Here is a 44,657-nt window from a genome sequence, read left to right on the forward strand (position 1 = left end):
TTTCTGATAACCCGGGCGTATGTAATCTCCAGGTGTTCTACGCCCGATTGCGTCAGGGCACCTGCCTTGGGTTTTGCGGTGTTGCGTAGATCGAGCGCAGCAAGAATCAAGGCGAACACACACCCTTCTCCTACAAATCCTCAACCTCCAAAAACGCCGCCTCCAGCAACTGCCGCGTATAGGGATGCTGCGGCGCATGGAAGATTGCCTGCGCGTCCCCTTGCTCTACCACATGCCCATGCTTGATCACCATCAATTGGTGGCTCAACGCCTTGACCACTGCCAGGTCATGGCTGATGAACAAGTAGGTCAGGTTGTACTTCTGCTGCAGATTACGCAGCAGCTCGACCACTTGCCGCTGTACGGTACGGTCCAGCGCCGAGGTGGGCTCATCCAGCAGAATCAGCGCCGGCTTCAGCACCAGCGCCCGGGCAATCGCTATGCGCTGGCGCTGGCCACCCGAAAACTCATGCGGGTAGCGATGCCGCGTGCGCGGGTCCAGCCCCACTTCCTCCAGCGCCGCGATGATCGCCGCTTCCTGTTCCTGCGCATTGCCAATACCGTGAATGCGCAACCCTTCGCCGACGATATCCGCTACGCACATGCGCGGGCTCAGGCTGCCAAACGGGTCCTGGAACACCACCTGCATTTCCCGCCGCAAGGGTCGCACGGCTTTCTGGTTCAGCCCTTCGAGGTTCTGCCCATGAAAGCGAATGCCGCCCTGGCTGGAAATCAGCCGCAAGATCGCCAGGCCCAATGTGGACTTGCCCGACCCGGATTCGCCAACAATGCCCAGCGTCTGGCCCTGGGGCAAGCTGAAGTTGACCCCGTCCACCGCCTTCACATGGTCGACCGTGCGTTGCAGAAAGCCCTTCTTGATCGGGAACCAGACCTTGAGGTCATCCACCTCCAGCAACGGCGCGCCCACCGGATTGTGCGCCGGCAGCCCGCTGGGTTCGGCATTGATCAGCATCTGGGTGTAATGGTGCTGTGGCGAACTGAACAGCGTGGCGCATTCGGCTTGCTCGACAATTTGCCCACGCTGCATCACGCACACGCGGTGAGCGATGCGGCGTACCAAGTTCAGGTCATGGCTGATCAGCAACAGGGCCATGCCCATACGTGCCTGCAATTCCTTGAGCAGCTCGAGTATCTTCAGCTGCACGGTCACATCCAGCGCCGTGGTCGGCTCGTCGGCAATCAGCAGCTCGGGCTCGTTGGCCAGCGCCATGGCGATCATTACCCGCTGGCGCTGCCCGCCCGACAATTCGTGGGGCAGGGCCTTGAGGCGCTTGCGCGGCTCTGGAATGCCGACCATATCCAGCAACTCCAGGGTGCGCGCAGTCGCTTCCTTGCCGGTCAGGCCCTTGTGCAGCAGGAGGATTTCGTTGATCTGCTTCTCGATGCAATGCAGCGGGTTGAGTGAGGTCATCGGCTCCTGGAAGATCATCGCAATGCGGTTACCGCGAATGCGCTGCAGGGTCTTCTCGTTCTGCTGCAGCAGGTCCTTGCCTTCGTAGCGGATGCTGCCGCTGGGGTGCCGGGCCAGGGGATAGGGCAGCAGGCGCAGGATCGAGTGCGCGGTGACCGATTTGCCCGAGCCACTTTCGCCCACCAGGGCCAGTGTCTCGCCTTTGCGAATATCGAAGCTGACGCCGTCCACCACCCGGTTGACCTGGTCCCCGGTCACGAACTCCACGGCCAGGTCCCGCACTTCGATCAGGTTCTGTTCACTCATGTCACTTCCTCGGGTCGAAGGCGTCGCGGGCGGATTCGCCGATGAACACCAGCAGGCTCAGCATCAGCGCCAGCACGGCAAAGGCGCTGATGCCCAGCCATGGCGCTTGCAGGTTGGACTTGCCCTGCGCCACCAGTTCGCCCAGCGAGGGCGAACCGGCGGGCAGGCCGAAGCCGAGGAAGTCCAGGGCGGTGAGGGTGCCGATGGCACCGGTGAGAATGAACGGCATGAAGGTCATGGTCGAGATCATGGCGTTGGGCAGGATGTGCCGGTACATGATTGCGCCGTTGCGCATGCCAAGTGCACGGGCGGCGCGCACGTATTCCAGGTTGCGCCCGCGCAGGAACTCGGCGCGTACCACATCCACCAGGCTCATCCACGAGAACAGCAACATGATGCCCAGCAGCCACCAGAAGTTGGGTTGCACGAAGCTGGCCAGGATGATCAGCAGGTACAGCACAGGCAGGCCGGACCAGATTTCCAGAAAGCGTTGCCCGGCCAGGTCGACCCAGCCACCGTAGAACCCCTGCAGGGCGCCTGCGATGACGCCAATAATGGAGCTGGCCACGGTCAAGGTGAGGGCGAACAGAACCGAAATGCGGAAGCCGTAGATCACCCGCGCCAGCACGTCGCGGCCCTGATCGTCGGTGCCCAGCCAGTTGTCCGCCGAAGGTGGGGCGGGGGCGGGGACACGCAGGTCATAGTTGATGCTCTGGTAGCTGAACGGAATGGGCGCCCACAGCACGAAGCTGTCTTTCTTCGCCAGCAGTTCGCGGATGTAGGGGCTCTTGTAGTTGGCTTCCAGCGGGAATTCCCCGCCGAAGGTGGTTTCCGGGTAACGCTTGAACGCCGGGAAGTACCATTCACCGTCGTAACGTACGGCGATCGGTTTGTCGTTGGCGATCAGTTCGGCGCCCAGGCTCAGCCCGAACAGAATCAGGAACAGCCACAACGACCACCAGCCACGGCGGTTGGCCTTGAAACGCTCGAAGCGCCGGCGGTTGAGGGGGGACAAGGCCATGTCAGTGCTCCCGGCTGGCAAAGTCGATGCGCGGATCGACCAAGGTGTAGGTCAGGTCGCCGATCAGTTTCACCACCAGCCCCAGCAGGGTGAAGATGAACAGGGTGCCGAAGACCACCGGGTAGTCGCGGTTGATGGCCGCTTCGAAACTCATCAGGCCGAGGCCGTCGAGACTGAAGATCACCTCGATCAGCAAGGAGCCTGTGAAGAAGATGCCGATGAACGCCGAAGGGAAACCGGCGATCACCAGCAGCATGGCGTTGCGGAACACGTGGCCGTACAGCACCCGTGATCGGCTCAGGCCTTTGGCTTTGGCGGTGACCACGTATTGTTTGTTGATCTCGTCGAGGAAGCTGTTCTTGGTCAGCAGGGTCATGGTGGCGAAGTTGCCGATGACCAGCGCGGTGATCGGCAGCACCAGGTGCCAGAAGTAGTCCAGCACCTTGCCGGTGGTGCTCAGTTCGTCGAAGTTGTTGGAGGTGAGGCCACGCAGCGGGAACCAGTCGAAGTAGCTGCCACCGGCGAACAGCACGATCAGCAGGATGGCGAACAGGAACGCCGGGATGGCGTAGCCGACGATGATCGCCGAACTGGTCCACACGTCGAAGTGGCTGCCGTGGCGCACGGCCTTGGCGATCCCCAGCGGGATCGACACCAGGTACATGATCAGCGTGCTCCACAGCCCCAGCGAGATCGAAACCGGCATCTTCTCGGCGATCAGGTCGATCACCTTGGCGTCGCGGAAGAAGCTGTCGCCGAAGTCCAGCCGGGCATAGTTCTTGACCATGATCCACAGCCGCTCGGGCGGCGACTTGTCGAAACCGTACATGCGCTCGATTTCAGCGATCAGCGCCGGGTCCAGGCCCTGGGCGCCGCGGTAGCTGGAGCCGGCCACGGAAACCTCGGCGCCGCCACCTGCAATGCGGCTGGTGGCGCCTTCGAAGCCTTCGAGCTTGGCGATCATTTGCTCGACCGGGCCACCGGGGGCGGCCTGGACGATGATGAAGTTGATGATGAGGATGCCGAACAGGGTCGGAATGATCAGCAGCAGGCGGCGCAGGATGTAGGCCAGCATCTTAGTTGGCCTCGTCCGCAGGCGCTTCGCTGACCGCCGGGGTTACATCGGGCTTGATCCACCAGGTGTCGATGCCGATGTCGTACTTGGGCGACACGTTCGGGTGGCCGATGTGGTTCCAGTAGGCCACACGCCAGGTCTTGATGTGCCAGTTGGGAATCACGTAATAGCCCCACAGCAGCACGCGGTCGAGGGCGCGGCAGTGGTCGATCAGGCTCTGCCGAGAGTCGGCGTTGATCAACTGGTCCACCAGTTGGTCGATGGCCGGGTCGCGCAGGCCGATGAAGTTGCGGCTGCCGGGGTTGTCGGCGGCGGCGCTGGACCAGAACTCGCGCTGCTCGTTGCCTGGCGAGTTGGATTGCGGGTAGCCGCCAACGATCATGTCGTAGTCACGCGAGCGCAGGCGGGTTATGTACTGCGAAACGTCGACGCGGCGAATGTTCAGCTCGATACCGAGGTCGGCAAGGTTGCGCTTGAACGGCAGCAGAATGCGTTCGAACTCGGTCTGCGCCAGCAGGAACTCGATGCTTGCCGGCTTGCCTTGGGCGTCGACCATCTTGTCGTCGACGATTTTCCAGCCGGCTTCCTGCAACAGCTTGTAGGCCTGGCGCTGTTGCTCGCGGATCATGCCGCTGCCGTCACTGACCGGGTTGTGGAAGATCTCGGTAAATACTTGCTCGGGCACTTTGCCGCGCAGTGGTTCGAGGATTTTCAGCTCGTTGGGGCTGGGCAGGCCGCGGGCGGCCATTTCCGAGTTCTCGAAGTAGCTGCCGGTACGGGTGTAGGCGCCGTTGAACAGCTGCTTGTTGGTCCACTCGTAGTCCAGCAGCAGGCTCAGGGCCTGGCGCACACGCACATCCTGGAACACCGGGCGGCGGATGTTGAAAATGAAGCCCTGCATACCGGTGGGGTTGCCGTTGGGCAGCTCTTCCTTGATCAGGCGACCTTCGCGCACGGCGGGCACGTTGTAGGCGGTGGCCCAGTTCTTAGCACTGACTTCCAGGCCATAGTCGAATGCCCCGGCCTTGAGGGCCTCCAGGGCGACGGTGGTGTCGCGGTAGGAGTCGAACGTCATGGCATCGAAGTTGTAGAAGCCGCGGTTGATGGGCAGGTCCTTGGCCCAGTAGTCCTTGACCCGTTCGTAGCGCACCGAGCGCCCGGCCTTGACCTTGGCGACCTTGTACGGGCCGCTGCCCAACGGGATTTCCAGGTTGCCGCGGTTGAACTCGCGGTTTTCGTACCAGTGCTTGGGCAGTACCGGCAGCTGGCCGAGAATCAGTGGCAGCTCGCGGTTGTTCTTGTGCTTGAACTTGAACAGCACCTTCAGCGGTTCTTCGGCGACCACTTCGGCGACGTCGGCGTAGTACTGGCGGTACAGCGGGGCGCCGTCCTTGATCAGGGCGTTGAAGGTGAACACCACGTCGTCGGCGCGCATCGGATGGCCATCATGGAAGCGCGCTTCAGGGCGCAGGTAGAAGCGCACCCAGCTGTTGTCCGGGGCCTTTTCGATCTTGCCGGCCACCAGGCCGTATTCGGTGAACGGTTCATCCTGGCTCTGGCGCATCAGGGTGTCGTAGATAATGCCGATGTTCTCGGCCGCCACGCCTTTGTTGATGAACGGGTTGAGGCTGTCGAAGCCGCCGAAGCTGGACTGGCGGAAGGTGCCGCCCTTGGGCGCATCCGGGTTGACGTAGTCGAAGTGCTTGAAGTCGGCGGGGTACTTGGGTGGCTCATCGTAAAGGGTGAGCGCGTGCTGCGGTGCGGCCAGCGCGGGAAGGCTCAGGCAGGCGAGCAACAGGCTGCCTGCCAGCCGGCGCAGACGGTGCGTTGGCGTCATTGGGCTTTCTCCGAAGTCTTGATCCACCAGCTGTTCAGCCCAAGGGTGTAGGGCGGCGTGGTGACGAAGGCGAACCGGTTGCGGTAGGCCAGGCGATGGTTGTCGAGGTACCAGTTGGGGATCATGTAGTAGTGCCATGAGAGCACGCGGTCCAGGGCGCGGGCAGCGGCGACCTGGTCATCGCGGGTGCGGGCGGCGAGCAGGGTGTCGAGCAGGTGGTCGACCACCGGGTCCTTGACCCCAGCATAGTTCTTGCTGCCCTTTGTCACGGCCTGGCTGGAATGGAAGTACAGCCACTGTTCGAGGCCGGGGCTGAGGGTCTGGTTCAGGGTCATCAGAATCATGTCGAAATCGAACTGGTCCAGGCGTTGTTTGTACTGGGCACGGTCCACGGTGCGCAAGCGCGCATCGATGCCGATGCTGGACAGGTTTTCGACATAAGGTTGCAGGATGCGTTCAAGGTTGGGATTTACCAGCAGCAGTTCCATGCGCAATTGCTGGCCCTTGCTGTCGACCAGGCGCTGGCCGTGCAGCTTCCAGCCGGCCTCGGCGAGCAGGCCCAGGGCCTGGCGCAGGGTCTGGCGGCTGATACCCCGGCCATCGGTGTGGCTGACCTTGTACGGTTCGCTGAACAGCTTGGCCGGCAACTGGTCACGGAACGGCGCCAGCAGCAGCCACTCCTTGCCGGTGGGCAGGCCGCTGGCGGCGAACTCGCTGTTGGGGTAGTAGCTGGTCGAGCGGCGGTAGGCGCTGCTGAACAGCGCGCGGTTGGTCCACTCGAAGTCCAGCATCAGCCCCAGCGCCTGGCGTACCCGCGGGTCACTGAACGCGGCCCGGCGGCTGTTCATGAACAGGCCCTGTGTTTGCGTGGGGATGCTGTGCGGGATTTGTGCCTTGATCACTTCACCCCGGCGCACGGCAGGGAAGTTGTAACCGTTGGCCCAGTTTTTTGCCTGGTGCTCGATATAGATGTCGAACTCGCCGGCCTTGAATGCTTCGAAGGCCACCGTCGCGTCACGATAGAACTCGTATTCGACCCGATTGAAATTGTACTTGCCACGGTTGACCGCCAGGTCTTTGCCCCAGTAGTTCTTCACCCGTTCAAACACCAGGCGTCGTCCGGGTTGTACCTGGGTGATGCGGTAGGGCCCGCTGCCCAAGGGGGGCTCGAAGGTGGTGGCCTTGAAGTCGCGCTTCTGCCAGTAGTGTTTGGGCAGCACCGGCATTTCGCCCAGACGCAGGATCAGCAGCGGGTTGCCGGCGCGTTTGAACACGAAGCGGATGCGTAGCGGGCCGAGGATGTCCACCCGCTGCACTTCCTGCAGGTTGGTGCGGTAGATCGGGTGGCCATCCTTGAGCAGCGTGCGGTACGAGAAGGCCACGTCAGCCGAGGTGATGGGCTGGCCGTCATGCCAGCGGGCTTCGGGGCGCAGGTTGAACACCACCCAGCTGCGGTCCTCGCTGTACTCCACCGAGCGGGCGATCAGGCCATAGCTGGAGGTCGGCTCGTCACCGGACGGGTCGTACTGGCCCGTGCCGACCATCAGTGGCTCGTTCAGCTCGCTGATGCCGTACTGCTGGAAATTGGGCGTGGTAATCGGGCTCGACCCTTTGAAGGTGTAGGGGTTGAGCGTGTCGAAGGTACCAAAAGCCATGGCCCGCAACGTGCCGCCCTTGGGCGCTTGCGGGTTGACCCAGTCGAAGTGGGTGAAGGTGGCTGGGTACTTGAGCGTGCCGAACTGCGCGTATCCGTGGCTTTCGCTCACCATCGCGGCTGCGGGAAAGCTCAAGGCCAGGCTGAGTGACAGCAGGAGGGGACGTATCAAGTCGGCATCCGATCCAGAGGCGTTGGGCTTTGATCGAGTACAGTAACAGCTTGGTGGGGTTGGAAAAAGAGAGGGGCTGGGGTTTTCCAGTGGCTGGGTTTTCAGGCCTATTCGCGGGCACGCCCGCTTCCACAGGTACGGCACCGGCTTTGAGGGCTGTGAAAAACCTGTGGGAGCGGGCGTGCCCGCGAATGGGCTGCAAAGCAGCCCCTGTAACGACTCAATGCCCGAGGTAGACGGTCAGGGTCTGGCCTGGCTTGAGGGCATGGCCGCTGCGTGGGTTCCAACGCTTGAGGTGCTTCATTTCCACATTGAAGCGCTTGGCCACCAGGTACAGGGAGTCGCCCTTGCGGACCTTGTATTGCGTGGAGCGCTTCCCGGAGGCGGCAACCCGGTTGCCGGCGGCGCTCGGTGCACTGCCGCCGCGCAGGGCCAGAACCTGGCCAGCACGCAGACTGTTGCCGGACAAACGGTTCCAGCGCTTGATGTCCTTGACCGACACACGGTTGGCCTTGGCGATGGCGCTCAGGTTATCGCCACGCTTGACCCGGTAGCTGCGCGCCGTCGGTGCCTTGGCTTCGGCCACGGCCCGGGCAAACGCTGCTTTCGGCGGTTGCAGGCTGACCAGTTGCTCCGGGTTGAGGTTGGACAGGCTGGCACTGAGCAACTGCGCCTTGGCGGTGGGCACCAGCAGCTGTTTCGGGCCATCGACGGTCATGCGCTTCTTGAATGCCGGGTTGAGCTGGATCAGCTCGTCCTCGTCGATGTTGGCAAAGGCCGCGACCCGGGTAAGGTCCAGGCGGTCATTGATCGCCACCGCTTCGAAGTACGGTTCGTTGGCGATCGGGGTAAGATTGACACCATAGGCTTCTGGCGTGGACACCACCTGCGACAGTGCCAGTAACTTGGGCACGTAGTCGCGGGTTTCCTGTGGCAGCGGCAGGTTCCAGTAGTCGGTCGGCAGGCCGAGCCTTTCGTTGCGCTCGATGGCTCGGCTGACGGTGCCTTCGCCGGCATTGTAGGCCGCCAGGGCCAACAGCCAGTCGCCGTTGAACATGTCGTGCAGGCGGGTCAGGTAGTCCAGCGCGGCGTTGGTCGACGCGGTGACATCGCGGCGGCCGTCATAGAAGTTGGTCTGGCGCAGGTTGAAGTGGCGACCGGTAGCCGGCATGAACTGCCACATGCCGGCAGCGCTGGCGCGTGAGTAGGCCATGGGGTTGTAGGCACTTTCGATGGCTGGCAGCAGGGCCAGTTCCAGCGGCATGTCGCGTTCTTCAAGGCGCTCTACGATGTAGTGCAGGTAGAGGCTGCCACGTTCCCCGGCGCTTTCGATGAAGGTCGGGTTGCTGGCGAACCACAAGCGCTGCTGCTCGATGCGCGGGTTGACGTCGATGCTGTCCTGCAGGGCGAAGCCCTGGCGCATGCGCTCCCAGACATCCTGCGGCGCCTGTTCGGCCGGCTTGACCAGCAGCGGTGAAGGTTTGTGCTTGATCCGTGCCTGGTAGTTGTGCGCGCGAACGCTATCGGATTCGTCGAGCTGACGGGTGCTCTGGCAGCCCACCAGCGTGGCGGCCAGGGCCAGCGCGCTGATTTGGGCCAGGCGCGTCAGGGCGGCGGAATGAGAGGTTCTGCGGCTACGGGAAGACATCGGCTGACACGGGTATCCGGGCGAAAAATTTCGGCGATTCTAGAAACCGCTCCGGCCCCGGTCAACCTTCTACCCTCACTTGCGATATATCTTGCGGTTATCAGAAGGTGTCCTTCCAAGACCTCAAGGCAGCAAAAACAGCGACATGCGAGGTGTTTGAATGTCCCTTCCATTCGTCTGCTTTTTGTTTAACTAATGTTTCAGAGGTACGCAGAAAGGGGTTGGTCAGGCGCTCCAGGCCGATCGTTGAGGGCAAGCTGATGCGATTTTCGGCGCGCAAACGGGTAACCTCCTCGAAGCGTTGCTGAACGTGCGGGTTGGTCGGTTCCACAGCCTTGGCGAAGCGCAGGTTGCTGAGGGTGTATTCATGGGCGCAGTACACTTGTGTCTGCTCTGGCAGGGCCGCCAGGCGGGCGAGGGCGGGCTGCATCTGTTCGGGTGTACCCTCGAACATGCGCCCGCAACCGGCGGCGAACAGGGTGTCGCCACTGAACAGGATGGGCGTTGCTGGCTGGTCGCTGAAGAAGGCGATATGCCCCAGGGTGTGGCCGGGTACCGCCAGTACCTGGAACGTCACACCCAGTACGTCCACCCTGTCGCCTTCGTCCAGGGCCAGGTCGCGGCCGGGAATGCGCTCGTTGGCAGGGCCACAGACCCGTGCGCCGGTCAATTGCCTGAGCCGTTCCACCCCGCCGACATGGTCATTGTGGTGGTGGGTGACGAGGATGTCGCTCAGCACCCACTCCGGGTTGGCAGCCAGCCAGCGCTCCACTGGGCCGGCATCGCCCGGGTCGACCACCGCACAACGGCGTTTGGCAGTATCCTGTAACAACCAGATGTAGTTGTCGGAGAAAGCGGGGAGAGCTTCGATCTGTATCATGGTGCGGATCCGATTCGCCTAGCGTGGCACATGAGGGCATCTTAGCCGCGATGGCGCGGTGGGAGAACCTTCGAGGGAGAGCGCAATGACCGACCAAGCCTTTGCCCAGGCCGACCCGGACTGGGTCGAGCTGATCAGCCTGGCCCGTGAGTGGTTCAACGGCCCACTTGGGCAACTGATGCTCAAGGAGGAGGACAAACTGCTGGAAGAAGAGCTCGGGCGCTTCTTTGGCGGCTATCTCGTGCATTACGGGCCCTGCGCCGAGCCACCGCCCAGAGCCCCCCAGGTGCAGCGTAACGTGCGCCTTGGTGCGCCCTTGCCGGGTGTGGAGATTGTCTGCGAAGAGCAGGCCTGGCCGTTGAGCGAGCACGCTGCCGACGTGGTGGTGCTGCAGCATGGCCTGGACTTCTGCCTGTCACCCCATGGCCTGCTGCGCGAGGCCGCCAGTGCCGTACGCCCGGGCGGGCACCTGCTGATCGTGGGGATCAACCCCTGGAGCAGCTGGGGCATGCGCCATTTCTTCAGTCACGGTGCTCTGCGCAAGGCGCGCTGCATCTCGCCGTCACGGGTGGGCGACTGGCTCAACCTGCTGGGCTTCGCGCTGGAGAAACGTCGCTTCGGGTGCTATCGTCCGCCGCTTGCCTCACCGGCCTGGCAGCAACGCCTGGAGGGCTGGGAACGACTGGCCGGCGGCTGGCAGGGCTCCGGTGGCGGGGTGTACCTGCTGGTGGCGCGCAAGATGGTGGTAGGCCTGCGGCCTTTGCGGCCGGAACGTCGCGAGCCGATGGGCAAGCTGCTGCCGCTGCCACTGGCGAAGGTCAACCGCACCGTAGCCAACCCCGAAACTGACAAGCACTGAATTCAAGAGTGGTACATGAGCGATAGCGTCGAGATGTTTACTGATGGTGCCTGCAAGGGCAACCCTGGCCCGGGTGGCTGGGGCGTGCTGATGATCTACAAGGGCGTCGAGAAGGAACTGTGGGGCGGCGAACGTGAGACCACCAACAACCGCATGGAGCTGATGGCCGCGATCCAGGGCCTCATGTCGCTCAAGCGTGAATGCGAGGTGGTGCTGACCACGGACTCGCAGTACGTGATGAAGGGCATCAACGAATGGATGGTCAACTGGAAGAAGCGCGGCTGGAAGACCGCCGCCAAGGAGCCGGTGAAGAACGCTGACTTGTGGCAGCAGCTCGATGAGCAGGTCAACCGCCACAAGGTGACCTGGAAGTGGGTGCGCGGCCATATTGGCCACCCCGGCAACGAACGCGCCGACCAGCTGGCCAACCGTGGGGTCGATGAGGTACGCGCCCAGCGTTGAGCTGGGGTACAATCGCGGCCTTTGTAACGGATGCAAGTTGGAGCGCCCGCGTGGAGCAGCAGCAAGATAAACGGTTCGTCATTCTCGATACCGAAACCACGGGTATGCCGGTTGGCGAAGGCCACCGGATCATCGAGATCGGCTGTGTCGAGGTCATCGGCCGGCGCCTGACCGGGCGACACTTCCACGTCTACCTGCAGCCCGACCGCGAGAGTGACGAGGGCGCGATCAACGTTCACGGCATCACGGATGCCTTCCTGGTCGGCAAGCCACGGTTTGGCGATGTCGCCGAGGAGTTCTTCCAGTTCATCCAGGGCGCCACGCTGGTCATCCACAACGCGGCGTTCGACGTTGGCTTCATCAACAACGAATTCGCCTTGCTGGGCCAGCAGGACCGCGCTGACATTTCGCAGCACTGCACCATTCTTGACACCCTGCTGCTGGCACGTTCGCGCCACCCGGGGCAGCGCAACAGCCTGGACGCGCTGTGTAAACGCTACGACATCGACAACTCGGGCCGTGAGTTGCACGGCGCACTGCTCGACTCGGAACTGCTGGCCGACGTTTACCTGGCAATGACCGGTGGCCAGACGAGCCTGTCGTTGGCTGGGAATGGGGCAGATGCCGAAGAGGACGGGCAAGGCGCTGGCGGCAGCGAGATCCGCCGGATTGTCGGGCGTACGCCGGGGCGGGTGATCATGGCCAGCGCTGAAGAGCTGGAGGCGCATTCCGAGCGGCTGGCAGCCATTGCCAAGTCGGCGGGTGGGCCTTCGCTGTGGCAGGCCCTGACTGAGACGCCAGCCGGCTGATCTTTCGCCCTGCAACAGAAGTGGAGATCGTTGCAGGAGCGGGTTTACCCGCGAATACGGTGGCGGCTGCGGCGGTGAATGGCGGGGGGCAGATTGGCCAGCAGGCCCGGCCCTTTCGCGGGTAAACCCGCTCCTACGACGCCTGTGTCCAATCACCGACCGGTGTCCACCACCAATCAGGTGTAGGGGCGGCTTCACTCGCGAAAGGGCCAGTACAGGCAATACAAGGCTCAACTACCCTGAAATGGACGCCATGTCCTTCGGAGGTAGCCACCTGATGTACAAGGACCTCAAGTTCCCGATCCTCATCGTCCACCGCGCCATCAAGGCCGACAGTGTTGCTGGCGAGCGTGTGCGCGGCATCGCCGAGGAATTGCGCCAGGATGGCTTTGCCATTCTCGCCGCCGCTGACCACGCCGAAGCACGGCTGGTCGCCGCCACCCACCACGGCCTGGCCTGCATGCTCATCGCGGCCGAAGGCGCTGGCGAGAACACCCATCTGTTGCAGAACATGGCCGAGCTGATTGGCCTGGCCCGCTTGCGTGCACCCAACCTGCCGATCTTCGCCCTGGGCGAGCAGGTGACCTTGGAAAATGCCCCCGCCGAAGCCATGAGCGAGCTCAACCAGCTGCGTGGCATCCTTTACCTGTTCGAAGACACCGTGCCGTTTCTCGCCCGCCAGGTAGCGCGTGCTGCACACACCTACCTCGACGGCCTGCTGCCGCCGTTCTTCAAGGCGCTGGTGCAGCACACCGCGCAGTCCAACTATTCCTGGCACACCCCAGGCCATGGTGGCGGTGTGGCCTATCATAAAAGCCCGGTAGGCCAAGCCTTTCACCAGTTCTTCGGGGAAAACACCCTGCGTTCGGACCTGTCCGTTTCCGTGCCGGAGCTGGGTTCGCTGCTCGACCACACAGGCCCGCTGGCCGAAGCCGAGGCCAGGGCGGCGCGCAACTTCGGCGCCGACCACACCTTCTTCGTCATCAATGGTACCTCCACGGCCAACAAGATCGTCTGGCACGCCATGGTCGGCCGTGACGACCTGGTGCTGGTGGACCGCAACTGCCACAAGTCGGTGGTGCACGCGATCATCATGACGGGTGCCATCCCGTTGTACCTGTGCCCGGAGCGCAACGAACTGGGCATCATCGGCCCGATCCCGCTCAGCGAGTTCAGCCCCGAGGCGATCGCCGCGAAGATTCAGGCCAACCCCCTTGCCCGGGATCGGGGGCAGCGTATCAAGCTGGCGGTAGTGACCAACTCCACCTACGACGGGCTGTGTTACCACGCCGGGCTGATCAAGCAGGCCCTGGGTGCCAGTGTCGAGGTGCTGCACTTCGACGAGGCCTGGTTTGCCTATGCCGCGTTCCACGACTTTTTCACCGGGCGCTACGCCATGGGCACCGCCTGCGCGGCAGACAGCCCGCTGGTGTTCAGTACCCACTCCACCCACAAGCTGCTGGCGGCGTTCAGCCAGGCCTCGATGATTCATGTGCAGGACGGTGCCAGGCGGCAGCTGGACCGGGACCGTTTCAACGAAGCGTTCATGATGCACATCTCTACCTCGCCGCAGTACAGTATTCTCGCCTCGCTGGATGTGGCTTCCACCATGATGGAAGGGCCGGCTGGGCGCTCGCTGCTGCAGGAGATGTTCGACGAGGCCTTGAGTTTTCGTCGTGCCCTGGCCAACCTGCGTGAGCACATTGCCGCAGAGGACTGGTGGTTCAGCATCTGGCAGCCGCCAAGTGCCGAGGGCATGCCCCGTTTGGCCGCGCAGGACTGGCTGCTGCAGCCGGGGGCGCAATGGCATGGGTTTGGTGAAGTGGTGACCGACTATGTGCTGCTCGACCCGCTGAAGGTAACCTTGGTAATGCCGGGCCTGAGCGCAGACGGTGTGCTGGGCGCGCGCGGCATCCCGGCGGCGGTAGTCAGCAAGTTTCTCTGGGAGCGCGGGCTGGTGGTGGAAAAAACGGGCCTGTACAGCTTCCTGGTACTGTTTTCCATGGGCATCACCAAGGGCAAGTGGAGCACCTTGCTCACCGAGCTGCTGGAGTTCAAGCGCCACTATGACGGCAACACCCCAATCAGCAGCTGCCTGCCCAGTGTGGGGGCTGCCGACGCCTTGCGCTACCAGGGCATGGGCCTGCGCGACCTGTGCGACCAGTTACATGACTGCTACCGCGCCAATGCCACGGCCAAGCAGCTAAAGCGGCTGTTTACCCGTTTGCCGGAGGTGGCCGTCAGCCCGGCCCAGGCCTATGACAAGATGGTGCGTGGCGAAGTGGAGGCGGTGCCGATCGAGGCACTGCTGGGGCGTGTGGCGGCGGTGATGCTGGTGCCGTACCCGCCTGGCATCCCATTGATCATGCCGGGTGAGCGGTTCACCGAGGCGACCCGCTCGATCCTTGATTACCTGGCATTCGCCCGAGCATTCAACCAGGGCTTTCCCGGGTTTGTCGCCGATGTGCACGGCCTGCAGCACGAAGGGGGCCGCTACACGGTGGATTGCATCACGGAATGCGCGTGATCTCGACGCCGGAACGTGCCAGCTCGAAACGGTTTTCACCCAGGTGGTTGACCTTGTCGCCGATGGCCAGGCGGTAGGTGGTGATGGGGGCGCCCAGCGTGCTGCCGTCGAGTTGCAGGGTGGATTCCTGAAACTCGTGCACGGGGTAGATGCGGCCTTCGGCGTCACGGGCGTGGAATTGGCCGACCATTACTGCTGCCATTTGGGTGGAAACCTCTGAATTACGTAGGAAATGTATGAAGGCATAGACCGTGAAACAGATGCGGAAGTTTTCGCCCTGCGGAAAAAAAACTCAGGCGCCGGATAACGGTCATCTATAACTACAACGTCTAATTAACCCGCAAAGGTTGGAATTGCCATGAGCCAGGTGTATTCGGTAGCAGTCGTCGTGGGCAGCTTGCGCAAGGAGTCCTACAACCGCAAGGTCGCCCGCGCACTTTCGGAGCTGGCGCCGTCCAGCCTTGCGCTGAAGATCGTCGAGATTGGCGACCTGCCGCTGTACAACGAAGATATCGAAGCCGAGGCACCGCCGGAAACCTGGAAGCGTTTTCGCGATGAGATCCGCCGCAGTGATGCAGTGCTGTTCGTCACCCCGGAATACAACCGCTCGGTGCCGGGCTGCCTGAAAAATGCCATTGATGTGGGTTCGCGTCCTTACGGGCAAAGTGCCTGGAGCGGCAAGCCGACGGCGGTGGTGAGTGTGTCGCCGGGGGCGATTGGTGGCTTTGGCGCCAACCATGCGGTGCGCCAGTCGCTGGTGTTTCTCGACATGCCCTGCATGCAGATGCCCGAGGCTTACCTTGGCGGTGCGGCGAGCTTGTTCGAGGATTCGGGCAAGCTCAACGATAAGACGCGACCGTTCTTGCAGGCGTTTGTCGACAAGTTTGCTTCATGGGTGAAGTTGAACAGGGCGGTCTGAACCCCGAATCATGCTGTGCAGCGCCCCCCCCCGCAGGAGCGGGTTTACCCGCGAATGCGTCATTGACTTTGCCGACGCATTCGCGGGTAAACCCGCTCCTACCCGTCAGCGGAAGCTGTAGGATACCCCCGCATATACGCCAAACCCTTCGCCCGGTGTCGAACGGGCATTGTCCTTGCCTGCGTCGTTGTAGGCCGGCGTCACGGTCGCTGCATAGCGCTGGTTGGTCAGGTTGCGCAGGTCCAGCCAGGTCTGCCAGTCCTGTTTCGGTGAGTCCCAGCCAACGCGTGCGCCGAGCAAGGCATATTCATCGGCGTGGTAGCTATTGGCGTAGTCCACCTGCACCTTCGAAGCCATTTGTGTGTTGACCCCGGCATAGAAGCCGCTCGGCCAGTCATAGCGCAGCTCGGCCTGGTAGTAGTGCATGGGGATGCCGGGCAGACGGTTGTCGCCAAACGTGTCGTCATCACGGTAGTGGAAGTCGCTGAAGGTGTAGGCCTGGCGCAAGCTCAGCTTGCCAGTGCCCGCGCGCTCCCACAGGGTGCTGTCGAGGCCGGCTTCCACGCCTTGGTGCACGGTAGCGCTGGCGTTGAATTCCGAGGTGAAATTTGGCACTACCTCAACGGCCAGCAGTTCGTGGCGTACTTGCGAGTAGTACCAGGCCAGGTCCCAGCGGCCGAGGGCCGAGTCGCCACGGGCGCCCAGTTCGAGGGTGGTGGCTGTCTGGTTTTGCATCTCGATCGGCTGGATCTGCTTGCCGCCTGTGCTGGGCGCGCTCCAGATCAGCGACCATGGGTGTGGCGGCTCTACCGAACGGCTCAGGTTGCCGTACACCTGCAAGTCCGGGCGGATGTCGTAGCGCAGCCCCAGGCGGGGGGCATAGTCCCAGTCATGCATGCTCACCTTGCCGCCTTCAGCGGGGTAGGTCACGTCACTTTCGCGGCGCGTGTAGATCATGGCCAGGCCGGTGCTCAGCCACAGGTTGGGGACCAGTTCCAGGTCGTTGCCAACATGCAGCACGGTGTCCGAGCCCTGGTAGGTGAAGTCACGGGTGCGCTCGCCAAACACATCGCCATTGCGGGTAAATTGCGAAGCGCCGCTGTTGGGCAGGTGCTTGGTGGTACGCCAACCGACGGTGGTCTTGCTCTCGCGGCCGAACAGTGTGTCGCGGCGGAAATAGTTCAGCGTGCCGCTGACATCGGTGTAGGCGACCTTCAGGCGCATGGGGCCTTCGCGCAGGTCCATCGGGTAGTCGTGATAGACCAGGCCGGCTTCCAGGCGTGCCTCGTCGTCGAGGTAGAAGGTCGTCTTGTTGCCCACCCAGGTGCTGCCTGGTTGCGGGCGGCTGTCGTCGCGTGCCAGATAGTTGGGGTTGGCCGCGCGCGGGTGGTGCTTGATCTGGTCCTTGGTCAGGCGGCCTGGCAGTTCGTTTTCAGTTTCCCGATAGCGCAGGTAGAAGCGGGTTTCCAGGTTGGGGTTGAAGCGGTAACCGACATTGGCGGCAATGCCCTTGGCGCTGCCGCTGCTGTGCGCCTGGTAGCCGTCATATTCCGAATCGGTCAGGGCCACGTAATAGTCGAGATTGCCCAGCACCTGGCCCGAACTGATGTGCCGATGCTGGTAGCCGCGGCTACCGACCTCGTAGCGTACTTGCAGTGCAGGCGCGTCGTAGCCGGTGTGGGTGACGTAGTTGATCGCACCGCCCAAGGCCAGGGAGCCTTGGTCAAAGCCATTGGCGCCACGCAGCACTTCGGCACGGCTCAGCCACAGGGGTTCGAACAATTCGTAAGGCGTGCCGCCCGGGCCTGTCAGCGGCAGGCCGTCGAACATCGTGTAAACGCCGGAACCGTGCGCCCCTGGCGCACGGTTGAGGCCCGAGCCGCGTATCGACAGCTTGATGCCGTCGTTGCCTGCCGATTGGGCGAATACCCCAGGCTGGTAGGCCAGCACGTCCTGGTTGCTGGCCACTCGGCCTTGCCCTACGCGCTGCATGTCCACCAGGTTGCTGGCTCCCGGTATTTCACGCAGGCGCTCGCTGGCTGCCGTCAGCTCGTTCTGCTCCTCATCGGTGATCAGCACTCGGCCCAATTCGACCGAGGATGCCCCCAGGGCGGGCTGAGTGGCAGCCAAGGCCGCCAGCAGACCGAGGCAGGACGAGAGGGGTAAATCGGAACGCATTGTACGACTCCAGGCGAAAGGCGAATGGACAACGGCGTTGAGACGAGCGAAATGCGGCTTGGAGCACGCAGAAAGTCAGCAAATCGTGCGTAACCTTCGTCATGCGGTCTTGTACGAAAGTTCTTTACAAACCACGGCGGTGGAGGTGGGTGGCCTGTGCTTCGTAAGGTGACTGCAAGTAGGCAGCAATGCCTCGCTCAATCACCCGTGGAGTTCAAACATGACTGACAACGCTCGACACTCGCAGCAACCCTTGGCGGACGCCCCGGTTCGCCTGACGCCACGTGAACAGCAAGTGCTGTTGTGGTGTGCTTATGGCAAGAGCTCGTGGGAGATCGGCCAGATCCTTGAATGCAAGGAGTCGACGGTGAACTTTCACGTGTCCAACATCCTGCGCAAATTCGAAGTGCCTACCCGGGTGGCTGCTGTGATCAAGGCCATTCGCTACGGCATGCTGGCCGAGCAGTAAGGGGGTAGCGCATGAGCAACGATCCTCGGCTACCGCGCTTTGCCGATTGCCACGACCCGTTCTGGCCGCGGGTGGATCTGGGCAGGTTGCGTGAGCACCTGCAACTGCCGCGGTCTGTCAGTGACGCTGCTTTGGAAGTGGCCGCGCGCTGCGCAGCCATCGAAGCAGCACGGGAATTCGCCCGCTGGCGGTCAGTGCTGCGAGCGCGGGGCTACAAGCGGCTCGAGGATGTGGCCGGGCATGATCATGGGCGTGCCTTGCGGGTGTGCTACATCCGTTTTGTCGAAGCGGCGGTCATGTATAGCCTGGGTTCAACCGCCTGCCTGCCTGTTCCGCGCGGAGGGCAAGTGCATGCCTGAGCGATCTGTTTTCGACCACCTGGCTCCGGCATTGGTGACGTTCCTGGGGGTGGATGGCGATGTGCTGTTCGCCGCGCTGCTGGGAGCATTGTTGGTGAGCGCGGCACGCGATCGATTGATTACCAGTGAGGCCAGGCGCCTGACGCTGGCCAAGAAACTGCTGCTGCTATTCGTGACCGTGGGTGTGGGCCATTTGTTCGAGCCACTGGTTTCGTCATTGGTGCCATTGCTGACCCGGGGCATGGCGGCATTCGTGGCCGCTGTAGTGGTGATCCCCATCAGCCTCAAGGTCATGGTCTGGCTGGATACACTTGACCCGCGCGAGCTTATCCAGCGCTGGCGCCGTCGGGGTTAGCCATTGGTTGCGCCGCCGAGCTCACTCAGTTGCTGTTCCAACTGCTGGATGCGCTGCTTGTCCTTGATGAACAGCAGGATGGCCTGGCGGTCGCTGTGCGAGAGCGTGCGCAGCCGTTCGAGCATCTCGCACTCCCAGCCCGCATCATCTGGGCCGGCGGGGTTGTGCTCGGCTTGGCCCAGCAATAGCCAGTCCAGTGAGCATGCATGCTTTTTGGCGATGTCTATGCAAAGTGAGTAAGGGATGCTTTCGCGAACCTTCCAGCTACTCAGCGTTTGCGGGCTGACCGACAGTGCACGTGACAGCTCGGCATCAGTGTTTGCGCCAGTGAGAAGCTTAAGGCGCGTGAGCACCTCAGCAAGTATGTGAGTACTCATAACAAATATCCATGACTGGTTTAATGATATTCCATGGGCTTAAACTACTCGTTATGAATACAGCCCTGCGTTTTAAGGAGCACTTCTGCAATGAGAACCATCAAATTGAAGAATACACCCACAGTTGCAGCCAATACTGATACACAGGCTAGCCTGGGCAATGCTAGCAGGTACTTGCCGTGAGTACTTACAAGCTGGTTTGCCCGCATTGCCACAGCCGGATGCGCATACGTACTAGCGAAGGGCGCCATATTTTCCTGCGAATCGCTTATTTGCAATGCACCACCGAGGCGTGTGGCTGGTCAGTGCGCGCCGAATTCGAAATGACCCATGAACTCTCCCCCAGCGGCATGCCCAACCCGGAAGTGTACCTGCCTTCGGCCAATGGTGATTTGCGCAAGGCCGCGTTGCCGGGCGCAGGCCAGGGCTGCCCGAGTGAGTGAGGCACCATTGGGCGCAGGTAGAAAAACGTGTAGATAAAAAAACACCCCGCCTAGGCGGGGTGTTTTCTGTTACCGGGGCTGCCGGGGTGATCAACCGATCAGTTGCAGGCCCGCTTGCTGAACCAGTTCCAGCAGGGGCTGCGGGTACACACCCAGTACGAAAGCGAGAATGGCGATAGCCAGCAGCATGACACCGCCGGTGCGCTGTTCCCACTTGAGCGGGGCGTCGTGACGACGCAGGTTCGGCTCGACCAGGTACAGGGTAACCATGACGCGCAGGTAATAGTACACGCCGATGGCGCTACCGATCACCAGCGCACCGACCAACCACCACAGGTGCGATTCGACGCCGGTAGCGATGATGTAGAACTTGCCGATGAAGCCGGCGGTCAGCGGGATACCCGCCAGCGACAGCATCATCACGGTCAGTACCGCTGTCAGGTACGGGCGGCGCCAGAACAGGCCGCGGTACTCGTACAGGGCATCGGCGTCACGGCCGCCGTATGGCGAGGACATCAGGGTGATGACGCCGAAGGCGCCCAGGCTGGTGATCACGTAGGTGACCAGGTAAACGCCCATGGCTTCCAGGGCCAGGCCCTTGCTGGCGACCAACGCGATGACCAGGTAACCGAAGTGGGCGATGGACGAGTAACCCAGCAGACGCTTGAGGTTGCTCTGGGTCAGCGCCAGCAGGTTACCAATCAGGATCGAGGCTACGGCAATCACCGCCAGTACGGTGCTGAGCACGCCGCTGCTGGCAGCAGGGGAGAGCATGAACAGGCGTACGACAACGGCGAATACTGCTACCTTGCTGGCGGTTGCCAGGAACGCGGCGACCGGCGCCGGAGCGCCTTCGTACACGTCCGGGGTCCACAGATGGAACGGTACCAGCGACAGCTTGAAGGCCAGGCCGACCAGCATCATGCCCAGGCCCAGCTGGGCCACCAGGCTTGGCATGCTGGTGGTAGCCAGGGCCTTGCCGATCTGGTCGAAGCTCAGGCTGCCGGCGTCGGCGTACAGCAGGGCCATGCCGAACAGCAGGAAAGCCGAGCCTGCGGCCGACAGCACCATGTACTTGATGCCGGCTTCCAGTGATCGCTTGTTGAAGAAGGCATACGCCACCAGGCCGTAGACCGGTACCGACAGCAGCTCCAGGCCGATGAACAGGCCGGCCAGGTGGTTGGCGCTGACCAGCACCAGGCCACCGAGGGCCGACATCAGCAGCAACAGGTACAGTTCTTCACGGTTGCCCGGGAAACCCTTGGAGCCCTCGCCGAGGTAAGCGTGGGCGAGGGTGACGCAGGCCAGCGTTGCTATGAGGATGATCGCCATGTACAGGCAGGCGAACTTGTCGATGGTGATCAGCGAGGTGACCGCCAGCGGCGCGACCTTCAGCGCCGGCAGGAGCGACAGCAGGGCCAGGTTCAGGCCCACGGTGGACAGCAGGAAGGTCTGCGAGTGGTTGCGCTTCCAGGCGATCGCCAGCATCACCACCACCGTGGTGATGGTGGTGATCAGCATCGGCGCCAATGCGATGAAGTGTTGAGTGGTGAATTCCATAGCGCTCTTACCGGGCCGAAGCGAGTTGAGTGAAAGCGGATCCGAGCCACTGCTGCACACCACTCATGGTGGCGGCAGAGGTGTCGAGGAACGGCTGCGGATACACGCCCAGCAGGATCAGCAATACCGCCAGACCCAGAACCATGATCAGTTCGCGACCGTCCATGCCGGCCAGCACGGTGTCGGTCTTGGCCGGGCCGAAGTAGGCGCGGTGGATCATGATCAGCGAGTACACCGAACCGAACACCAGGCCGGTGGTGGCAATCACGGTGATCCACGGTACATGCACGAAGCTGCCGATCAGGATCAGGAACTCGCCGACGAAGTTGCCGGTGCCGGGCAGGCCCAGCGATGCCGCTGCGAAGAACAGGCTGATGGCCGGCAGGTAGGCGATGCGATGCCACAGGCCACCCATCTGGCGCATGTCACGGGTGTGCAGGCGCTCGTACAGCTGGCCGGACAGGATGAACAGTGCCGCAGCCGACAGGCCGTGGGCCAGCATCTGGATCACCGCACCTTGCAGGGCCTGCTGGCTGCCGGAGTAGATGCCGATCAGCACGAAGCCCATGTGCGAGACGCTGGAGAAGGCGATCAGGCGCTTGATGTCGGTTTGGGCGAAGGCCAGGAAGGCACCGTAGAAGATACCGATCAGGCCCAGGGTCATGGCGATCGGCGCGAACTCGGCCGAGGCGTTCGGGAACAGCGGCAGGGCGAAGCGCAGCAGGCCGTAGGCCGCGGTCTTCAGCAAGATACCCGCCAGGTCCACCGAACCTGCGGTCGGTGCCTGGGCGTGAGCGTCAGGCAGCCAGGAGTGGAACGGCACCACCGGCAGCTTCACCGCGAAGGCGATGAAGAAGCCCAGCATCAGCACGTACTCGACACCGGCTGGCAACTCGGCCTTGAGCAGGTCGCTGTAGTTGAAGGTGAGCACGCCAGTGGTGTTGTAGTTGACCAGCACCAGGCCCAGGATCGCCACCAGCATGATCAGGCCGCTGGCCTGGGTGAAGATGAAGAACTTGGTCGCCGCGTAGATCCGGGTCTTCTTGCCGTCTGCCGAGCTATGACCCCAGAGCGCGATGAGGAAGTACATCGGCACCAGCATCATTTCCCAGAAGAAGAAGAACAGGAACAGGTCCAGGGCCAGGAACACACCGACCACGCCGCCGAGGATCCACATCAGGTTGAGGTGGAAGAAGCCGACGTGGCGCTGGATCTCTTTCCAGGAACACAGTACCGACAGCACACCGAGCAGGCCGGTGAGCAGGATCATCAGCAGCGACAGGCCGTCCAGGGCCAGGTGGATGCTGATGCCGAAACGCTTGATCCACTCGACTTTGTATTCGAGTGCCCAGGCCGGTTCGGCGCCCGGTGCGGGAGCGAGGGTGTAGTCGCCGGTACCCCACAGCCACAGGCCGATGCCAAGCAGCAGGGACATGGTAAGCAGCGCGATCCAGCGCGGCAGGGTGGCGCCGAAGCGCTCACCCAGCCAGCACAGGAAGCCGCCGATGAAGGGGATCAGGATCAGCCAAGGCAAAATCATGACGGGTTGGTTTCCTTTGGCAAAGTCGCAAGATTCATAGTCATACCGCAGCCACTACCACGGCACCGAGCACCAGCACGGCACCCACGGCGATAGAGGCGGTGTACCAGCGCAGTTGGCCAGTCTCGGTCTTGCTCATGGCCACGTGGCCGCCACGCGCCATCCGAGGAATCAGGCCGATGGTGCGGTCAACCGGGTCCTTGCGCAGGATGTGGCTGATCAGCAGGTACGGTTTGACGAAAAGCTTGTCGTAGATCCAGTCGAAGCCCCAGGCAGCGAACCACCAGGCCGACAGGACGCGACCGATGCCACTGTTGGCGACGGCGCTGACGAAGCGGCGCTTGCCCAGGAACAGCAGGGCGGCCAGCAGGATACCGGCGATGGCGATGGCACCCGAGGTGATCTCCAGCGCGTGCTTGGCTTCGCCACCGGCATGGCCGGCGCTTTCTGGCAGCACACCGGCCAGCGGCGGGGTAATCCAGGCGCCGACGAAGGTCGACAGCACGATCAGCACGCCCAGCGGCAGCCAGTGGCTGATGCCGTGGCCCGCGTGGGCTTCGGTCTTGGCTTCGCCGTGGAAGGCGATGAAGATCAGGCGGAAGGTGTACAGCGAGGTCATGAACGCGCCTACCAGGCCGGCATACAGCAGGCCGGTGTTGCCGCTGGCGAAGGCTTCCCAGAGGATCTCGTCCTTGGAGTAGAAGCCTACGGTCACGATCGGCAGGGCCGCCAGTGCCGCGCCACCGACCACGAAGCTGGCGTAGGCCAGCGGCAGTTTCTTCCACAGGCCGCCCATCTTGAAGATGTTCTGCTCGTGGTGGCAGGCAACGATCACCGCACCGGAGGCAAGGAACAGCAGGGCCTTGAAGAAGGCGTGGGTCATCAGGTGGAAGATCGCCGCGTCCCAGGCACCCACGCCCAGGGCCAGGAACATGTAGCCGATCTGGCTCATGGTCGAGTAGGCGAGGATACGCTTGATATCGGTCTGTACCAGCGCAGCGAAGCCTGCCAGTACCAGGGTCACGCCACCGACCACACCTACAAGGTGCAGGATGTCCGGCGCCAGCAGGAACAGGCCGTTGGTACGGGCGATCAGGTACACGCCCGCGGTCACCATGGTTGCGGCGTGGATCAGTGCCGAAACCGGAGTCGGGCCCGCCATGGCGTCGGCCAGCCAGGTCTGCAGTGGCAGCTGTGCCGATTTACCGACCGCACCACCCAGCAGCATCAGCGTGGCCAGTACCATCCAGGTGTCGCCAGCCTGGAACTTCTGCGGTGCCAGCACCAGCAGTTCCTGCACGTTCAGGGTGCCCAGCTGGGCGAACAGGATGAACAGGCCGATGGCCATGAACACGTCGCCGATACGGGTGACGATGAATGCCTTGAGTGCCGCGTTACCGTTGTTGCGGTTGCTGTAGTAGAAACCGATCAACAGGTACGAGCACAGGCCCACGCCTTCCCAGCCGAAGTAGATGAACAGCAGGTTGTCGCCGAGGACCAGGAACAGCATGCTGGCGATGAACAGGTTGGTGTACGAGAAGAAGCGCGAGTAGCCGGCTTCGCCACGCATGTACCAGGATGCGAACAGGTGGATCAGGAAGCCGACACCGGTCACCACGCCGAGCATGGTGACCGACAGGCCGTCCAGGTACAGGGTGAAGTTCGGCGCGAAGCCGTCCACCGACATCCACTGCCACAGCAGCTGGCTGTACGCGCCGCCCTCAGGCGGGGCGACGTTGAACTGCCAGATGACGTAAGCGGCCGTGGCGGCCGACAGGCCTACCGAGCCGACGCCGATCAGGGCGGACAGGTTCTCCGAGAACCGTCCACGCGAGAACGACAGCAGCAGGAAGCCGACGAGGGGAAAGACGAAAGTCAGGAAGAGAAGGTTCATCCGCGCATCTCACTGGCAGCATCGATGTCGAGAGTGTGGAAGCGGCGATACAGCTGCAGCAGGATGGCCAGGCCAATGCTGGCCTCGGCGGCTGCCAGGCTGATCACCAGAATGAACATCACCTGGCCGTCGGGCTGGACCCAACGGGCACCGGCGACGACGAACGCCAGGGCAGAGGCGTTCATCATGACTTCCAGGCTCATGAGCACGAAGAGGATGTTGCGGCGGACCATCAGGCCAACCAGACCTAAGCAGAACAGGATGCCGGCGACCGCCAGACCATGCTCGAGAGGGATAGCACCCATGATTTACTCCTTCGCCTCGTTGCGGCCCAGGTGGAAGGCGGTGACGGCTGCAGCCAGCAGCAGCATCGACGCCAGTTCGACCACCAGCAGGTAAGGGCCGAACAGGCTGATACCCACTTCTTTCGGGCCCACGGTGGTACCGCTGATGCCGGCCCCACTCGGGGTGACGAACAGCACGTACAGCAGCTCCGCCAGCAGCAGGGCGCCGAGGATCACCGGCCCGGCCCAGATGCCGGGCTTGAGCCAGCCCCGTTCCTGGGCGACCGAAGCCGGCCCGAGGTTGAGCATCATCACCACGAACACGAACAGCACCATGATGGCGCCGGCGTAGGCGATCACTTCCAGGGCGCCGGCAAACGGCGCACCCAGGGCGAAGAAGATCATGGCCACGGAAATCAGCGAAATGATCAGGTAAAGCAAGGCGTGCACGGGGTTGGTGCCGGTTACCACCCGAAGGGTGGAGACCACGGCGATCCCGGATGCGAAGTAGAAAGCGAATTCCATCTTTCTGTCCTTATGGGAGCAAGCTCTTCACGTTGATCGGCTCGGCTTCGTTCTGTGCAGAGCCCTTCGGCTTGCCAGCGATTGCCATACCCGCAACACGGTAGAAGTTGTAGTCAGGGTTCTTGCCGGGGCCGGAGATCAGCAGATCTTCTTTCTCGTACACCAGGTCCTGACGCTTGAACTCGGCCATTTCGAAATCCGGAGTCAGCTGGATCGCGGTGGTCGGGCACGCTTCTTCACACAGGCCGCAGAAAATGCAACGCGAGAAGTTGATGCGGAAGAACTCCGGGTACCAGCGGCCGTCCTCTGTCTCGGCCTTCTGCAGCGAAATGCAGCCAACCGGGCAGGCCACCGCGCAGAGGTTGCACGCTACGCAGCGCTCCTCGCCATCGGGGTCGCGGGTGAGGACGATGCGGCCGCGGTAGCGCGGCGGCAGGTACACGGGTTCTTCGGGGTACTGCAGGGTGTCGCGCTTGCGGAACCCGTGGGAGAACACCATTGCCAGGCTGCGCAGCTGGGTGCCGGTGCCCTTAACGATGTCGCCGATATACTTGAACATGGGTCAAATCCTCACTGGGCCGCGACGGCTGGCGTGTTGTAGAGCACGATCGCAGCGGTCACCAGCAAATTGATCAGGGTCAGCGGCAGGCAGAACTTCCAGCTGAAGTCCATCACCTGGTCATAGCGTGGGCGCGGGATCGAGGCGCGCAGCAGGATGAACAGCATGATGAAGAACGCGGTCTTCAGGGCGAACCACAGGAACGACAGTTGCGGCAGGATGCCGAACGGGCCGTGCCAGCCACCGAAGAACAGGGTTACCAGCAGCGCCGAGATGAGGATGATGCCGATGTACTCACCGACGAAGAACATGCCCCACTTCATGCCGGCATACTCGATGTGGTAGCCGTCGGCCAGTTCCTGTTCTGCTTCCGGCTGGTCGAACGGGTGACGGTGAGTCACGGCGACGCCAGCGATGAAGAAGGTGCAGAAGCCGAAGAACTGCGGAATGATGAACCACAGGTTCTGCGCCTGGTACTCAACGATGTCGCGCATGTTGAACGAGCCCACCTGCACCACCACGCCCATCAGCGCCAGGCCCAGGAACACTTCGTACGACACGGTCTGTGCCGAAGCACGCAAGCTGCCCAGCAGGGCGTACTTGTTGTTCGACGACCAGCCGGCGAACAGTACCGCGTAGACCGACAGACCGGCCATGGCGAAGAAGAACAGCAGGCCGATGTTCAGGTCGGCAACGCCCCAGGTCGGGGTGATCGGGATGACCACGAAGGCGATCAGCAGGGCGCTCATGGCCACTACCGGTGCCAGGGTGAAGATCACGCGGTCGACGAAGGGCGGGTTCCAGTCTTCCTTGAAGAACATCTTCAGCATGTCGGCAGCGATCTGGAACATGCCGAACGGGCCGACGCGGTTAGGGCCGTAACGGTCCTGCCACCAGCCCAGCAGGCGGCGCTCGACGAAGCTGAGCAGGGCGCCGCAGACCACCACCGCCAGCAGGACCACGATGGCCCGCAGCACGGTGAGGATCACATCGATCACTTCGGGGGTGAACCAGCTCATTGTGCTGCCTCCTGCAGACCTTCGACGGATGCACCGAAGATGGCAGGCGGAATGCCAGCCAGGCCTTTCGGCAACGCGACCAGGCCAGCGCCCAGCTCTTCATTGATACGCAGCGGCAGGCGCAGGGCCACACCGGCGACGTTCAGGCTCAGCAGGGCACCCTCGTTGACGCCCAGGCGGTCGGCTTCGGACTTGGCCAGGGCCACGTAGGCAGCCGGGATGCGTTCTTGGACCGGGGCGGCGCGCGAGGAGCTTTCTTCGCTGCCAAACAGGTGGAAGAACGGTACGGCAGTCCAGGTACCACGGGCCGGGTTGAAGGCCCCCGGAATGGCGTTGAACCAGTTCAGGCGGTCACCTTGCGATTCGATCAGGCGTACGCCTGGGTCACCGGCACGCAGGTGGCCACCGACCTCGTCCTGAAACTTGTTCCAGGCCTGTGGGGAGTTCCAGCCCGGCGACCAGGCGAACGGCACCTGCTGGCGCGGTTCGGCCGAACCCGAGTAGCCTTCCATGGAGAAGGCGAACGCGGTGTCCTTGTCTTGCGGGGTGCGCGGCTCGTGCACACTGATGTTGGCGCGCATGGCGGTACGGCCGGAGTAGCGCAGCGGCTCACGGGCCAGCTTCATGCCCTTGATGCGGAACGCGGCGCTTGGCGCGGCGTTGACGATGCCGGCCAGTTGCGGGGCGGCTTCGGCACAGGCGCTGGTGACGTGGTCCAGCTGGGTCCAGTCGACCGGCTTGTTCAGCAGGGTGGCACGCAGGGCGTGCATCCAGCGCCAGCCTTCATGGACCAGGATGCTGCTGTCCAGATATTGCGGGTCGAACACCTGGAAGAAGCGCTGGGCACGGCCTTCCTGGCTGACCAGGGTACCGTCACCCTCGGCGAACGAGGCGGCCGGCAGCACCAGGTGGGCGCGGTCGACGGTGGCGGTTTTGGAGTGGTCGGCAACGATCACCACCTTGGCCGCAGCCAGGGCTGCGTCGACCTTGGCGGCCGGTACGCGGGCGTACAGGTCGTTTTCCAGCACCACGATGGCATCGGCCTTGCCGCTGATGACCGCATCCAGCGCGGCATCGACCGACTCGCCACCGAGCATGGCCAGGCCAAGGCTGTTGGCCTCAGGTACCACCAGGCTCAGCGAGCCGTTTTTCTCGCGCAGCTTCAGGGCCTTGGCGATGTTAGCGGCGGCTTCGATCAGCGCTGGGTCGGCCAGCGACGTACCGGCAACGACCAGTGGGCGCTTGGCGGCGACCAGGGCGTCGGCGATGCGCTGGGCCAGGGCCTTGGCTTCGTCGTCCAGGCCGGCGACGGCAGGGGCGCTCGGGTCGATGGCGTGGGCCACGGCGAAACCGATGCGGGCCAGGTCGGCCGGCGCGGCGTGTACGCATTCTTCGGCGACGTCGTCCAGCTTGGTTTCAGCCAGGGACGCGATGAACAGTGGGTACAGCGCGTGCTGGCCAATGTTCTTCACAGCAGCGTCGAGCCAAGGCTGCACTTTCATCGCTTCGGCCATGGCCTCGGCCTTGCCTTTGGTGGCCTGGCGCACGGCCAGGGCAACGCGGGCAGCGGTCTGGGTCAGGTCTTCACCGAGCACGAACACGGCGTCGTGGTCTTCGATGTCGCGCAGGGTCGGTACTGGCAGCGGGCTGTTGTTCAGCACGTTCAGGGCCAGGCGTACGCGGGCCAGTTCGCCCGCTTCCATGCCCGAGTAGAAGTAGTCGGCACCGACCAGCTCACGCAGGCCGTAGTTACTTTCGAGGCTGGCGCGTGGCGAGCCGATACCGACGATGGTACGGCCGCGCAGCAGGTCGGCGGCCTTGTCCAGGGCGGCGTCCAGACCCAGCTTGGTGCCGTCGGCCAGTTGTGGCTGACGTGGGCGGTCCTTGCGGTTGACGTAGCCGTAGCCGAAGCGGCCGCGGTCGCACAGGAAGTACTGGTTGACCGAACCGTTGAAGCGGTTTTCGATACGGCGCAGTTCGCCGTAGCGCTCACCCGGGCTGATGTTGCAGCCGCTGGAGCAGCCATGGCAGATGCTTGGGGCGAACTGCATGTCCCACTTGCGGTTGTAGCGCTCGGAGTGGGTCTTGTCGGTGAACACGCCGGTCGGGCAGACCTCGGTCAGGTTGCCGGAGAACTCGCTTTCCAGCACGCCGTCTTCGACGCGGCCGAAGTACACGTTGTCGTGGGCGCCGTATACGCCCAGGTCGGTACCACCTGCGTAGTCCTTGTAATAGCGCACGCAGCGGTAGCAGGCGATGCAGCGGTTCATCTCATGGGCGATGAACGGGCCGAGGTCCTGGTTCTGGTGGGTACGCTTGGTGAAACGGTAGCGGCGCTCGTTGTGGCCGGTCATTACCGTCATGTCCTGCAGGTGGCAGTGACCGCCTTCCTCGCACACCGGGCAGTCGTGCGGGTGGTTGGTCATCAGCCATTCGACGACGCTGGCGCGGAACGCCTTCGACTCTTCATCGTCGATGGAGATCCAGGTGCCGTCGGAAGCAGGGGTCATGCAGGACATGACGATACGACCACGGGTGTCGTTCTCGTCGGTGTACTGCTTGACTGCGCACTGCCGGCAGGCGCCAACGCTACCAAGCGCCGGGTGCCAGCAGAAATAAGGGATGTCGAGGCCGAGCGACAGACACGCCTGTAACAGGTTGTCTGCACCGTTGACTTCGAGCGCTTTGCCGTCTACGTGGATAGTGGCCATTGTTCAAAGTTCTTCGTTGGCCCGCGTGAGCGGGCGTGGCTAATGGAAATCGGTGAGCTTGCGACACGCCTCGATCGACTCGGGCCTGCCGGCAAGCTGGCGAGTGGCACGGACCACCCGCCTAATCATCTTGTTATGCGCCGACCACGATCGGCCCGGCCTGGATGGGCTTCGCCAGGTCCGGGCGCAGGCTGCCAGCACTGTCAGGCGCCACACCGGCCTCGAACTCCGAGCGGAAGTATTTGATGGCACTGCCCAGCGGCTCGACGGCACCCGGTGCGTGAGCACAGAAGGTGCGGCCTGGGCCGAGGAAGTTGACCAGCCCCAGCAGCGTCTCGATGTCTTCGGCGCGGCCCTGGCCTTTTTCCAGTGCGCGCAGCATCTTCACGCTCCATGGCAGACCGTCACGGCATGGGGTGCACCAGCCGCATGACTCGCGGGCGAAGAACTCTTCCATGTTGCGCAGCAGCGACACCATGTTGATGCTGTCGTCGACGGCCATGGCCAGCCCAGTACCCATACGGGTGCCGACCTTGGCAATGCCACCGGCGTACATTTGCGCATCGAGGTGCTCGGGCAGCAGGAAGCCGGTACCGGCGCCGCCTGGCTGCCAGCACTTGAGCTTGAAGCCATCGCGCATGCCACCGGCGTAGTCTTCGAACAGCTCGCGCGCGGTAACGCCGAATGGCAGTTCCCACAGGCCTGGGTTCTTCACCTTGCCGGAGAAGCCCATCAGTTTGGTGCCATGGTCTTCGCTGCCTTCGCGGGCCAGCGACTTGTACCAGTCGTTGCCGTTGGCGACGATGGCCGGGACATTGCACAGGGTTTCGACGTTGTTCACGCACGTCGGCTTGCCCCACACGCCAACGGCGGCAGGGAAGGGCGGCTTGGAGCGCGGGTTGGCGCGGCGGCCTTCCAGCGAGTTGATCAGCGCGGTTTCTTCACCGCAGATGTAGCGGCCGGCGCCGGTGTGCACGAACAGCTCGAAATCGAAACCGCTGCCCAGGATATTCTTGCCCAGCAGGCCGGCGGCCTTGGCTTCATCGATGGCGCGGTTGAGGTTCTTCGCTGCGGTGGTGTATTCGCCACGCAGGAAGATGTAGCCGCGGTAGGCCTTCAGGGCGCGGGCGCTGATCAGCATGCCCTCGACCAGCAGATGGGGCTGTTGCTCCATCAGCATGCGGTCCTTCCAGGTGTTCGGCTCCATTTCGTCCGCGTTGCACAGCAGGTAGCGGATGTTCATGGATTCGTCTTTGGGCATCAGGCCCCACTTCACGCCAGTGGGGAAGCCTGCACCGCCACGGCCCTTGAGGCCCGAGTCCTTGACCGCCTGTACGATATCGTCCTGCGACATTTGCGCCAGGGCCTTGCGGGCTGCGGCATAGCCGTTTTTCGATTCGTACTCGGCCAGCCATACTGGCTCGCCATCGTCACGCAGGCGCCAGGTCAGCGGGTGGGTTTCGGCCGAGCGCGCGATGCGGTTGGCCGGGCCGAAGGAAGTAATGGTCATACGTAACCCTCCAGCAGTTTGGAAACGCCAGCCGGCTGTACGTCGCCAAAGGTGTCATCGTCGATCATCAGTGCCGGTGCCTTGTCGCAGTTGCCCAGGCAGCACACGGGCAGCAGGGTGAAACGACCGTCGGCGGTGGTCTGGCCCAGGCCGATGCCCAACTCGCTCTGGATCTGGCTGACGACCGACTCATGGCCGCCGATGTAGCAGACCATGCTGTCACACACGCGGATGATGTGGCGGCCGACCGGCTGGCGGAAGATCTGACTGTAGAAGGTGGCGACACCCTCGACGTCGCTGGCCGGAATGCCCAGCACTTCGCCAATGGCGTAGATGGCGCCGTCCGGCACCCAGCCACGTTCCTTCTGGACGATCTTCAGGGCTTCGATGGACGCCGCGCGCGGGTCCTCGTAGTGATGCATTTCGTGCTCGATGGCCGAGCGCTCGGTTTCGCTCAGGGCGAAACGGTCTGTCTGGATAAGCGTGCTGTTCATGCTTAGCGGTCCACGTCAGCCATAACGAAGTCGATACTGCCCAGGTACGCAATGAGGTCGGCGACCATGCTGCCTTTGATCACCGAAGGGATCTGCTGCAGGTGCGGGTAGCTCGGGGTGCGGATCCGGGTGCGGTAGCTCATGGTGCCGCCATCGCTCGTCAGGTAGTAACTGTTGATGCCCTTGGTCGCTTCGATCATCTGGAACGACTCGTTGGCCGGCATGACCGGGCCCCACGAGACTTGCAGGAAGTGCGTGATCAGGGTTTCGATGTGCTGCAGGGTGCGCTCTTTCGGCGGCGGCGTGGTCAGCGGGTGATCCGCCTTGTACGGGCCTTCCGGCATGTTGCGCAGGCACTGGTCGATGATGCGGATACTCTGACGCATCTCCTCGACACGGACCATGCAGCGATCGTAGGCATCGCCGTTGTGGGCCAGCGGTACTTCGAACTCGAAGTTTTCGTAGCCGGAGTAAGGGCGGGCTTTACGCAGGTCGAAGTTGCAACCGGTGGCACGCAAGCCGGCACCGGTGGTGCCCCATTCCAGCGCTTCCTTGGTGTTGTACGCGGCAACGCCGATGGTACGGCCCTTGAGGATGCTGTTTTGCAGGGCGGCCTTGGTGTATTCGTCGAGGCGCTTGGGCAGCCATTCGACGAAGTCCTTGACCAGCTTGTCCCAGCCGCGTGGCAGGTCGTGGGCGACGCCACCGATGCGGTACCAGGCCGGGTGCAGGCGGAAACCGGTGATCGCTTCGATCACGGTGTAGGCGCGCTGGCGGTCGGTGAAGGTGAAGAACACCGGAGTCATGGCGCCGACGTCCTGGATGTAGGTACCCAGGAACAGCAGGTGGCTGGTGATGCGGAAGAACTCGGCCAGCATGATGCGAATCACGTCGACCTTCTGCGGCACCTTGATGCCGGCCAGCTTCTCCACCGCAAGCACGTACGGCAGGTTGTTCATCACCCCACCGAGGTAATCGATACGGTCGGTATAGGGGATGAAGCTGTGCCAGGACTGGCGCTCGGCCATTTTTTCGGCGCCACGGTGGTGGTAGCCGATGTCCGGTACGCAGTCGACGATTTCTTCACCGTCCAGCTGCAGGACGATACGGAACGCACCGTGCGCCGAAGGGTGGTTGGGGCCGAGGTTGAGGAACATGTAGTCCTCGTTGGCGCCCTGACGCTTCATGCCCCAGGCTTCCGGGTTGAAGCGAGCCGATTCCTCTTCAAGCTGCTGCTTGGCCAGGGTCAGGCTGTAGGGGTCGAACTCGGTCGCACGGGCAGGGTAGTCCTTGCGCAGCGGGTGACCTTCCCAGGTCGGCGGCATCATGATGCGGCTGAGGTGCGGGTGGCCGGCAAAGTCGATGCCGAACATGTCCCAGACTTCGCGCTCGTACCAGTTGGCGTTTGGCCAGATGCCTGTCACGGTCGGCAGGTTCAGGTCGCCTTCGCTGAGCGACACCTTGATCATCACGTCGCTGTTACGCTCGATCGACAACAGGTGGTAGAACACGCTGAAATCGGCGGCTGGCAGGCCACGGCGCTGGGTGCGCAGGCGCTCGTCGACGCCATGCAGGTCGTACAGCATGCTGTAAGGCTTGGCGACGCCGCGCAGGAAGCTGAGCACCTCTTTGAGCTGGGCGCGTTTTACCCACAGCACGGGCATGCCGGTGCGGGTTTCCTGGGCGACGAATGCGTCGGCGCCAAAACGGTTGTTCAGTTCGACGACCACATCCTGGTCGTCAGCCTTGTAGGGCGGAATGAAAATAGCGTTGTCCGCTGTCATGGTCTCGGTCGCTTTGGGTCAACGTTAAGAATGAAGCCAGGCCGCCGGCTCCTTCGGGAGCGGGCGGCAGGTCGCTGGATCAGACTTCGTCGGGGCTGCGCAGGTTGGTTACTGCAATGCGCTGCTCACGACGCAGGTCTTTCTGGGCTGGCATCTCGGCACGGTAAATACCTTGATCACCAACAACCCAGGAAAGCGGGCGTCGTTCTTGGCCGATCGACTCCTGCAACAGCATCAAGCCTTGCAGGAAAGCCTCAGGGCGTGGCGGGCAGCCAGGCACATAGACGTCCACGGGGAGGAACTTGTCGACCCCCTGAACGACCGAGTAGATGTCGTACATGCCGCCGGAGTTGGCGCACGAACCCATGGAGATGACCCATTTCGGCTCGAGCATCTGCTCGTACAGGCGCTGGATGATCGGCGCCATTTTGACGAAGCAGGTACCGGCAATGACCATGAAGTCGGCCTGACGCGGCGAGGCCCGGATGACTTCGGCGCCGAAGCGGGCGATGTCGTGGGGTGCCGTGAAGGCCGTGGTCATTTCCACGTAGCAGCAGGACAGGCCGAAGTTGTACGGCCAGAGGGAGTTCTTGCGACCCCAGTTGACCGCACCACGCAGCACATCTTCAAGTTTGCCCATGTAGATGTTCTTGTGGACCTGGTCCTCTAGCAGTTGATCGGTGACGGTTTCCCGTTCACCGACCGGGTACTGCTCATTGGGCGCATCCGGATCGATTCTGGTGAGATTGTATTGCATGCCAAAGCCTCATTGTTTCAGCTTCGCTTGCCGCTTGCGGCGACCTTCGGGAGCCCAATCAAGTGCCCCGACGCGCCATAGGTAGACAAGACCTGCCAACAGAATTGCTATGAAAACGAGTGCTTCGACGAATCCGGTCCAGCCGCTTTCGCGGACGGACACAGACCATGCAAAGAGAAAGAGGGCTTCGATATCGAAGATCACGAACAGCATCGCGACCAGATAGAATTTGGCGGACAGGCGCAGGCGGGCGCTGCCGACGGGCAGCATGCCGGATTCGAAGGGTTCGTTCTTGGCGCGGCCCCAAGCCTTGCTACCGAGCAGGCTGGACAGGCCGAGCATGAAGGCGCACAGGCCGACGACACCCAGGAGGAAGATGGCAAAGCCCCAGTTGTGGGCGATGAGTCCTGCCGAATCGGACATGCTAGAAATCCTTATACAGAGACCCAGCTCTGCAGTCTGAAATAAGTGTAGAGCGGCGACTTGGCGTCGCACATGCAGTGACCAAATGTCGCAGCCGAATCAATCCCGCTGATTTTATGGGTAAACCTGGTGCAAGTAAAATTTCTGTCGCAAATTTATTCGTAGGATTAAGTACAAAAAACCTTCGTAACTGGCTGAGGGCCTTGAAATTCGGGCATTGCGTGCGGTTTTGTCAATTATGTTTCTTGCGGACGGTAACGAATAGCAAGTTACGTAATGATAATTAATATCATTTGGCTTGCTGCCTTTGAGTTTGCCTGTTCTGTGCCTTGTAAAGTTCATCTGGCGACTCCCCCTACTTGCAAATGCAAAAAACGCTTGTTCTAGCAGCTCTCGACACTGCGCGCACCGCTCTGGGTCAATACTTTATCGGTGGAGCGATGACCGACTGATGAAGCGATGGCCCATTGGTCTAGCCAGCAAGCGAGGATGATCAGGTGCAGTGCGGCGGCGAACGGGCTGGCGAAGCGTTCGATGCCGATCAGGCTGTCTGAGCTCACGAGCAGGCCGGCACCGAGCACCGCCAAACCGCTGCAGGCCAAGGCGCGCCAGAGCGTGGTGTTGATGGCCGGGGCGTATATATAGAGAGCGGCGGCAGCCAGGGCGAGAATCATCAGGTCGCTTGGCAGAGGTCCTTGCTGCTGCGCTGCCTCAAGCATAGACCTGATCCTGGGTTTTGCTGGTCATGCCTTTGGATTGTAGGGGGGGCATAGGTTTGGTGACAGGTATGCGGCGCCTGCGGGAGAGCGCCGCTCGCGCGGCACCGCAAACCTTACGACAGGCACCATGTCGCCCTGACGCATTCGGATGCAGAACACCTGAAGCGTCAAGCTGATTAGTGTGAGACAAGGGCCGGGCCAGGTAGCCGAGAAATTTCAGGGGATTGGGCAATGGGTAGCCCCCCAAAAAAACAAAGGCCCAGTGCTTTCACAAGCACCGGGCCTTTGTTCAACAGCAACCCACTAGCAGTGGAACTGTTCTTCCTTGTCGCCGATCGGCCCCGCTTTTGTTTCAGGCGCCGAGGCGTACCACGTAGAAGCCGTTTTTGGTATCTGTCGGAAGCTTGAGATTGCAGGCGACAAGCGGTTGACCATTGCGTTGGCAGCGGATCCATGAGGCCATCCCGCGCTCTCCGACGAAGGCCCAGCCACTGGCGCCATAATCATGGTCAGGTTTGCCGTCGCTGTTGAAGCGCAGAGTGACAAAATGGCCCTCTGATTCTGCATTTTCATAAAGCACGGCCAGGTAAATTTTCTCGGCGTTGCCGGATCTGGCGTCAAAGGACAGATCTAACGCGGAGGCTATTACCGATGGGGTCTTTTCGACAATGACGGGTCTCCCTTCATTGAAACCGTTGTTCAGCGTGCCGTCGCTGTTAAACGACATGAGCGCGGTACCCTCATCGTAAGTGTTGATGTCGGTGTGGCACGCCAGCACGAAGTGATGATTGGAGGTTGACTGCTTGAGCAGCGCAGGACGCAGCGTGTGGCCTGGCGTATGCAGGTGCAGATAACCACCGTCGGCAAATGTCCTGTCGATCTTGGCGTGCTCATCGAGGCGGGTCACGATGACGTGGTTCTTGAAGTCTTCAGTAAGTAAGGGCGCGTACGCCGCATAAATACCATGTTCATTCAGTGCCAGTGCCCCCAGCAGTACTGGGTCGTTGCCGTGCGCAGCGCGCCAGTAGCCTGTGCCATTGAAGTCGGTAGCCAGGTCCCCCTTCAGCGTGATTGCAACAACGTGGTCGCGCGAGCGGAAGTAGAGCACTCCGTTCCGTATGCCCGCGCCGTCGTTGTCGTGGGAAGACGAACTGCTGTACTTGCTGGGCGATGCCAAACCGGTCGGCCAGGCCTTGGTTGTGGAGCTGACCGAAGGATAAATCCGATAGGGCTTCCCGTCCTCGCCAAAACTGGTGTCGGGCTTTCCATTGGCGTGCAAGCGAACGACGATGGGGTGATATGAATTCTGGGCGTAGTTGTAGTCGCCTACCACAAATATTCGCCCAGCTTCATCCGTAATGATCTCAGACAGCAAGACCCGCAGGGCACCTTCATATTCGATCGTTGTGACACCTTGCGAACCGAATTCGAGGTCAAGCGTACCGTCAGGCTCAAGGCATAGCAGCTTGAGGGCTGTCGCGTTTCGGGGCGCCGAGGAAATAAGTGTTTTTTGAGTTGATTCGATTATCGCAATCGGGCCGAGATGGTCGTACTTTGGGTGCGAAAAACGGCCTTGCGACGCATACGCTGGGTCCAGCTCGCCAGCGTTGAGGATGGTTGGCATGATGCGACTCCTGTTTGGGGGAGTCGCTAGCCTCTCAGAAGGTGTGGGACTGAAAAACTGGCAATAATACTAGGCTCTGCATGAGAAGAGCCCATTAGCCCTGGCTGTTTTCCGTGGTCTTTGCGGAGAAAGCATGGCCCTGATCATGGATTTCGCTATGGCTTGTATCGACAGGCATTGGCAAAACAAAAGCCCGGAGCTTTCTCAAGCCCCGGGCTTTTGTTCAACCGCAACCCACTATCAGTGGAACTGCTCTTCCTCGGTCGAACCGGTCAGCGCAGTCACCGACGAAGCGCCACCCTGGATCACGGTGGTCATGTCGTCGAAGTAGCCAGTGCCCACTTCCTGCTGGTGCGCCACGAAGGTGTAGCCCTTGCTGGCGTCAGCGAATTCCTGCTCCTGCAGCTTCACGTAGGCGGTCATGTCGTTGCGGGCGTAGTCGTGCGCCAGGTTGAACATGCCGTGCCACATGTTGTGGATGCCGGCCAGGGTGATGAACTGATGCTTGTAACCCATGGCCGACAGCTCGCGCTGGAACTTGGCGATGGTGGCGTCGTCCAGGTTTTTCTTCCAGTTGAAGGAAGGCGAGCAGTTGTACGACAGGATCTGGTCCGGGTACTCCTTCTTGATCGCCTCGGCGAAGCGGCGGGCTTCGTCCAGGTCCGGCTTGGCGGTTTCGCACCAGATCAGGTCGGCGTACGGGGCGTAGGCCAGGCCGCGGGCAATGGCCTGATCGAGGCCGGCGCGTACCTTGTAGAAGCCTTCGCGGGTGCGCTCGCCAACCACGAACGGCTGGTCGTACGGGTCGCAGTCGCTGGTCAGCAGGTCGGCGGCGTTGGCGTCGGTGCGGGCCAGGATGATGGTCGGCACACCCGACACGTCAGCGGCCAGGCGCGCTGCTACCAGCTTCTGTACGGCTTCCTGGGTCGGTACCAGCACCTTGCCGCCCATGTGGCCGCATTTTTTAACCGAGGCCAGCTGGTCTTCGAAGTGCACGCCGGCGGCGCCTGCTTCGATCATGTTCTTCATCAGCTCGTAGGCATTCAATACGCCGCCAAAACCGGCTTCGGCGTCGGCCACGATGGGCGCGAAGTAGTCGATGTAGCCTTCGTCGCCCGGGTTCTTGCCGGCTTTCCACTGGATCTGGTCGGCACGGCGGAACGCGTTGTTGATGCGCTTGACCACGGTCGGTACCGAATCGACCGGGTACAGCGACTGGTCAGGGTACATCGACTCGGCCGAGTTGTTGTCGGCGGCAACCTGCCAGCCGGACAGGTAGATGGCCTGGATACCGGCCTTGACCTGTTGTACAGCCTGGCCGCCAGTCAGGGCGCCCATGCAGTTGACGAAATCTTTGTCGGGGCGGAAGGACGGGTGAGCACCTTCGGTAACCAGCTTCCACAGTTTTTCTGCACCCTGGCGGGCAAAGGTGTGCTCAGGTTGCACGGAGCCACGCAGGCGAACGACATCAGCGGCGGTGTAGGTACGGGTCACGCCTTTCCAGCGCGGGTTCTCGGCCCAGTCTTTCTCGAGGGCTGCAATTTGCTGTTCGCGTGTCAGTGCCATGGAAATAAACCTCGTCGCATCGATCTTGGGTTAATTGTGCTGATGCTCTGGGCAGATCAGGTGCCTGGCGGCTGTCCTGTTCGCAGGCTTGCGGCGGCGAACGCGAAGGCTCGAAGGGGAAGGTTGGGCAGGCCAGGCGAAGGTGCGCTCCGGCAGGTCGGCTCGTGGTTGCCTTGCTGCGGTGCTACGCGATTGCCAGTACTGCGGTGATGCGCTTCCGTCCCTCGGGACAACTTCTTCGTTGCAGTCGCAATCCCGTCGAACCGCCTTGTGGGCCGTATAGACACGAGGCGCCTCCTGGGGTGGAAGGAGCGCGCCCCGAAGGCCCTTGCCAGGGCCCCTGATTAGCGGGAGCGAGGCCATCATGCCCTTGGGAAAAAGACCCTGTCAAATGTTTTGTAGTGCTTTTTTGTCCTTACTACATCTTTGGTCTAATGCGACTTGGCAGTCAGTTTCAAGGCCTTTGGTCGAAGCCTTGAATTGCCTGGGATCAGTCGACAAGGTCGACTTTGACCCGCAATGTCATGTTTTCACCCCGTTGGGTGCCGTACGTATGGCTTGACGCGCTGCGGTCGGCTTGGCTCTGCTGGTTGAACCCCGCTAGGGTGATCCACTCGCCGAGCTTGCCAGTGACTGTCGTGTCGGTACTTTGTACTTTCACTACATCTGCACGTTCATGGCTGATGCGGTCATTATTGCTGCTTATTTGCAGACGAACCGTTTCGCCGCTCAGGCTCGGGGTTACGTAGAAGCCTTGGGTCACGTTGCGGTATTCGGTGTTGCTCTGAATGCGCCCATAGCCGTCTGTGCTGGTGCTGGTAATGGGGATGCTCTGGCCTACCTGGATCAGTGCCGGTTGCCCTTCGCTGGCTTGTACCTGCTGCATGCCGCCGTCGCGGTTGCTGGTGCCGTAGTGAATGACGCGTGCGTTGCCGCGGTTGTCCTGGAAATTGCTGTCGTTGTTGTCGACGCTGATCAGCAGGCGCTTGGGCGCGGTATCCAGCTGTTGCAGCAGGGCGCGCAGGTCGTCGATGCGCTCGGGGCTGGCGTTGACGATCAGTTTGTTCTCGAAGGCGCTGACCGTTCCGTCCTTGCCGATGAAGGCCTGCAGGGCGGGCAGCAGTTCGGCACTGCTGCGATGCTGAAGTGGCACCACCTCGGTGGCGGCATGGGCGGTGAGGCTGGCGACCAGCAACAGGGAGGCGAAAAGGGGGCGTAGCGGCATGTCCATGATCTCCGCAGGTGGAACCAACATGATGGCAAATTTGCTGACTTTTTGCCGGATCTGGATCACGTCGGCACGGTGGCAGACAGTCGTATTATCCTGATTTATCTTGTAGGCTATAAATTATAGTAGGCAAGATAAATGAGGTTAATTGCATGTCTCCCGTTCGCCCGCTCCTACGCCGTAATCAGTTGGCCAACGCACTGGCCCAAGACTTGGCCGGCGAGTCGTTGGTCGATTACAGCTCGGGCATGTTCCTGGCCGCGCCCCGGCGTACGGGCAAGAGCACCTTCCTCAACAACGACTTCATACCGGAATGCGTACAGCGCGGCTGGCTACCGGTTTACGTCGACCTGTGGTCGGATCGCGACGCCGCCCCTGCGCAGCTCATCAGTGGCGCCATCGGTACTGCGCTGGCCAGATTCGAAGGTGCGCTGGCCAGGACCGCGAAAAAGGCCGGTATCGACAAGATCAACCTGCTGCGCACCCTGAGCTGGGATTTCACCCGCCCGCAATTGCCTGCGGGTACTACCCTGGCCCAGGCGCTTGCCGTGTTGCATCAAGTCTCAGGGCAGTTGGTAGTGCTGATCATCGACGAGGCTCAGCACGCCCTAAACAGCGAAGATGGCCTTAATGCGATGTTCGCGCTGAAAGCCGCGCGTGACCACCTTAACCGTGGCGACCGTCCGGACGGCTTGCGCCTGGTGTTCACGGGCTCTAGTCGCGACAAGCTGGCCAACCTGGTACTCAAGAGCAAGCAGCCATTCTTTGGTGCCAGCATCACACCCTTTCCGTTGCTGGGGCGTGAATATGTCGAATTCATCACCGCCTTGTGGAACCGTCGCCTGGCCGACAGTAACCAGTTCAAGGTAGAGGACCTGGCATACGCGTTCGAATTGGTCGGCCGGCGCCCGGAAATGCTCAACAAACTGTTGGCCGAAGTTAGCGTCGGCCTGGGTGAGGCGGGCAACCTGGGTGAACTGCTGCGCAATGGGGCGCTGAACCATCAAGCCGGGGTGTGGAGTGACTACGAAAGCGCTTGGAACGAACTTACGCCGTTGCAGCAGGCCGTGCTAGAGGTCATGGCCGAGCGCACGCTGGGCCGGCAGCCGTTTTCCCCGTTTACCGAGCAAACCTTGGTTGAGGTCAGCCGCAAGCTGGAGCAGGCCCAGGCGGTAGCCAACGTCAACACGGCAAACGTACAGAAGGCCCTTGATGCCCTGCGCGACAAGGAGCTGGTGTGGAAGGCCAATCGTGGCGAGTACGCGTTGGAGGATACTTCCATGGCCGAATGGCTCGCCCGCGACCAGGCAGTTGCCAGCCACAGGTGAACCTTTGAGGTGCCCCGTAAGTCGCACTCACAGGGAGCGCGTGGGGTGATTGCATGAAGGGTGTCCTGATCTTGCTGTTGTGGCTTTGCAGTCTTGGTGCACAGGCTGCAGCGGACACGCTGCGCATCAAGCAGCTACAGCGTTGCGGCGACTTGTTCAGCGATAGCCAGCAGCAGTGGTGCCTGCGTACCGAGGGGCTCAGGGTAAACCTGCCAACGGTATGGTTGGGCGGTGTGCGGCTGTCAGAAGCCAATGTCGGGCGGCAAGGTGACCGGCTGACGCTGAAACTGGCGAGAGAAGCCCAGCGCAGTGCCCCGCTCTGGCTGGCCGATGGCGGCCGCACCAGCAACCCGGTATGGCTGACCCGCCAACGCAGTCATGTGATCGCCGCAGGGCCCGATGAAGTGGCGAAGAACATGGACGGCCTGACCACTTATGTCGATCTGGTCAGCCTGTTGATCGAAGAAAAATACGACGGCCTCGGCGAGGCGCGGCGCATCGCCGGTAAATACGGCGCCCAGGTTGTCGGTGCCATTCCGCCGTTGAATGTCTACCAGCTGCGCTTGCCGGTAGATGACCTGGTGCAGCGCGATGCGATGGTCCTGCGCATGGGCAGTGAAGTCAGCGTGGATGCCGTGATTGTCGAAGAGTCCGGCCCCGAGCGGGGGGAGGAGGGCAAAGGGCGCAGCACCCAAGCCATCGACCAGGCGGACGAATGGGCCGCCAACCGCTTCATGGACGCGCTGTATTTCTACCGGCGCCGGATTGCCGCATCTGGCTTGCCGGTGAAGCCCGTGCGGGTCGGGGTAATCGAACGTGAAGTGGACTTCGACGCCCCAAGGTTCAGCCATTATCGAGGGGGCTGCGAACGAAGCCAGACATGCCTCTACGCTCGCGACGGTAATCGCCAGGCAAGCCACGGCAGCCATGTTGCAGGCATTCTCGCTGCGCAGGGTGAGGGCTTTTTGCAGGGGTTGGGCAAGCACAGCCCTGGCTTCGAGGTGGTGGTAGAGCGCAACTCGGATGCCGGTATCACCGCCAACATCGCTGCCTCGGTGAACCTGGTCGAAGATGGCGTGCGGGTGCTGAACTGGAGCTGGGGCATTCACCGGGTCGGGGCACGCAATGTGAAGGGTGATGAGGTCGACTCGCTGGTGCGCTCCGGGCTGGCAATGAGCGGCTACGAGGAGTTGCTTGAGGAGTTCTTCCTCTGGCTGCGCAAGGCGCACCCTGGGGTGGTGGTGGTGAATTCGGCGGGCAATGGTGCGTCCTGGTCGGGGACCGATGAATATCGCCTGCCTTCGTCGTTCATCACCGAACAATTGCTGGTGGTGGGCGGGCATCAGCGCAGTGACAAGGCTACGGCAGTTGAAGCCCACGATCATGTGCGCAAGCGTCACAGTTCCAATATCGACATGCGCGTGGATGTCAGTGCTGCTGCCTGCATACGCCCGGTTTCTGCCGAGGCTGCGCATTGTGGCACGTCGTACGCGACACCTTTGGTGACTGCCACTGTGGCGACGATGCTGTCAATCAACCCGGCACTTACCCCGGAACAGGTGCGCATGCTGTTGCGGCGCAGTGCCTTGACCCTGGGCGCCGAACAGGATTTCGAAGCGATGGATGCCGAAGACCTGACGGCGCCGATCCTGCCCTCGGAGCGTGGCGGCCGCCTGAACGACCCGGACCTGGGGCGTTCGGCGCGCCTGGACATGCAGCGTGCGCTGGACCTGGCCGTGCAGAGCCTTGAACGTGTGCGTTGAGCAGTGGCCGCTGTCAGACAAATTCCGTAACATCGCGCCCCTCGTTTTTCTAACGTCCGTCAGGACTGCACCACAGGAAGCCCATGAAGCCCGCCCGACTACGCGCCGACTTGCTCGCCGGCCTTACCACCTCGTTCGCCTTGGTCCCCGAGTGCATCGCCTTTGCCCTGGTGGCCCATCTCAACCCGCTGATGGGCCTGTATGGTGCGTTCATCATTTGTACCCTGACGGCGCTGTTCGGCGGGCGGCCGGGGATGATCTCAGGCGCTGCCGGCTCGATGGCGGTGGTGATCGTCGCCTTGGTGGTGCAGCACGGCGTGCAGTACCTGCTAGCCACGGTGTTGCTGGGCGGTGTGGTCATGATCCTGTTCGGCCTGCTGCGCCTGGGCAAACTGGTGCGCCTGGTGCCATACCCGGTCATGCTTGGCTTCGTAAACGGCCTGGCCATCGTCATCGCCATGGCTCAGCTTGAGCATTTCAAGGACGGCGAACACTGGCTCAGTGGTACGCCGCTGTACCTGATGATCGGCCTGGTGGCGCTGACCATGGCGGTGGTTTATGTGCTGCCCAAACTGACCCGTGCGGTGCCGCCGGCCTTGGTGGCGATCCTCGGTGTTGGCCTGCTGGTGTACATGCTCGGGCTACCTACCCGCACCCTGGGCGACATGGCACACATCGCCGGTGGCCTGCCGGGGCTGGCGCTGCCGGATGTGCCCTGGAATCTGGAAACCCTGAAAATCATCGCGCCTTACGCGGTGCTGATGGCCATGGTCGGCCTGCTGGAAACCCTGCTCACCCTCAACCTGACCGACGAAATCACCGAGAGCCGTGGCTTCCCGGACCGCGAGTGTGTGGCATTGGGCGCTGCGAACATGGTGTCGGGCCTGTGCGGCGGCATGGGCGGCTGCGCGATGATCGGGCAGACGGTGATCAACCTCAGTTCCAATGGCCGGGGCCGGTTGTCGGGGGTAGTGGCCGGGGTGATGATTCTGCTGTTCGTGCTGTTCCTGTCGCCGCTGATCGAGCGTATTCCACTGGCGGCGCTGGTCGGGGTGATGTTCGTGGTGGCTCAGCAGACCTTTGCCTGGGCGTCGTTGCGGGTGTTGCACAAGGTGCCGGTGAATGATGTGCTGGCGATCGTTGCGGTGACCGTGGTCACGGTCCTCACCGACCTGGCCATGGCAGTGCTGTTCGGGATCATCATCGCGGCGCTCAACTTTGCCTGGCAGCATGCGCGGGAGCTGTATGCCGACACCCATGAGGACGCCGAGGGCGGCAAGCGTTATCAACTGCATGGCACGCTGTTCTTTGCCTCGACCACCTCGTTCCTCAACCAGTTCGACACGGCCGGGGACCCGGCCCAGGTCACGCTGGATTGCCAGCATTTGAGCTTTGTCGATTATTCGGCCGTTGCGGCGCTGAAAACCCTGCGCGAGCGCTATGCCAAGGCGGGCAAGCATTTGCGCGTGGTGCATTTGTCGGAGCGGTGCAAGAAGCTGTTGAAGCGGGCGGGCGAGCAGCATTGAAAACTGTTGCTGCCTGTGCCGGCCTCTTCGCGGGTAAACCCGCTCCTACGAGGGGGCGCAT

General features: G+C 62.2%; 39 protein-coding genes and 1 pseudogene (1 of these 40 cut by a window edge). 13 read left to right on the forward strand and 27 right to left on the reverse strand.

Features of this window, described 5'->3' with window-relative positions; genetic code table 11:
- Positions 1–7, forward strand: partial view of a TonB-dependent siderophore receptor gene (locus tag ACF8FG_RS08605; protein WP_014590294.1) — the end only. 2,183 nt of this gene lie to the left of the window's left edge; only the last 7 of its 2,190 coding nucleotides appear in the window; its start codon lies beyond the left edge, outside the window; it ends in the stop codon at positions 5–7.
- A gap of 123 nt (positions 8–130) precedes the next feature.
- Here the strand turns inward: ACF8FG_RS08605 and ACF8FG_RS08610 are convergent, their stop codons facing one another.
- The 7 genes from ACF8FG_RS08610 to gloB all read right to left on the reverse strand — a co-directional run bounded on the left by ACF8FG_RS08610 (position 131) and on the right by gloB (position 10,025).
- Positions 131–1,738 (reverse strand): ABC transporter ATP-binding protein, encoded by a 1,608-nt coding sequence (locus tag ACF8FG_RS08610; RefSeq protein WP_014590295.1) that lies wholly within the window; start codon positions 1,736–1,738, stop codon positions 131–133.
- Between the two features lies 1 nt (position 1,739).
- The gene (locus tag ACF8FG_RS08615; protein ID WP_014590296.1) at positions 1,740–2,759 is read right to left on the reverse strand and encodes an ABC transporter permease; all 1,020 of its coding nucleotides are present in this window, start codon (positions 2,757–2,759) and stop codon (positions 1,740–1,742) included.
- A gap of 1 nt (position 2,760) precedes the next feature.
- Complete coding sequence (locus ACF8FG_RS08620; protein ID WP_014590297.1) at positions 2,761–3,834, reverse strand: microcin C ABC transporter permease YejB; 1,074 nt, start codon at positions 3,832–3,834, stop codon at positions 2,761–2,763.
- 1 nt (position 3,835) lies between these two features.
- A complete protein-coding gene (locus ACF8FG_RS08625; RefSeq protein WP_076402755.1) occupies positions 3,836–5,671 on the reverse strand; it encodes an extracellular solute-binding protein in 1,836 nt (611 codons plus the stop codon).
- Positions 5,668–7,497 (reverse strand): extracellular solute-binding protein, encoded by a 1,830-nt coding sequence (locus ACF8FG_RS08630; RefSeq protein ID WP_041166876.1) that lies wholly within the window; start codon positions 7,495–7,497, stop codon positions 5,668–5,670. Before ACF8FG_RS08630 ends, ACF8FG_RS08625 begins: the two co-directional genes overlap by 4 nt.
- 220 nt (positions 7,498–7,717) lie before the next feature.
- Positions 7,718–9,145 (reverse strand): lytic transglycosylase domain-containing protein, encoded by a 1,428-nt coding sequence (locus ACF8FG_RS08635; RefSeq protein WP_014590300.1) that lies wholly within the window; start codon positions 9,143–9,145, stop codon positions 7,718–7,720.
- 100 nt (positions 9,146–9,245) lie between these two features.
- The gene (gene gloB, locus ACF8FG_RS08640) at positions 9,246–10,025 is read right to left on the reverse strand and encodes a hydroxyacylglutathione hydrolase (protein ID WP_119714031.1); all 780 of its coding nucleotides are present in this window, start codon (positions 10,023–10,025) and stop codon (positions 9,246–9,248) included.
- Positions 10,026–10,110: 85 nt separating this feature from the next.
- Between gloB and ACF8FG_RS08645 the strand changes: the two genes are divergently transcribed.
- From ACF8FG_RS08645 to ACF8FG_RS08660, 4 genes are all read left to right on the forward strand, one after another.
- Positions 10,111–10,884 carry a class I SAM-dependent methyltransferase gene (locus ACF8FG_RS08645; RefSeq protein WP_014590302.1) on the forward strand — a complete coding sequence of 258 codons (774 nt, stop codon included), beginning with the start codon at positions 10,111–10,113 and terminating at the stop codon, positions 10,882–10,884.
- Between the two features lie 15 nt (positions 10,885–10,899).
- The gene (gene rnhA, locus ACF8FG_RS08650) at positions 10,900–11,346 is read left to right on the forward strand and encodes a ribonuclease HI (RefSeq protein ID WP_003251460.1); all 447 of its coding nucleotides are present in this window, start codon (positions 10,900–10,902) and stop codon (positions 11,344–11,346) included.
- Positions 11,347–11,396: 50 nt separating this feature from the next.
- Positions 11,397–12,155 (forward strand): DNA polymerase III subunit epsilon, encoded by a 759-nt coding sequence (gene dnaQ / locus ACF8FG_RS08655; RefSeq protein WP_318082114.1) that lies wholly within the window; start codon positions 11,397–11,399, stop codon positions 12,153–12,155.
- A 277-nt stretch (positions 12,156–12,432) separates the two neighbouring features.
- Positions 12,433–14,682 carry an Orn/Lys/Arg decarboxylase N-terminal domain-containing protein gene (locus ACF8FG_RS08660; RefSeq protein WP_076403803.1) on the forward strand — a complete coding sequence of 750 codons (2,250 nt, stop codon included), beginning with the start codon at positions 12,433–12,435 and terminating at the stop codon, positions 14,680–14,682.
- Here the strand turns inward: ACF8FG_RS08660 and ACF8FG_RS08665 are convergent.
- Positions 14,666–14,884, reverse strand: a complete 219-nt coding sequence (locus ACF8FG_RS08665; RefSeq protein WP_010954911.1) for a hypothetical protein — start codon at positions 14,882–14,884, stop codon at positions 14,666–14,668. The genes ACF8FG_RS08660 and ACF8FG_RS08665 overlap by 17 nt on opposite strands.
- Before the next feature lie 156 nt (positions 14,885–15,040).
- On the opposite strand from ACF8FG_RS08665, the gene chrR reads away from it, so the two are divergent.
- Positions 15,041–15,601: a class I chromate reductase ChrR gene (gene chrR / locus ACF8FG_RS08670; protein ID WP_014590305.1), complete on the forward strand. Its 561-nt coding sequence runs from the start codon at positions 15,041–15,043 to the stop codon at positions 15,599–15,601.
- Between the two features lie 105 nt (positions 15,602–15,706).
- On the opposite strand, the gene ACF8FG_RS08675 is transcribed toward chrR, so the two are convergent.
- Positions 15,707–17,779, reverse strand: a complete 2,073-nt coding sequence (locus ACF8FG_RS08675; RefSeq protein ID WP_019438100.1) for a TonB-dependent receptor domain-containing protein — start codon at positions 17,777–17,779, stop codon at positions 15,707–15,709.
- A gap of 220 nt (positions 17,780–17,999) precedes the next feature.
- Between ACF8FG_RS08675 and ACF8FG_RS08680 the strand changes: the two genes are divergently transcribed.
- Genes ACF8FG_RS08680 through ACF8FG_RS08690 form a run of 3 tightly spaced genes read left to right on the forward strand, consistent with a single transcriptional unit; the run spans position 18,000 to position 18,962 of the window.
- Positions 18,000–18,248, forward strand: a complete 249-nt coding sequence (locus ACF8FG_RS08680) for a helix-turn-helix domain-containing protein (protein WP_003251454.1) — start codon at positions 18,000–18,002, stop codon at positions 18,246–18,248.
- An 11-nt stretch (positions 18,249–18,259) separates the two neighbouring features.
- A complete protein-coding gene (locus tag ACF8FG_RS08685; RefSeq protein WP_014590307.1) occupies positions 18,260–18,607 on the forward strand; it encodes a head completion/stabilization protein in 348 nt (115 codons plus the stop codon).
- Entirely contained in the window at positions 18,600–18,962 is a 363-nt protein-coding gene (locus ACF8FG_RS08690; protein WP_014590308.1) for a hypothetical protein, read from the forward strand. The genes ACF8FG_RS08685 and ACF8FG_RS08690 overlap by 8 nt, the downstream gene beginning before the upstream one ends.
- On the opposite strand, the gene ACF8FG_RS08695 is transcribed toward ACF8FG_RS08690, so the two are convergent.
- The gene (locus ACF8FG_RS08695; RefSeq protein ID WP_014590309.1) at positions 18,959–19,339 is read right to left on the reverse strand and encodes a helix-turn-helix domain-containing protein; all 381 of its coding nucleotides are present in this window, start codon (positions 19,337–19,339) and stop codon (positions 18,959–18,961) included. The two genes, ACF8FG_RS08690 and ACF8FG_RS08695, sit on opposite strands and share 4 nt — an antisense overlap.
- 179 nt (positions 19,340–19,518) lie before the next feature.
- On the opposite strand from ACF8FG_RS08695, the gene ACF8FG_RS08700 reads away from it, so the two are divergent.
- The gene (locus ACF8FG_RS08700; RefSeq protein WP_004576942.1) at positions 19,519–19,782 is read left to right on the forward strand and encodes an ogr/Delta-like zinc finger family protein; all 264 of its coding nucleotides are present in this window, start codon (positions 19,519–19,521) and stop codon (positions 19,780–19,782) included.
- 90 nt (positions 19,783–19,872) lie between these two features.
- Here the strand turns inward: ACF8FG_RS08700 and nuoN are convergent, their stop codons facing one another.
- The 17 genes and pseudogenes from nuoN to ACF8FG_RS08785 form a co-directional block, all read right to left on the reverse strand.
- Entirely contained in the window at positions 19,873–21,342 is a 1,470-nt protein-coding gene (gene nuoN / locus ACF8FG_RS08705) for an NADH-quinone oxidoreductase subunit NuoN (protein WP_003251449.1), read from the reverse strand.
- A gap of 7 nt (positions 21,343–21,349) precedes the next feature.
- Entirely contained in the window at positions 21,350–22,882 is a 1,533-nt protein-coding gene (gene nuoM / locus ACF8FG_RS08710; RefSeq protein WP_014590310.1) for an NADH-quinone oxidoreductase subunit M, read from the reverse strand.
- Positions 22,883–22,922: 40 nt separating this feature from the next.
- Complete coding sequence (gene nuoL / locus ACF8FG_RS08715; protein ID WP_014590311.1) at positions 22,923–24,776, reverse strand: NADH-quinone oxidoreductase subunit L; 1,854 nt, start codon at positions 24,774–24,776, stop codon at positions 22,923–22,925.
- Positions 24,773–25,081, reverse strand: coding sequence for an NADH-quinone oxidoreductase subunit NuoK (gene nuoK / locus ACF8FG_RS08720; RefSeq protein ID WP_003251446.1), 309 nt, complete (start codon positions 25,079–25,081; stop codon positions 24,773–24,775). Before nuoK ends, nuoL begins: the two co-directional genes overlap by 4 nt.
- A gap of 3 nt (positions 25,082–25,084) precedes the next feature.
- Positions 25,085–25,585, reverse strand: a complete 501-nt coding sequence (nuoJ, locus tag ACF8FG_RS08725; RefSeq protein ID WP_014590312.1) for an NADH-quinone oxidoreductase subunit J — start codon at positions 25,583–25,585, stop codon at positions 25,085–25,087.
- Between the two features lie 10 nt (positions 25,586–25,595).
- On the reverse strand, positions 25,596–26,144 hold the full coding sequence (gene nuoI / locus ACF8FG_RS08730) for an NADH-quinone oxidoreductase subunit NuoI (RefSeq protein ID WP_003251442.1): 549 nt from the start codon (positions 26,142–26,144) through the stop codon (positions 25,596–25,598).
- Between the two features lie 11 nt (positions 26,145–26,155).
- The gene (gene nuoH, locus ACF8FG_RS08735; protein ID WP_003251440.1) at positions 26,156–27,163 is read right to left on the reverse strand and encodes an NADH-quinone oxidoreductase subunit NuoH; all 1,008 of its coding nucleotides are present in this window, start codon (positions 27,161–27,163) and stop codon (positions 26,156–26,158) included.
- The gene (gene nuoG, locus ACF8FG_RS08740) at positions 27,160–29,874 is read right to left on the reverse strand and encodes an NADH-quinone oxidoreductase subunit NuoG (RefSeq protein ID WP_014590313.1); all 2,715 of its coding nucleotides are present in this window, start codon (positions 29,872–29,874) and stop codon (positions 27,160–27,162) included. Before nuoG ends, nuoH begins: the two co-directional genes overlap by 4 nt.
- A 133-nt stretch (positions 29,875–30,007) precedes the next feature.
- On the reverse strand, positions 30,008–31,384 hold the full coding sequence (gene nuoF, locus ACF8FG_RS08745) for an NADH-quinone oxidoreductase subunit NuoF (protein ID WP_267273270.1): 1,377 nt from the start codon (positions 31,382–31,384) through the stop codon (positions 30,008–30,010).
- Positions 31,381–31,878 carry an NADH-quinone oxidoreductase subunit NuoE gene (gene nuoE, locus ACF8FG_RS08750; protein ID WP_012313767.1) on the reverse strand — a complete coding sequence of 166 codons (498 nt, stop codon included), beginning with the start codon at positions 31,876–31,878 and terminating at the stop codon, positions 31,381–31,383. The genes nuoF and nuoE overlap by 4 nt, the downstream gene beginning before the upstream one ends.
- Before the next feature lie 2 nt (positions 31,879–31,880).
- Complete coding sequence (nuoC, locus tag ACF8FG_RS08755; RefSeq protein ID WP_010954900.1) at positions 31,881–33,662, reverse strand: NADH-quinone oxidoreductase subunit C/D; 1,782 nt, start codon at positions 33,660–33,662, stop codon at positions 31,881–31,883.
- A gap of 79 nt (positions 33,663–33,741) precedes the next feature.
- On the reverse strand, positions 33,742–34,419 hold the full coding sequence (locus ACF8FG_RS08760; RefSeq protein ID WP_008096180.1) for an NADH-quinone oxidoreductase subunit B family protein: 678 nt from the start codon (positions 34,417–34,419) through the stop codon (positions 33,742–33,744).
- A gap of 9 nt (positions 34,420–34,428) precedes the next feature.
- Positions 34,429–34,842: an NADH-quinone oxidoreductase subunit A gene (locus ACF8FG_RS08765; protein WP_003251427.1), complete on the reverse strand. Its 414-nt coding sequence runs from the start codon at positions 34,840–34,842 to the stop codon at positions 34,429–34,431.
- Positions 34,843–35,225: 383 nt separating this feature from the next.
- Positions 35,226–35,483, reverse strand: a pseudogene (locus tag ACF8FG_RS08770) (lysoplasmalogenase family protein); the annotation flags it as partial.
- A gap of 430 nt (positions 35,484–35,913) precedes the next feature.
- A complete protein-coding gene (locus tag ACF8FG_RS08775) occupies positions 35,914–37,185 on the reverse strand; it encodes a delta-60 repeat domain-containing protein (protein ID WP_392518706.1) in 1,272 nt (423 codons plus the stop codon).
- A 240-nt stretch (positions 37,186–37,425) separates the two neighbouring features.
- Positions 37,426–38,751, reverse strand: coding sequence for an isocitrate lyase (aceA, locus tag ACF8FG_RS08780; RefSeq protein WP_014861668.1), 1,326 nt, complete (start codon positions 38,749–38,751; stop codon positions 37,426–37,428).
- A 490-nt stretch (positions 38,752–39,241) separates the two neighbouring features.
- On the reverse strand, positions 39,242–40,006 hold the full coding sequence (locus ACF8FG_RS08785; RefSeq protein ID WP_172833546.1) for a secretin N-terminal domain-containing protein: 765 nt from the start codon (positions 40,004–40,006) through the stop codon (positions 39,242–39,244).
- A 125-nt stretch (positions 40,007–40,131) separates the two neighbouring features.
- On the opposite strand from ACF8FG_RS08785, the gene ACF8FG_RS08790 reads away from it, so the two are divergent.
- The 3 genes from ACF8FG_RS08790 (at position 40,132) to ACF8FG_RS08800 (ending at position 44,596) form a co-directional block, all read left to right on the forward strand.
- Positions 40,132–41,307: a hypothetical protein gene (locus tag ACF8FG_RS08790; protein WP_019438094.1), complete on the forward strand. Its 1,176-nt coding sequence runs from the start codon at positions 40,132–40,134 to the stop codon at positions 41,305–41,307.
- Positions 41,308–41,360: 53 nt separating this feature from the next.
- The gene (locus ACF8FG_RS08795) at positions 41,361–43,070 is read left to right on the forward strand and encodes a S8/S53 family peptidase (RefSeq protein WP_318081683.1); all 1,710 of its coding nucleotides are present in this window, start codon (positions 41,361–41,363) and stop codon (positions 43,068–43,070) included.
- 83 nt (positions 43,071–43,153) lie between these two features.
- Positions 43,154–44,596 carry a SulP family inorganic anion transporter gene (locus ACF8FG_RS08800; protein WP_014590321.1) on the forward strand — a complete coding sequence of 481 codons (1,443 nt, stop codon included), beginning with the start codon at positions 43,154–43,156 and terminating at the stop codon, positions 44,594–44,596.
- The last annotated feature ends 61 nt before the right edge of the window (positions 44,597–44,657 follow it).

Source organism: Pseudomonas sp. YQ_6 (genome assembly GCF_043103245.1).
Taxonomy (GTDB): Bacteria; Pseudomonadota; Gammaproteobacteria; order Pseudomonadales; family Pseudomonadaceae; genus Aquipseudomonas; species Aquipseudomonas alloputida.

What these genes read in the sequence shown, in the direction of transcription:
- ACF8FG_RS08610 (WP_014590295.1), bottom strand. Translation starts at nt 1,738, where the DNA reads ATGAGTGAACAGAACCTGATCGAAGTGCGGGACCTGGCCGTGGAGTTC.
- ACF8FG_RS08615 (WP_014590296.1), bottom strand. Translation starts at nt 2,759, where the DNA reads ATGGCCTTGTCCCCCCTCAACCGCCGGCGCTTCGAGCGTTTCAAGGCC.
- ACF8FG_RS08620 (WP_014590297.1), bottom strand. Translation starts at nt 3,834, where the DNA reads ATGCTGGCCTACATCCTGCGCCGCCTGCTGCTGATCATTCCGACCCTG.
- ACF8FG_RS08625 (WP_076402755.1), bottom strand. Translation starts at nt 5,671, where the DNA reads ATGACGCCAACGCACCGTCTGCGCCGGCTGGCAGGCAGCCTGTTGCTC.
- ACF8FG_RS08635 (WP_014590300.1), bottom strand. Translation starts at nt 9,145, where the DNA reads ATGTCTTCCCGTAGCCGCAGAACCTCTCATTCCGCCGCCCTGACGCGC.
- gloB (WP_119714031.1), bottom strand. Translation starts at nt 10,025, where the DNA reads ATGATACAGATCGAAGCTCTCCCCGCTTTCTCCGACAACTACATCTGG.
- ACF8FG_RS08645 (WP_014590302.1), top strand. Translation starts at nt 10,111, where the DNA reads ATGACCGACCAAGCCTTTGCCCAGGCCGACCCGGACTGGGTCGAGCTG.
- rnhA (WP_003251460.1), top strand. Translation starts at nt 10,900, where the DNA reads ATGAGCGATAGCGTCGAGATGTTTACTGATGGTGCCTGCAAGGGCAAC.
- ACF8FG_RS08660 (WP_076403803.1), top strand. Translation starts at nt 12,433, where the DNA reads ATGTACAAGGACCTCAAGTTCCCGATCCTCATCGTCCACCGCGCCATC.
- ACF8FG_RS08665 (WP_010954911.1), bottom strand. Translation starts at nt 14,884, where the DNA reads ATGGCAGCAGTAATGGTCGGCCAATTCCACGCCCGTGACGCCGAAGGC.
- chrR (WP_014590305.1), top strand. Translation starts at nt 15,041, where the DNA reads ATGAGCCAGGTGTATTCGGTAGCAGTCGTCGTGGGCAGCTTGCGCAAG.
- ACF8FG_RS08675 (WP_019438100.1), bottom strand. Translation starts at nt 17,779, where the DNA reads ATGCGTTCCGATTTACCCCTCTCGTCCTGCCTCGGTCTGCTGGCGGCC.
- ACF8FG_RS08680 (WP_003251454.1), top strand. Translation starts at nt 18,000, where the DNA reads ATGACTGACAACGCTCGACACTCGCAGCAACCCTTGGCGGACGCCCCG.
- ACF8FG_RS08685 (WP_014590307.1), top strand. Translation starts at nt 18,260, where the DNA reads ATGAGCAACGATCCTCGGCTACCGCGCTTTGCCGATTGCCACGACCCG.
- ACF8FG_RS08690 (WP_014590308.1), top strand. Translation starts at nt 18,600, where the DNA reads ATGCCTGAGCGATCTGTTTTCGACCACCTGGCTCCGGCATTGGTGACG.
- ACF8FG_RS08695 (WP_014590309.1), bottom strand. Translation starts at nt 19,339, where the DNA reads ATGAGTACTCACATACTTGCTGAGGTGCTCACGCGCCTTAAGCTTCTC.
- nuoN (WP_003251449.1), bottom strand. Translation starts at nt 21,342, where the DNA reads ATGGAATTCACCACTCAACACTTCATCGCATTGGCGCCGATGCTGATC.
- nuoM (WP_014590310.1), bottom strand. Translation starts at nt 22,882, where the DNA reads ATGATTTTGCCTTGGCTGATCCTGATCCCCTTCATCGGCGGCTTCCTG.
- nuoL (WP_014590311.1), bottom strand. Translation starts at nt 24,776, where the DNA reads ATGAACCTTCTCTTCCTGACTTTCGTCTTTCCCCTCGTCGGCTTCCTG.
- nuoK (WP_003251446.1), bottom strand. Translation starts at nt 25,081, where the DNA reads ATGGGTGCTATCCCTCTCGAGCATGGTCTGGCGGTCGCCGGCATCCTG.
- nuoJ (WP_014590312.1), bottom strand. Translation starts at nt 25,585, where the DNA reads ATGGAATTCGCTTTCTACTTCGCATCCGGGATCGCCGTGGTCTCCACC.
- nuoI (WP_003251442.1), bottom strand. Translation starts at nt 26,144, where the DNA reads ATGTTCAAGTATATCGGCGACATCGTTAAGGGCACCGGCACCCAGCTG.
- nuoH (WP_003251440.1), bottom strand. Translation starts at nt 27,163, where the DNA reads ATGAGCTGGTTCACCCCCGAAGTGATCGATGTGATCCTCACCGTGCTG.
- nuoG (WP_014590313.1), bottom strand. Translation starts at nt 29,874, where the DNA reads ATGGCCACTATCCACGTAGACGGCAAAGCGCTCGAAGTCAACGGTGCA.
- nuoF (WP_267273270.1), bottom strand. Translation starts at nt 31,384, where the DNA reads ATGACCATTACTTCCTTCGGCCCGGCCAACCGCATCGCGCGCTCGGCC.
- nuoE (WP_012313767.1), bottom strand. Translation starts at nt 31,878, where the DNA reads ATGAACAGCACGCTTATCCAGACAGACCGTTTCGCCCTGAGCGAAACC.
- nuoC (WP_010954900.1), bottom strand. Translation starts at nt 33,662, where the DNA reads ATGACAGCGGACAACGCTATTTTCATTCCGCCCTACAAGGCTGACGAC.
- ACF8FG_RS08760 (WP_008096180.1), bottom strand. Translation starts at nt 34,419, where the DNA reads ATGCAATACAATCTCACCAGAATCGATCCGGATGCGCCCAATGAGCAG.
- ACF8FG_RS08765 (WP_003251427.1), bottom strand. Translation starts at nt 34,842, where the DNA reads ATGTCCGATTCGGCAGGACTCATCGCCCACAACTGGGGCTTTGCCATC.
- ACF8FG_RS08775 (WP_392518706.1), bottom strand. Translation starts at nt 37,185, where the DNA reads ATGCCAACCATCCTCAACGCTGGCGAGCTGGACCCAGCGTATGCGTCG.
- aceA (WP_014861668.1), bottom strand. Translation starts at nt 38,751, where the DNA reads ATGGCACTGACACGCGAACAGCAAATTGCAGCCCTCGAGAAAGACTGG.
- ACF8FG_RS08785 (WP_172833546.1), bottom strand. Translation starts at nt 40,006, where the DNA reads ATGTTGGTTCCACCTGCGGAGATCATGGACATGCCGCTACGCCCCCTT.
- ACF8FG_RS08790 (WP_019438094.1), top strand. Translation starts at nt 40,132, where the DNA reads ATGTCTCCCGTTCGCCCGCTCCTACGCCGTAATCAGTTGGCCAACGCA.
- ACF8FG_RS08795 (WP_318081683.1), top strand. Translation starts at nt 41,361, where the DNA reads ATGAAGGGTGTCCTGATCTTGCTGTTGTGGCTTTGCAGTCTTGGTGCA.
- ACF8FG_RS08800 (WP_014590321.1), top strand. Translation starts at nt 43,154, where the DNA reads ATGAAGCCCGCCCGACTACGCGCCGACTTGCTCGCCGGCCTTACCACC.